Genomic DNA, 57,671 nt, shown 5'->3' with positions numbered 1-57,671 from the left:
TCGTTGTTGAAGTCACCAAGCAATTTAAGGAGCTCTGGCGTGCATGGGTTCAATTGGCCCCGATCCGCGCCGATGTTTATTTTGTGGAAACTAGGGGTGTGGCTTGCTATTTTATCAAACGAACAGGTTCAAGTGCATTAATTCAAGCATTTCTACTAGAAAAGAAGCAACAAAACATTGACAAGATTTATTAAACCATGGTATGATCTTATCGTTATGCAAGTTTAGTAGCACCCGTTGCTACAACCGCGCAGATCAGGTTCTTAAGTGTTGTACACACCTGTAATGGCGAGTCTGAGTTTATTAAGGAGGTGCAGTAGGATGTACGCAATTATTGAAACTGGTGGTAAGCAAATCAAGGTAGAAGAAGGCCAAACGATTTATGTTGAGAAATTAGCTGCTGAAGCAGGTGATTCTGTAACGTTTGACAAGGTTCTATTTGTTAGTGGTGACGATGTCAAAGTCGGTGCCCCATTTGTAGATGGTGCTTCTGTTTCGGCTAAAGTTGAAAAACAAGGCCGTCAAAAGAAAATTACTGTTTACAAATTTAAACCAAAGAAAAACTATCATCGTAAGCAAGGTCACCGTCAGCCATACACTAAAGTAACAATTGAAAAAATTAATGCTTAAGGTTGAGTTGGATGATCCAAGTAACGATTTATCGTGAACAAAGCAATAAAATTACAGCCTTTGAATTAAGTGGACATGCAGAAAGTGGTCCTCATGGTCATGATCTTGTTTGCGCTGCTGTTTCAGCAGTTGCCTTTGGCATGACAAATGCTGTAATTAAGCATACTGAGATTGAACCTATCATTGACCAGGGTGGTGCAGGTGGTTATTTGAAGGTCGAGATGCCAACAAATTTGACAGATGTTCAGATTGATCAATCGGCACTGTTACTTGAAGGTATGCTCACCTCATTAGAGACTATCGAGCGCGATTATGGACAATATATATCCATCTCTGAAAAATAAGGAGGTGCAAACCGATGTTACGTTTAGACTTACAATTTTTCGCATCTAAAAAAGGTGTAGGTAGTTCAAAGAACGGTCGTGATTCAGAATCGAAACGCCTTGGTGCCAAGCGTGCTGATGGGCAGGCGGTTACTGGAGGATCAATTCTTTATCGTCAACGTGGAACGAAAATCTATCCAGGTGTTAACGTAGGCCGTGGTGGAGACGATACATTGTATGCGAAAGTAGACGGTGTGGTACGTTTCGAGCGTGTTGGTCGTGACCGCAAGCGTGTAAGTGTGTACCCTGTTGCACAAGAAGCATAATTGAAAACAAAGGCGTGTCTTGAAAGAGTTTTCTTTTAAGACACGTTTTTTTGTTCATTTAAGAAAATTAGCCATTTCATTTGCTATTGCAAATAAAATGCAATGATGCGGTTAGTGTGTTTTTTAGAACTAAAAAAAATTTTTACCTCCGTTCAGGAATTTGCTATACTTTTCTTACAATAGTAAAGGGCGGTGTTTCAATGAATCACGAGGAAGTCGTTAAGTTAGTTCGTCATTATCGTCATGATTGGTCAAATCACTTACAGCTTATTATGGGCTATGCGCAAATGGGTAACTTAGCGCGCGTACAGGAAAATGTGGCTGAGTTTGCTGATTTGCTTGTTCAGGAACAAGCTTTACAAAGTATGCCCATTCCTCAAACCATTGTGACGTTAATGCAGTTACAGCATCAGCAAGATGCCATTCAATTAAGAACAGAGGTAGACTGCATTGGACACCCTAAAGTAACTGATGAGCGATTATCTGCTATGATTACAGCTATTTATACGGTGCTTTTACAGCAAGCTGTGACTTTAACCACTTATCATGTTACAATGAAATTTCATCAAGAGACTGATAAGTCCTTTCAACTACTTGTTGATGTAAATCCCCCTATTGAACAACTTGAAGAATCAGTGAAAAAAATAGATAGACAGATCAGCATAAAAAAGAGTGTAAACAAGCATTTAGAGCTATGTTGGACTGCAGAATAATGAGGTGACAGCATGTTTGTCGATCGAGTCAAAGTTTATATTAAAGCTGGAGATGGTGGTAATGGTTTAGCTTCATTCCGGCGAGAGAAATACGTTCCATTCGGTGGACCATCAGGTGGTGATGGTGGCGCTGGCGCCGATGTTGTCTTTGAAGTAGATGAAGGCTTAAACACATTAATGGATTTTCGCTATCAACGGCATTTTAAAGCAAAGCGTGGAGAAAACGGTATGAGTAAAGGACAGCATGGCAAAAACTCAGAGCCGATGATATTAGCAGTTCCACCAGGCACTACGGTAAAGGATGAGGACACCGGTGAGGCGTTAGCAGACTTAACTGAGCATGGTCAGCAGGCAGTTATTGCTAAAGGTGGCCGTGGTGGCCGTGGCAATATTCGTTTTGCTTCTGCTAGAAATCCAGCTCCAGAGATTGCTGAGAATGGTGAGCCTGGTGTTGATCGTAATATTATTATTGAACTCAAGCTCTTAGCCGATGTTGGCTTGGTAGGGTTTCCAAGCGTCGGGAAGTCTACGCTTTTGTCGGTAGTAAGTGCAGCTAGACCTAAGATCGCTGATTATCACTTTACGACGTTGGCGCCCAATTTAGGCGTTGTTGAAACTGAGGATAACCGTAGCTTTGTCATGGCAGATTTACCGGGTCTCATTGAAGGTGCCCATCAGGGGATCGGTCTTGGTCACCAGTTTCTACGTCATATTGAGCGTACGCGAGTTATTGTCCATATTATCGACATGGCAGCGACTGAAGGACGTGATCCTTACGAAGATTTTAACACCATTAATGAAGAGCTTGCAGCTTATGATCCATCATTGATGAAACGGCCACAAATTATTGTGGCAAATAAGATGGACATGCCAGAAGCTAACGATCAATTAGCTTTATTTAAAGAGCAACTTACAGATGCATATCCGATTTTTCCAATTTCAACGATTACAAGAACAGGCTTGCGTGATTTGCTCTTTGCAATAGCGGATCAATTGGCTGAAATACCAAAGCGTGATATACCGTTGGAAGAAGCGCCAAAGCGAATGGTTTATAAGCACCAAGCAGAAGAGGTGCCCTTCCAAATTACCCGTGACCCAGATGGTGCTTTTGTTTTATATGGTGAGCAAATTGAAAAGCTATTTAAAATGACTGATTTAACAAGAGAAGAATCTGTGCAACGGTTCTCGAGACAAATGCGAGGAATGGGCATTGATCAGGCATTACGTGACCGAGGTGCTCGAGATGGTGACACAGTGCGCTTGCTAAAATATGAATTTGAGTTTATTGAATAGTTATTTTTCTGAAAAGGAGGATGGTAAGCGTGGTAAAGGCTGAAGAAACCTTTTATTTAGTACGAGGAGATTTTTTGCCGGAAGCAATGCGAAAGACACTTGAGGTTAAAGCGCAATTGGAGCGCGGTAAAGCTAGCTCTGTTTTTGAAGCCGTTAAAGAGGTAGGTCTGTCAAGAAGTGCTTTTTATAAATATCGTGATGCTGTCTTTCCTTTTCAAGCTATTCAACAAACACGCATTATTACATTGTTCTTCCATCTTGAGGATCGTTCCGGAACGCTGTCAAAGCTTCTTGATACAGTCGCTCAAGCTGGTGGCAATATTCTAACGATCCATCAGACGATCCCAGTCAATGGCAAAGCTAATGTAACCTTGTCGCTAGATGTAGAGCGGCTAAACATTGAATTAGATGGACTAATAAATAAGTTGAAGAAGCAAGAATTTATTGAACGGGTTGATATTTTAAGCTCAGGTGCTTAGTTTAGAAATGAGGAGATAGAGATGTCATTTGCAGTTGGATACTTAGGACCTAAAGGCACATTTACCAAAAAGGCCGTAGATACGCTCTTTCCTAATAATCAGGCGATGAGCTATCAAACAATACCGGCCTGTATTGATGCCGTCAAATTCGGTCATGTGAAATATTCAGTTGTTCCATTAGAAAATACGTTAGAGGGTACAGTTAATTTAACGATTGATTATTTAATTAAAGAAAAGACACTTAAAATTGTTAGCGAAGTAGTTGTTCCTGTCCGCCAGCATTTTATGGTTCATCCAAAGTGGAAAGCTGATTGGCAATCGGTTCAAACGATTTATTCCCATCCGCACGCATTAGCACAGTGCCATCATTTTCTCAGTCAAACAATGCGTCAAGCTACGCTTGAGCCTTACGCGTCAACTGGGGCAGCAGCGCAATATGTACGTGACCATCCCGAGCTTTCGATAGGTGCAATTGCGAATGACCTTGCCGCTAAAGAATATCAATTAGACATCGTTAAGGCTGATATTCATGATCTTGATAATAATCAAACGCGTTTTGTTGTTTTACATAAAAATGATACTGCTTTAAGGGTGAATCAGTTGCCTCTAAAGGGCTTTAAGACGATGATCATGGTGGTCTTACCAACAGATCATGCAGGTGCGCTTCATCAAGTCTTATCTGCATTTGCTTGGCGCCGGATTAACTTAACGAAGATAGAATCACGACCAATGAAAATCGGTCTTGGCCATTATTACTTCTTAATTGACCTTGATCAAAAGATGGATGACATTCTTATTCCGAATACCATTGCCGAAATTGAGGCAATTGGCTGTAATGTTGAGGTTCTTGGGAGTTATCCGTATTATTTAAGTGCTGATAAAAGCTAATAGAACAGCGAGCTAAGTAGATACTACTTTCCTCGCTGGTTTTTTTTACTAGATCAAAAGCAAGCAAATAATTTGCTACCATCGCCCAGCGAAGTGCCATCTTCACGAAGCGCCCTACGATAAGTCATCATCGGCTCGTTCCTTACCGTGATTCCTTTATCTCAGTTGTTTCGTTCCAGTTGCTACGTTGCTACCGGGCGCTATCGCCTTTGTTTCGTCTGGCTCCATCGCCCAGCAACTAGGCATCTTCACGAAGCGCCCTACGATAAGTCATCATCGGCTCGTTCCTTACCGTGATTCCTTTATCTCAGTTGTTTCGTTCCAGTTGCTACGTTGCTATCGGGCGCTATCGCCTTTGTTTCTCACTCTACAATGTAGCCGTTTCTTTTTAGGGCTTCGAAAGCTGCGTCTAGCTTTGCGGTGCTCTCTGCTTCTAAGGTGTGTAAATGAACCCCGTCAGTTAGCTCGGATAAATATGGTGCGTGTGTGGTTTCAATCCTATTAACAAATTGTGCGACATCGTGGCGATCACTGACCATGATTAAAGCTTCTAAATCACCATAAACAGGGTGTTCGACAATAACGTTGTGGACCGTTACTCCTTGATCGACAATGCATTCAAGTTCATGTCGCGTTTGTTCTGGTGTGTGCTTACATGCAACGATACGCTGTCGCTTTTTTTCTTGAGGGGTATCTTTAATTAAAAGATACCCCTGACTTGTTGCCATAATCGGCTCATTCTTAGCCTTAAGGAGAGAAATATCTTGTACGATGACTTGACGACTAACACCAGCTCGGTCGGCTAACACACCACCTGTTAACGGGCTGCCGCTATTTGTTAACCACGACAGAATAGCAGCCCGACGCTCTTCCCCAATTAGTTTATTTTGTTCACTCATTAACTATTCACTCCAGTCATTCGTTACACCTACTAATGGTATTTTCGCATATAATTAACCATTAAACTAGTTGTTTACCGATAGTTTGTTACCTTGCACTTATAAAAATAACACTTGCAAAATTAATTTTTCTAAAAAAGAATCAACTTTTACGGGCGTTTGCATATGTTGATAGGGAATAAGCCTGTTACTTGCCTAGTAAAAAGTACGGAGAGAGGAGAACTGACGTGAAGATTCATATTGTTCAGCAAGGCGATACATTATGGAACATTGCCAAAAAATACAATGTTGATTTTCAAGCGCTAAAGGCAGCCAATACTCAATTAGCAAATCCTGATATGCTCATGCCAGGAATGAAAATAAAGGTGCCAACAGAGAGCAAACAAGTGAGTCAGCAAGGAAGTCAAGCGCCAACTGCACAAAAAGGTGCGGTCAAGGAGCCCTTCAAACACGTTCCACAAAAAGCTCATCCTGTCGTGAAGGAGGATGATCATAAGCCGAAGAAAGAGGTTGTTAAGAAAGCACCACAAAAACAAGTAACTTTACCTAAATTACCACCAGTTTCAATTCAAATGCCTAAACTGCCTAACATATATTCTAATCATTACAATATTGATGTTGATATTGAGGACAATGATACGATTATTAAGAATAAAACGTATCATCACCATCCTAAGCCCACTGAGAAGAAAGAAGAGGTTAAGGCAGAAGTAAAAAAACCTGTTCAAAAACCGGCACCAATGCCACAGCCCGTTGATATGATTCCGTGTCCATGCTATGTTTGGATGCCATGTGCACCACAACAATGGAATCCAATGCCATATGCTCAGCACGAGACATGTGAGGAGAATTATAACACTAACGAGTATGAACAATATCAGGACGCTAATCAATTTTATAATAGTTGGCCACAAGCGCATTATCAATATCCAACTCAAACCTTTGACGAACAACAGCAGTGGGGAGATGTTGACCTCGAAGATGAAGAGGTAAATGAGCAAGATTTACAAAATGGTTATCCTTACCCGGTTAATTATAATGGTTATCAACATTATCAGAATCAGCCTTATCTCCAACAAGATATGCAACAAGCACAAATGAATATGTACGGTCAACCGCTCTATCCAACAATGCAACGCTATTCAGGCTATGCTGATCCTTACTATCAATATCAATATCCAATGACCCCGTGGATGGCAGCAGACCCAAGCTATAACGACGAACAAGAATAATTAGTTAGTAGAGAATTGATCCGCTCGTTCATCGGATTGATTCTCTATTTTTGTTACGTCTAGCTCCTCTTACTAAGGAATTGCATAAACTTTTTTTTTGCGACATAATAAGAGGGGATGAAAAAGAAAAGATCATTTAATTTGGAAGGGGCTACAGAACATGCAAAATAAGGTAGATGATTTAGTGAAATGGTTAAAAGATCAAGTGAGCGAAGCGAATGTTAACGGACTTGTTGTTGGGATTAGTGGGGGAATAGATTCAGCGGTCGTTGCCAATTTGATCAAGCGCGCACTGCCGAATCATTCAATTGGTGTGATGATGCCATGTAAAAGTAACCCAGATGATTTGAAATATGCCAATCAGGTAGCAACAGCTGCTAACATTGACCATATTACCATTGACTTAACAGAGACACATGAGAAGCTATTTACGACAGTTACTAATGTACTTGATCAGCATGACGTTCATAACGTAGAAAAGGACAAGCTTGCTGACGCCAATTTACGTGCTAGGTTACGTATGAGCACGTTATACACAGTAGCAACTAACCACAATTATTTAGTTGTTGGTACGGATAATGCTGCTGAATGGTACACAGGTTATTTCACTAAATTTGGTGATGGTGGAATTGATCTCGCACCTATTATTAACCTGACAAAAGGTGAGGTTAGAGAGATGGCGAAATTTCTTAATGTACCGGATGCCGTCATTACCAAACAACCAAGTGCTGGTTTATGGGAAGGACAGACTGATGAAACTGAGATGGGAACAACCTATGCGATGATTGACAGTTTCTTGCGAGGCGAGACCATTCCTGAACAAGATCGCCAAATTATTGAAGCCATGCATCAGCGCTCAGCCCATAAGCGTGAAGGGATTAAAGTTCCTAATTAGGTCCTAACTTGCTAAAAAAGTTTAATTAAATAGAGCGTGTAAATTTCCTTGCCAAACACCTAGTCCACATCATTAGTTGCAGCTTGTAGAGTGATGGTCAAAATCACTAGAGGTTTATCATAATGCTAAAAATTACTGAATAAACTAATAGAAAAGCTTGTGGGGTAGGTGTTGGTGATGAGCGACGAGAATAAGGACGATCAATCAGGTCACGTTGTGGGCCAAGAACAGATTGCTCGCTATTTAGAATTATTTAATTACAATGATCACTATGAGTATTATGTAACATACCAAAAGAAATTACAGACAAGTTTAAAAGAATTTCAATTTAACAATGTAAAAAACATGCTTGATCACTGTTTTGTGTTAGCGATGCATGATGAGAATATCTATGATGCCATTTGTTATTATAATGGTGCCTCAATTGAGCTGAACTTAGTAGAAATCCGTTCGATCCGAGTGGTTAACCCTGATGAATATGCTTTTGTTGTTTATACAGATTGAATGACTAAGCTACCGATTATCTCATATAATTGAGTAATTTGTAGCTTTTTTGTTGAATTTTCAAATGAATATGAGTAAAAAAGCAAGAAACTGACCATGCTAATAGCTATAAAGGAGTTGACTAGATGAAAAACTTACGCTATTTTTATGCGATTAATTTATGCTTGCTGTTCTTTATACTAATCTATTCGTATGTTAATCAATCAGGTCGCAGTATCGAGGACGAGGACAGCTTAACCGTTGCTCAGCTAGAACAACAGGCTAAGTATCCAGAGGATCTAGCTAGAATTGAAGTTACAATTCAACAGGAATATTTAGATGGAAGAATAGAATCTGAAACCATAATTGATACCATTACCGCAATGGACGATTTTTGGGCAGATTATCAAGATTATCAGCTTATTGACCAAAAAGTTGGTCAAATGGTATTTCGCGAGCAGATCGAGGATATTTCTCCCTATATTAAAGAAGTAGGCTATTTTGGTTTAGTAGGCGATCACCTTGCTATATTTGAAGGTGAACCGGAAAACAACCAAGCAATAGAAATTCTTTATCCAATTAATAAAGGGTTAATTACAACAGATCAACTTGGTAGCTTAAAAGGTGGGATAAAAATTTCTAGTCAAGCAGTTTATCAAGAAACAATTGCTGTTTTTGGCAGTCGTGGTCAAAGTGAAAGTGTCCAAGCAGAGTCTGATCTAGAATAGACTCTGCTTTTTATTTGATTACTATAGGCGAACATACGATTGTATGGTAAAATAGCTTCTAAACAGGTATAGTGATATGTTAGGGAGCGAAGCAAAAATGATAAATTATTTAAATGGCAGACTCGTAGAACTTACAGAAATGTCTGCAATTATCGATATAGCAGGAGTTGGTTATGAGGTTATTTGTGCAAACCCATTCCATTTTCAAAATCAATTAGATGAAAAAGTAAAAATACATACCTTTCATTATGTACGCGAGGATGCACAAGTTTTGTATGGTTTTCGTAATCAAGATGAAAAACAACTGTTTGCACAAATATTAAATGTCTCAGGCATTGGGCCGAAAGGGGCGCTCTCAATTGTTGGTAATGCTTCTGTCGCGCAATTTAGCGTTGCAATTGAGGAAGAGGATGAGAGGTTCTTAACTCAGTTTCCTGGTGTTGGGAAAAAGACAGCACGGCAGATGATTCTCGATTTAAAAGGAAAGCTAGCAGTTGTGGTCACACAAACGGGGCATAGTGATCATGGTGGGGAAGCAGTTATCAAGCAGATAGATGACCAGTCATATACGGAAGCAATAGAAGCATTAAAGGCTTTAGGCTATAAAGAAAAAGAATTAACAGCAATAGGACCGATGTTAAGACAGGAGCAAGGCATGACGACGGATGGTCTGATCCGCAAAGGTTTAGCGCTACTGATGCAATAACAGGGAGAAGTGATAAACAATGGAAGACCGGATGATTTCGGGAGAACAATTTGAAGATGAGCATGTCATTGAATTAAGCTTAAGACCAACCTCATTAGCGCAATATATTGGTCAAACAACAGCAAAAGAGAACTTAGCAATCTTTATTCAAGCAGCAAAGCTAAGGAATGAGCCGCTTGATCATGTGCTATTGTACGGCCCACCGGGACTTGGAAAAACGACAATGGCTTCAATCATTGCCAATGAAATGGATGTACAGTTTCGAACAACGTCTGGTCCAGCGATAGAAAAGGCTGGCGATCTTGCCGCCATTCTATCATCACTTGAAGCAGGCGATGTTCTTTTTATTGATGAGATTCATCGGTTGCCCAGAGCAGTTGAAGAGATTCTCTACCCAGCAATGGAGGATTTTTGCTTAGATATTGTAATTGGTACGGGTTCAACAGCCCGGTCTGTCCGTTTAGATTTACCACCATTTACATTAGTAGGTGCCACAACTCGTGCTGGTTTGTTAACAGCACCACTGCGAGATCGCTTCGGAGTTTTAAGTCGGTTAGAGTACTATCAAGCAAATGATTTACAAGAAATTGTAGAAAGAACTGCTTCAATCTTTAATGTTAAGATAGATTCAGCAGCTGCAACTGAAATTGCGATGCGATCACGTGGTACCCCGAGAATTGCCAATCGTTTGTTAAAAAGAGTACGGGATATTTCACAGGTTAAGGGTGAAACAAAAATTAGTATTGAAACAACAGATCAGGCTTTACAAATGCTGCAAGTCGATAAAACGGGCTTGGATCATATTGATCATAAGCTACTTCTAAGTATTCTAGATGCTTTTCAGGGTGGGCCGGTCGGACTTGACACCTTGGCGGCAACAATTGGCGAGGAATCGCAAACAATTGAGGATGTTTATGAGCCTTTTCTGTTACAGCAAGGATTTATTCAGCGGACACCGCGTGGTAGAATAGCCACGCCTAAAACCTATCAGCATTTTAATCGACCATTAAAGCAATCCGACTAAATGCTAGACAAGCGCCACAAAGTAAAGTAAGCTAAGCAAGGTAATTTTTATAATAACGGATAATCATGTAACTCATATAAGTAAAATTAAGGATGACGGATTGGAGTACCGTATGCGAGTAGAGGATTTTGATTTTCATTTACCAGAACAATTAATTGCACAAACACCATTGAAAGATAGAACATCATCGAAGCTTTTAGTCATGAAGAAAGATAGTCAGCAAATTGAACATCAGCAGTTTGGCAATATTATTGACTATTTGCAACCTGGAGATTGTTTAGTGTTAAATAACACCAAAGTATTACCGGCACGATTGTATGGAAGCAAAAGCGATACTGGTGCTAAGATTGAATTACTATTGTTACATCAACGAGATACTGATCAATGGGAAGTATTGGTTAAACCTGCTAAGAAGATTAGTATTGGAACAGAAATAGTCTTTGGTAATGGTCAGCTTAGGGCGGTTTGTACCGAGCTGCAAGACCATGGTGGGCGAGTTGTTAAGTTTACATATCAAGGGATTTTTCTTGAGGTTTTAAATGAACTTGGTGAAATGCCGTTGCCACCCTATATTAAAGAGCAATTAGCTGATCGTGATCGTTACCAAACTGTTTATGCAAAGGAAGAGGGATCTGCGGCAGCACCAACTGCGGGTCTGCATTTTACTGAAGCATTATTAGCACAGATTGAAGCAAAGGGTGTTAAGATTGCTTATGTAACTCTTCATGTTGGATTGGGCACCTTTCGACCAGTTAGTGTAGAAGCGATTGAAGAGCATGCCATGCATGCTGAATTCTACCATTTAACAGAAGAAGAGGCTAAAAAAATTACGACAGCCAAACAAAGTGGTGGACGAATTATTGCGGTTGGGACAACTTCGACGAGAACGCTTGAGACAATTGCGACTGAGCATGATGGGGCGCTTGTTGCTGCCAGTGGTTGGACCAGTATTTTTATCTATCCACCCTATCACTATCAGGCAATTGACGGCTTAATAACAAACTTTCATTTGCCAAAGTCGACGTTAGTGATGCTGGTTAGTGCGCTAGCTGGACGTGACTTTATTATGAAGGGTTACCAAGAAGCCGTTACCAATCACTATCGTTTCTTTAGCTTTGGTGATGCAATGCTAATTATATAACGAATATTTTTTATTAAAAGGAAGGTTTGTATGAGTGCAGTAACCTATGAATTAATTAAAACATGTAAACAAACGGGCGCGCGACTTGGACGCGTTCATACCCCGCATGGCACGTTTGAAACACCAGTATTTATGCCAGTGGGGACGCTTGCTACTGTTAAGACAATGAGTCCTGAGGAGTTAAAAGAACTTGGGGCCGGTATTATCTTATCAAACACCTACCACCTTTGGCTAAGACCAGGCGAGGATATTGTTAGGGAAGCTGGTGGCTTACACAAGTTCATGAACTGGGATGGTTCAATTTTGACGGATTCCGGTGGCTTTCAAGTTTTTAGTTTAAGTGATTTAAGGGAAATTGAGGAGCAAGGTGTTCATTTTAGAAACCACATTAGTGGTGAGAAGCTGTTTCTTTCTCCTGAAAAAGCAATGCAGATTCAAAATGCATTAGGCTCAGATATTATGATGGCATTTGATGAATGTCCACCATACCCGGCTGAATATAAGTATATGAAGGATTCTGTTGAGCGGACAAGCCGCTGGGCTGAACGGTGCTTAACAGCGCATGAACGTCCAGATGATCAGGGGCTCTTTGGAATTGTTCAAGGTGGAGAGTACGAGGATTTACGTAAGCAGAGTGCTAGGGATTTAACCGCGCTTGATTTTCCGGGTTATGCGATAGGAGGATTGTCAGTTGGTGAGCCAAAGGATGTTATGAACCGTGTCCTTGAATTTACGACACCATATTTACCTACTGAAAAGCCACGTTATTTAATGGGGGTTGGGTCGCCAGATTCATTAATTGATGGAGCAATTCGAGGGATTGATATGTTTGATTGTGTCTTGCCAACAAGAATTGCCCGTAATGGGACATGTATGACTTCAAATGGACGATTAGTTGTGCGCAATGCTAAATTTGCTCGTGATTTCTCACCACTTGATCCGAATTGTGATTGTCACACGTGTAGAAACTATTCTCGCGCATATATTCGTCACTTAATTAAAGCAGATGAAACATTTGGGTTAAGACTTACCACTTACCATAACCTTTATTTTCTGGTAAAATTGATGGAGCAAGTACGAGAAGCGATTCGCGCAGATCGACTTGGTGACTTCAGAGATCAATTCTTTGAACAATATGGGTTTAATAAACCGAATGCAAAAAATTTCTAACAGAAAGGGGATTATGAAATGGAAGGTGCTTTAGGAGGATTATTAAGTTTTTCACCAATTCTTTTAATGGGTCTTGTGTTTTACTTGTTTCTTATTCGTCCACAGCAAAAAAGACAAAAAGAAGTTAGTCAAATGCAATCTGATCTAAAGAAAGGCGATCAAATTGTAACAATTGGTGGCCTATATGGTACGGTTGATGCTATTGATGAAGATAAGATTGTCATCACAGTGGACAAGGGTCATAAGCTAACATTTGACCGTAATGCTATTAAACGAGTTGTTGCCCAGTCGGATACTACACCAGCAGAACAAATATAATGAATGATGTTGAACCTCTAGGCTGTTATTTAGCTTAGAGGTTTTCTCTTAATATTTGGGCCTAGCGTTGCTTGGCCTTATTATGAACATATTGTGACAGTATTCAAGATAGCGTTTACTATGAAGTGAAAACAAAGTAATATGAATAAGTGTGCATAAATTCTTTTGAAAAGGAGCAAGTTAATGGAACAACTTATTCAACAAATTGATAGTTTGCAATTATTAAATCATTTTTTATTGTCGCTCTTCTTGCTTGTCCCAATGATTTTAATTGCCAGGACAGTCGTTGCTGGCACTCGATATTCCCCGATCTTAATCATTGTCATCTTCGGTTTAGCTATGGGCTTCGCATTAGTTTATAGTGGAATTGCTGAACCGGGTCTTCAACAATTCCCAGTAATTGAATTACTTTCAAAAACAACTAACATTGCCTTAATTGTTACCTTTTTTGTAGGAGGGCAAGAAATTCGTAAATTATTTGGTAATAAAGCAAATGATACCGAGGAGTGGCTTATTCATAATGAAGAAGAGGCTGTTCTTGGTACGACTAGAACACAGCTTGTTCTAATCGTCAGATCATTCTTTTTGTTTATTGGTATTGAAGCAACTGCGCGTTTACTACTAGGATTAAACACTGGTTCATTAGCAAACTACTATCCAATTATGGCATACCTAGGTTTAGTAGGATCAATTATTTTAATTGATAGTAAAGCAACGATTATTAACAAGCCATTATACATACGAAAAGGTGCGCTTGAAATTATTACAATTATTGGCGTTATCATAATTTCATTCTATTTATCTCAATTGATAAATAGTCTGCTGGCATTACCTGCTATTTTCTTCTCGATGGTTATTACAACTGCATTGGGAGCAATTTGTTACAAATATATACTAGGACCGACTATTAAGGCGCTCCTCTTTGCAGGTATTCCAGTGGTTTTAGCGGCGAATTTCATTGTAGGCGGATCTAGAATTATTGAGGTTTTTGAAATTGAAGGGACAGGTGCTGTGTTAGGCTATGGTTTTTTCGGCCAAATTTTTTGGATGTTCGGTGGAATGGCACTTTTAATTTATTTTGGCAAGACTGTGAGTGTCCGTAATCTTGCACCAGGCTTAGCAGGCGCTCTTTCTCACACGGGTCTTACAGGCGCTTGTACTGCCGGTGATCTCGGGGAGAAGGCTACTAATCGAGCTCCAATGCTTGTTAACATCCCGTTTGCTATGCACATTTTTGTATTTGCAATCTTAGCAATCAGTTCTAATCAGGGGGCTTTACTAATTATCCCCTCAATAATAATGCTTGTTATCGGGATTCTATTGACAATAATGGGCTTATTGCATATTAGAAAAGCTGATAATGATAAGGAAGAGCTAAAAGCATTACTTAAATTCGGGTTCGGGTGGCAAGTTATTGCAATATTTGGTGGGCTGTTACTGCTCAGCTTCGGTTCAATGTCAATGGATTTTAGTGCAATGGCTAAAGCTTCTTCAATCTCCCACTTTGGCTTATTTGCAGCTATTCAAGAGGGCATGTTTGGAGCAGAGACGGCGGGCTTAATCACGTTTACCTTCTCTATGACCTTCTTGGTTCATCCATTTGTCTTTTTTATGTTTGGCAAGGCAATGGATAATAATGAGCAAATGCCAAAGCTCCCTGTTTTAATTCTTGCACTTATTGGTTTAGTTGGAATTATTGGCTCCACATTTTTGCTATAACAGCTTGTGTAATATTTGAAAAAAATAATGGCAGTTGAAATATCCATACTTATTTAACCGTGCAGGCTATGGTAAATGCCAAAGCACAAAAGTTAATAAGTTTCGGATATTTCAACTGCTTTTTTAGATAGCGAAATGACACCTATACATACAAACAGTAAGTTTAGGCAGGCCGCTGCCGATTACCGGTTAAATTAACACCTAGAATTGCGCCAATAATACAGGCTGCTAAAAAGCCGGTATGAAAAATGATTTGCTTTACACTAAATAGTTCACCGTAGCCTAAATATTGAAACAAAAAGACGAATAAGCTAAAGCCAAGACTTAGTAGAATGCCGACTAACCAGCCCTTACTCTTTGCTTTTAAACCAGCTATAAAAGCTGCAATAAACAGGATGACAAAGGCTAGTACAGTAGCAAGTTGGTCTAATAACGGGTTTGTTATAGATGTAAACTGAAGTACAAGTGCCATGGTCAAGCTTGTTATGATTAATAAAAATATTAATGTGACCCAGCCATACAGCAGGGCAGAAGAATGTTGTTTCAAAGTGGAACCTCCCTTCTACTCGTCCATTTTTTATAAAGATATGAGCCTAGTTGATTAAATAGACATCTATTCTCATTCGAATAAAGTTATCATCATATAATGAATCAATCATATGATTTATGGACGGGCTCAAAAGGAGGATGACGGATGGCGGTTATGCTTGCAATTAGCATTTTTTTAGTTTGTTATTTTTTTATTATTATTGGAAAAGTGAATCAAGCCTTAGTCGCCATGACGGGAGCTATTCTGTTAATGATTACTCATGTTTATAGCTGGGAGGAAGCCTTCAGATGGGCAATAGATTGGGATACGATAGCTTTGCTGTTTGCCATGATGGTTATCGTAGCAATAACAGAGAAAACAGGGCTTTTTCAATATATTGCAATCTCGCTTGTTCAGCTTGTGAAAGGTCAGCCGATTCTATTGTTATTAGGGTCATCCCTGCTAATGGCAGTAGGTGCTGCTTTACTTGATAATGTCACAGCTGTCTTGTTATTCGTTCCAATTATTTTATCTATCACAAAGCGCCTAGAATTGCCAGCTTTTCCGTATTTATTAATTGTTATTTTCAGTGCTAATATTGGTGGGACAGCAACGATTATTGGTGATCCGCCCAATATTATGATTGGGCAAGCAGTCGAGCATTTTGATTTTTTAGATTTCATACTTCATTTGGGTCCAGTTGTATTAATTATGCTTGTCATTGCAAATATTTTTATGGTTCTTTTATTTCGAAAGCAGCTTACTGTTAAGCCCTATTTAGTTAATCAGTTGTTAAGCCAAAATGCAGCTGACTACATTGTTAATAAGTCGATGATGCATAAATGTACAATTATTCTATCCATTACAATGATTGGCTTTCTATCACACGCGTTTATTCAGCTTGATCTTACGACAGTTTCGGTTTCCGCAGCAGTGCTACTATTGTTATTAACAGAGAAGGACCTTGCTGTAACAAAAGTTTTTGCCGAGGTTGAATGGGATACGCTGTTTTTTTTCATTGCTTTATATACTTTAGTAGGTGCACTAAAAGAGGTTGGTGTGTTAGAATTCGTATCTCAATATTTAATTTCATTAACAAGAGGTGATTTAGTTCTGACGGCAATAAGTGTACTTTGGGTCTCTGGGTTGTTGTCGCAGTTCATTAATAATGCGCCATTTGTTGCTGCGATGGTACCAGTTATTCAAGAATTTCAAACATATGGAATGGACTATTTAGATCCGATCTGGTGGGCGCTTGCGTTAGGTGCTTGTCTTGGTGGTAATGGCTCGCTAATTGGGACAACAGCTAACGTTGTCGTAGCAGGGTTAGCCGAGGCTGATAATGAAAAAATATCATTTACTGGCTACATGAAATTTGGTGTGCCCCTAGTCTTGCTTTCCTTATTCGTCTCCACTGTTTATATACTGCTCAGGTATTTGCTTCCTATCCTCTAAGCTTACATAAACCATAAGTAATTGGGAATGGTATAGACATCGACTACTGGCTAAGGAGCAAATGCATGTGGTTAATTATTCTAAGAACGTTCATGACCTATGGCTTTATTGTTGTCTTTTTCCGCTTAATGGGAAAAAGAGAAATAGGCGAATTAAGCTTGCTCGATATTGTTATCTTCATGATGATGGCAGAAATTGCTGTCTTTGCCATTGAAGATCCTAAAGCCCCGCTTTGGGAAGGGGTTGTCCCAATGCTGTTACTGGTTTTAATTCAACGTGCTTCTGCGTTTTTCTCGCTTAAAAGTAAGCGATTTCGGGATTGGTTTGAGGGAAAACCCTCATTAATTATTGCCAATGGGCAGATTGACGAAAATGAAATGAAGAAACAGCGCTATAATTTTGACGATTTAACACAACAATTACATGAGAAGGGTGTAAAAGGTGTTCAGGATGTTGAATTTGCAATTCTTGAACCTTCTGGGAAGCTGTCAGTGTTTGAAAAAGAAAACCCGGTTTCTACTGGATTTGTCTACCTACTTATTACTGATGGAGAAGTTCAAAAGGATGCTTTAACATTACTTAATAAAAGTGAGCAGTGGTTAAAAGCCGAATTAGCTAAACGCGGTTTTTTTGAGCTATCACAGATCTCCTATTGTACCATTGACTCTGCTGAAAAATGGTTTATTGATATAAAAAATGAGCGCTGATTATGTTAATCAGCGCTTTCTTAATAATGGTCTGATTTCTTTAAAGGTAACTATTTTTAAGACAAAGACAAGAACCAGATAGATTATAACTAACAAAGTAAGTAGCAATATTAATTGGACAGGTTGCTGTGCATAGCTTGGGAACAAGGTAATAAGGCCTCTTCCAGCTACAAAGGTTAACCCTAGTAGACTCAGCATTTTAATAAAATCGATCAGCATAAGCCGATAGCCAATTAGGCGCCTCAAATTAACGTAGTGCAGAAGTGTGGTTAAAATTGCACCGATTGATAAGGCAATAATTGTTCCGAAAATACCGAATTGAGGTTGGATGGTTAAGGCGACTAGGGCAATGTATTTAACAATTGTTGCTATTAATGTGTCCCACATGGCTACTTTGGCATAATCGAGCGCTTGTAGCGTAGCGCTTAATGGGAATTGAACATAAACAAATAAGAAAAAAGGGGCCATAAATTTAATAAAGTAACTTGCCTGCGTATCCTGGTACATAAATTGGAGAATGGGTTCCGCGAATAGCATTAAAGCAACCGTTGCTATTGCGCCCGATGCAAATGAAATTCGAACTGCTTGATTAATGCGATAATGCACCAATCGATGCTGCTTTTTCGCTTCTGCTTCACTAACGTTAGGGATAAGGGCAATCGCTAATGCATGCGTAATAAAAGTCGGGAAAAATAGTAAAGGGATTGCATAGCCGGTTAAAACACCGTATTGTTTAGTAATCATGACGGTTGTAAAGCCAGCAAGTGAAAGACTCTGAGCGACAAGAATTGGCTCGAGAAAATTGGATAATGAGCTAATTAATCGACTCCCAGTACTCGGTAAGGCAATTGATAACAAGGAAGATAAGGTGTCTTTACTAGCCCTTAGGGTTGACAAGAATCGTCTTCTTACCTTAACCTTTTTGTTTGTTTTGAAATAGGTTAACATAAACAATAGTGAGACGAACTCCCCAATAATAACGGAAAACATTGCACCGGCAGCCGCATAGGCCAAGCCATAGGGCATTAATAAGTTTACCAAGTAGGTGATACATAAAATTCTAACAATTTGTTCAATAACCTGGGCATAGCTTTGTGGCTTCATGTTTTGTAACCCTTGAAAGTAGCCACGGAGCACGGCACTTATTGCACTAATTGGAATCATTGGTGTAATGGCTATTAATGGATATAAGGTTCGCTTATCTGTTAACAGGTAATTAGCTACAATAGGTGAAAGGAACAGCATAAATACCACAAAAACAATGCTAAGACTACCGGTAATCGTCAAGGAAACAACAAGAATCTGTTTTATTTTTTTGCGGTCTTGGAGTGCGTCAGCTTCCGCAACTCGCTTAGAAATAGCAATTGGTAAGCCAACCTGTGATAATGTATACATAAGAAATAATGTTGGCAATGCCATATTATATAAGCCAATGCCCTCATCCCCCATTAGTCTTGCCATCATGATCCTGTTAATAAAGCCGAGCATTCGGGTAATGAGTCCAGCAAGAACGAGTATTAAAGTACCCTTTAAAAAAGATTGCTTTGGCATAATAATGAAATCCTACCTTCTCAAAGTTTTAAAATTCATTTACAATAAACTATATGCATAATGGGCGTACAAGCATGCCTGTTGTCTTAATTTAACAAACAGTATCGGAGGAAAAATAATGGAAGCAAAGGTAATTGAGGAATGGCGCCCAATGATAACAAACGTGATTGCAAGTAAAGTGACCGAATTACAAATGTTAGGCTACAACGAGGCAACTGCAAACACGGTTTGGGCCTGTTTAAAGTCAAAAGTATGGCGCAAGGTGACTGAAAAGAAGCTTCATCAAATTGTTGAGGATGTGCTTCACTTAAATGCCCATGTCTTCATGAGCTATATCACAATGCAGTCCCACCAGTCGGATGATTTAATGTCTTCAATTGCCGCAATCATGGACAATAATTAACCGAGGTTTGCACTAGACAGCAGTATGTCAATTAAATAAAAAAGCGAATAAGCAGGGTTATAATTAGGAGGAAATGGGTTAATATGGTTAAAAAGAGCAGGTTAATTAGTTTTTTTATTATTTTACTAACTTTAGGGGTTGTTTTAGCAACGACCTCACTGGATGTCGCCCGAGATTTAAGGCTTGGCCTTGATCTGCAAGGTGGTGTTGAGATTTTATATGAAGTAGAGCCTTTAAACGAGGAGCAGGAGATAAATGCGACTGTTCTTGAGGCTACCGTACAATCCTTACGACAACGTGTCGATGTTCTCGGCGTAAGTGAACCAAACTTTTCGATTGAAGAGCCGAATCGAATTCGTGTTCAGCTTGCAGGTATTACTAACGAAGAAGAAGCGCGAGAGTTATTGTCAACCTCTGCTATCCTATCGTTTCGTGATGTCGAGGATCGCGAATATTTAAGTGGCTCTGATTTGGTGGAAGGGGGAGCAAGACAGGATTTTAACCCGACTACTAACCAACCAATTGTATCTGTGCAGTTACAAGACGGTACCAAAATGGGCGAAGCAACGCAGACCATTATGGCAAATCCTGATATTACTAACCAATTAGTCATTTGGCTCGATTATGAGGAAGGTGATGCTTATTATGATGAGATGATGGAGGCGGAACCAAAGTTTATTTCAGCACCAGTAATTGAGCAAGTACTTGATAGTTCTACTATTATGATTACTGGTAACTTTACGGTACAATCAGCACAGCAACTGGCAGATATTCTTAATGCAGGGTCGTTACCGGTTAGCTTAAATGAAGAATACTCCACCTCAGTAAGTGCCCAGTTCGGCATTGAAGCAATGAATGAGACGATTTTTGCCGGTGTACTTGGCATCTTATCAATCTTTTTATTTATGGTGGTTTATTATCGCTTTTTGGGTGTGATTTCGGTTATTACCCTTAGTCTGTACATTTATCTGGTTATGCTTGTGTTTGGCTGGATGAATGGTGTCCTCACTCTACCTGGTATTGCTGCTTTAATTTTAGGGGTAGGGATGGCTGTAGATGCCAATATTATTAGCTTCGAACGGATGACTGAAGAGTTGAAGCTAGGCAAGACTGTCAAGGCAGCCTTTGACGCTGCTAACAAAAATTCACTCTCAACTATTGTTGATGCCAATATTACGACCTTGATTGCTGCAGCAGTGTTGTTTATTTTGGGGACAAGCTCAGTAAGGGGCTTCGCTACCTTACTGATTGTCAGCATCGTGCTTAGCTTTTTTACTACAGTTTTTATGTCACGCCTTTTACTCGGTCTATGGGTGAGAAGTAATATTCTAACAAAGCGTTATCGGTGGTTTGGGATTAAAGAAGCTCAAGTTATGGATCTCGTGGAAGCTAGAGCTGTAAAGTTTGTTGAGCCGAAATGGAAGTTTGATTTTGTTAAATACCGCAAGCCATTCTTCATTATTTCTAGTCTTCTGACTATTATGGGTATACTATCAATTATCGTTCTAGGCTTAAATTTAAGTATTGATTTTACGAGTGGCTCACGAATAGAAGTGAATACAATTGAACAAACTTCAGAGGAAGATATTACTTCAATGTTTGCACAGCTCGGTGTGGAGCCACATACGCTCTCCTACTCGGGTGTCAATAATGAAGTAGCGGTTGTCCGCTTTAATGAACAACTGGATCAGGCTACCATTACCGAAGTCCGTGATTACTTTGAAGACCAATATGGTACGGAGGTTAGTGCCAGTACGGTATCACCGGTTGTTGGACAAGAATTGGCACGCAATGCTTTGCTAGCAGTCTTGTATGCATCGATTTTTATGATTATTTATATTACTATTCGCTTTGAATTCTATTTTGCTGTGACTGCAACCATTGCCATGCTGCATGATGCATTCTTTATCATCGTTCTATTTAGTATGACCCAAATGGAATTCGACACTACCATTATTGCGGCAGTTCTAACCATTGTCGGCTATTCGATGAACGACACGATTGTAACCTTCGATCGAATTAGGGAAAATCTTAAAATGGCAAAGCGTGTTCGCTCATTTTCTAAGCTTGCTAATATAGTTAATAATAGTCTAAGACAAACGTTTACGCGAAGCATAAACACGGGTATTACTATCGTGGTAGCCGCGATACTTTTGTACTTTTTTGGTGCAAGTGCGATTTCAAATTTTTCGTTCGCACTCGTTATCGGCTTAATTGCTGGAATGTATTCATCAATGTTTATAGCAGCTCAGCTTTGGTTAGTTTGGCGTGGTCGAACTATAAAAGAAAAGCCAATTGTTTATGTCGAACGCAAACGAAATGACAGCCCACAGGTTTAGGAAAGCACAGTGACGCTATTAAGTTAACCGATTTTTCATTCTTTTTTAAACGTATGTGTTATTAAATAGTTTGGCATAATGGATTTAGTGGTATATTTAGATATATTAATTTTGTGAGGTGTTCTGATATGAAAGGACAAGCTTATATTATTTCAGCTTTAGTCTTTGCCTTAATTGTCGCCGTCTTTGCCGTTATTAATGTTGATCCAGTTGAGGTGAATTATTTATTCACTACCGCTGAATCACCACTAATATTACTGATTTTAGTTTCAACGCTTTTCGGTGGCTTAATTACCGGTGGTTTTGGTATTTACCATTTAATTGGTGTGCGCAAAAAAGTAAAGTTATTAGAGCAGGAGAATGAACGGTTACGTTCAAGTGTTGCACCTACACTTGAAGATGATCAGCCAACGCCGGAAGCGGACTTAATTGATCACAATCACTCTATAGAACAATAACAATGATTGAACCCCCTGAGCTTGTCTTGTATAATAGATAGATCAGGGGTGAATTTATGTTAAAAAGTAAAATGAATTGGACATTTACATATAATCAAAATGAAGTTGCAAAAGAAACGAATATTGTTCAACAGCTCTTAGCTAAAAAGGGCTTGACTGAGCCAAATGAGATTAAAAGTTTCTTGAATCCAACAGAAGCACAGTTACAAGACCCTCAATTACTAGAGGGTCTTATTATCGCCAAAAAAAGAATCGATCAAGCGATCGCAAAAGGAGAGAGTATCCTCGTATTTGGTGATTATGATGCTGATGGGGTTACCTCGACAACACTTCTCGTTGAAACATTACACGAATTAGGAGCAATGTGTGATTATTATATTCCTAACCGTTTTACCGAGGGCTATGGCCCTAATCCAAATGCCTTTCGTGAAGCAAAGCGACAAGGCTTTGATTTGGTCATTACTGTAGATACTGGGATTGCTGCCTTTGAAGCTGCTGAAGTAGCAAAGGAGCTTGAACTTGATTTAATCATTACCGATCATCATGAGATCCAAGGTCAATTACCTGTTGCATTAGCGATTATTCATCCCCATTGTTCGGATGATTATCCATTTAAGTCACTTGCTGGTGTAGGTGTTGCTTTTAAGCTAGCGCAGTATCTACTAGGCTATTTCCCTAAGCAATTTCTAGATTTAGTCGTCATAGGTACCATTGCAGATCTTGTTCCGCTAGAAGGAGAGAATCGCGTTCTGGCAAAGCTCGGGTTAGATTATATTAATCAATCATCGCGTGCAGGCATCATTGCTTTAAAGGAGGTTGCCGGGATAAAAGGGAGAATTGATGAGCAGGATATTGGCTTTGGCATCAGTCCGCGCTTAAATGCAGTAGGGCGTTTGCAAACAGCGTATCCTGCTGTCGAACTATTGTTAACTGATGACAAAGCAGAAGCACAGCGTATTGCGACTGAAATTGATTTAATAAATCAAGAGCGACAGGAAATTGTCAAACAAATTGTTGAAGAGGCTACCGCTTTAGTCGAGCAGGATCCCGAGGCAAATAAACATGTTATTGTCCTAGCTAAAGAAGGATGGAATGAAGGGGTACTTGGTATTGTTGCCTCTAAGCTTGTTCGTACCTTTCAACGACCAGCTATCTGCCTTACGCTTAAAAGTGAACAGGGCAAGGCAAAGGGCTCTGGTCGTAGTATCACAGCATTCGACCTATTTGAAAATGGCATGAGTATTAGAGAAAAATTTCTGCAATTTGGTGGTCATGCCCAAGCAGCTGGGATGACTGTTGCCATAGACAAAATTGCTGAATTGCGGATTGCTTTTAATCAATTAGCTGGGAACCAACTTGCTCCAGAGGATTATCAGGAACAAGCGCAAATTGATGCGAGCATTGACTTGTCTCTATTAAGTATCGTCATGATTCAGGAAATTGAGCAGCTGGCTCCATTTGGGATGGCAAATCCACGACCTTTATTTCACATAAAGGCGGAGCCGACAGAGGCAAGACAAATTGGCGCTAATAAAAATCATTTAAAGCTTACCTTAACTCAGGAAAGCCATCAACTCGCAACTGTGGGGTTTGGATTGGGCTCCCTGCAACATAAGATGACAACAGGTACAACAATAGAAGCAATTGGTCACTTACAGGTTAATGAGTGGAATGGATCACGATCACCACAGCTACTCGTACAGGATTTAAGGGTTCAAGAGCGACAAGTGTTTGACTTCCGTGGTTCCAAGCTCTGGAAACAGGAGCTAACCTCTGTTGACAAAGCTACAGTATTTGTCTATTTTCATCAGGGATCATATAGTTTACACCCTAATGCCATCTATTTTGAGCAATTGTTGACGGCCAACAAGATAGAGGTAACGGAACTAGTTATTCTTGATTTACCTAATCAATTAGCGGATTTAAGTGAAGTGCTAAAGCTGACACAACCCGACAATATCTACACTTGCTTTCAAACTGATCATTCGCACTTTTTAACTGGATTACCTAATCGAGATGACTTCAAATGGTTTTATGGCCTCGTCCTACAGAGGGGGAAATACGATCATAATCAAGAGCAGCATCTAATTATAAAAAATAAACAATGGAAAAAAAATAAAATAGAATTTATAATTAAAGTGTTTTCTGAGCTGGAATTTGTTAAAATAGCGAATGGAGTAGTACGACCTAATCCAGATGTTGAGAAAAAACCATTGACGGATTCTCATTCATATCAGCTAGCAATAGCGAGAAGTGAGGCAGAAGAAGTGTTGTATTATTCTAATTATCAACAATTAAAACGATGGCTTAAGAGTCAAATAGAGTCGGAACACTCTATGAAGGAGGAAGTAATTAATGGATTATAAACAGTATATTACGGTTGTTCAAGATTGGCCAAAAGAGGGTATTCAATTTAAAGATATCACGACACTGATGGATAATGGGCCTGCATATAAATCTGCGGTAGATGAAATTGTCGCTTATGCAAAAGAAAAAAATGCCGAAATCGTGGTTGGACCGGAGGCACGAGGCTTTATTGTTGGTTGTCCTGTTTCCTATGCATTAGAGATTGGTTTTGCACCAGTTCGAAAAGAAGGTAAACTCCCTCGTGACGTGATTAAAGTTGAGTATGGTCTTGAGTACGGTAAAGATGTTTTAACCATCCATAAAGATGCAATTAAGCCAGGACAACGTGTCCTGATAACAGATGATCTGCTGGCAACTGGCGGTACCATTGAAGCAACTGTTAAGCTTGTTGAGCAATTAGGTGGTGTTGTCGTTGGCTGTGCATTCTTAATTGAGCTCAGCTATTTAAATGGTCGTGATAAACTAAATGGCCATGATGTGTTAACCTTAATGAAGTACTAATATCAAATTTAGAGCGCATCACTTAGGTGCGTTTTTCTTTTTTTGTCTAATATAACCTGATCTCGTGACAGGAAACAAATTAGCTAGAGCGTGAGTAGAGCTATGTCTTAAAACGGAAATCGTGCTAAATATGTTAAAGTTATGAAGCTCTCTGACTGATTTACATTAAATATAGCGAATTTTGTTGAAATTATTTTTAGTATTGTTATAAAATAGATGTTATGATAATTAACAAACGAGTACCATTCAATGAATTAGCTAGATTAAATGAGCTTTTTAATAAAGGATTAAGGTGATTATAAATGTCGAGAGAAAATATATTAACGGCTCAGGATGTCATTCGTCAGGCGTCAAGCTACTTAACCGAAGAGGATACTGCACGCATAAGTCGTGCTTATGAGTACGCCAAAGTTGCCCACGAAAATCAATTTAGAAGATCTGGGGAACCCTATATTATTCACCCTGTTCAGGTTGCTGGCATACTCGTTCATTTAGGCTTAGATGCTGAAACCATTGCAGGTGGTTTTTTACATGATGTTGTCGAAGATACATCCATTACCTTAGCTGATATTGAAGCGAACTTTAATGATGAAATTGCCATGCTAGTTGATGGTGTAACGAAGTTGGGGAAAATTAAGTTCAAATCAAAAGAAGCGCAGCAGGCTGAGAATCATCGCAAAATGTTTATTGCCATGTCAAAGGATATTCGCGTTATTTTAATAAAGCTAGCTGACCGAGTTCATAACATGAGAACGTTAAAGCATATGCCACCAGAACAACAAAGAAGTAAGGCAAATGAAACGTTAGAGATTTTTGCACCATTAGCACATCGACTAGGTATCTCTGCGATAAAATGGGAGTTAGAAGATTCAGCGCTACGCTATTTAAATCCGCAGCAATATTACCGCATTGTAAATTTAATGAAGCAAAAGCGGGAAGAACGTGAATATTATATCGAAGAAGTCATGAAAGAGGTTCAGATTCAGCTTGAAGAAGTTAATATTAGAGCTGATTTTTCTGGTCGACCAAAACATTTATATAGTATTTACCGAAAAATGGTGCTGCAAAATAAGCAATTTAATGAGATATACGATTTGTTGGCAGTTCGGATTATTGTTGATAGTATCAAAGATTGTTATGCAGTTCTTGGTATTATTCATACATGCTGGAAACCGATGCCGGGTCGCTTTAAAGATTATATTGCGATGCCAAAGCCAAATCTTTATCAATCGTTGCATACGACCGTTATCGGACCAAAGGGTGCACCGTTAGAAGTGCAAATTCGGACAAAGGATATGCATGAAATCGCAGAATATGGAATTGCTGCCCATTGGGCCTATAAAGAAGGGAAGTCTCTTCAGCCGGGTAAAGATAATTCAGAAGAGAAATTAGCCTGGTTTAGGGAGATTCTTGAATCACAGAGTGAAACGCACGATGCCGAAGAATTTATGGAGTCGCTAAAGGTTGAACTATTTGCAGATCTTGTCTATGTTTTTACACCTAAGGGTGATGTTATCGAGCTGCCTAAAGGTTCAGTTCCAATTGATTTTGCCTATAAAATCCACACGGAAATTGGCAATCATACCATTGGTGCTCGTGTGAACGGTAAAATGGAGCCATTAGACTATCTTTTGAAAAATGGGGATATTGTAGAGGTCATGACCTCAAAGCATTCCTATGGACCTTCACGGGACTGGATTAAGATGGCACAAACTTCGCAAGCGAAAAATAAAATTAAGCAGTTCTTTAAGAAACAGCAACGAGAAGAAAATGTCATTAAAGGTAAGGAACTAGTCGAGAAAGAAGTGCGTGCGTCAGAATTCGATCTTAAAGAGGTTTTAAACCAAGAGAATCTACAGCGTGTTGCTGATCGCTTTAACTTTATTAGTATTGAAGATATGTATGCTGCTGTTGGTTATCAAGGGATAACTGCTTCTCAAATTGCGACACGTTTAACCGATAAAATGCGGAGACAAGAACAGAAGCAGGACCTTGAAGAATCAATAGAAAGTGTTCACCAAAAAACAAGAGCTAAACCAACAAAACGTAAAGACTCGGGTGTAAAGGTTGAGGGTGTGGACAATCTTCTTGTTCGTCTAGCAAAATGTTGTAATCCAGTTCCAGGAGATGAGATTGTCGGATTTATTACCAAAGGTCGTGGTGTATCTGTCCATCGCAGGGACTGTCCGAACATGAAGGGTGAAGGCATTGAGGATCGTGCGTTAAAAGTTGAATGGGAATCGTCTACAACCAATGCCAAGCAGTATCATGTTGATTTAGAGATCTCTGGCTATGATCGTCGTGGATTATTAAATGATGTGCTGCAGTATGTAAATGAGATGGGAACCAATATTATTGCTGTAAGTGGGAAATCAGATCGTAATAAGATGGTCATCATTCATTTAACAATCTTGATTAATAATGTTAATCATCTACGTCGTATTGTCGAACGGCTAAAGCAAATTAAAGACATTTATACAGTCGAGCGTGTTGTGCAATAAAATTGATCGTGGGGGTATGTATGCGTGAGAGCGGTTATTCAAAGAGTCAGCCAAGCACAAGTAACTGTTGATCAACAGGTTATTGGTAAGATTAAACATGGGATCGTTATTCTATTAGGGATTACTCATGATGATGATCAAGGTGATGCTGACTACTTAATCCGGAAAATTACACATTTACGTATCTATGAAGATGATCAACATAAAATGAATCAATCTATAATAGATATTGCTGGAGAGGTTTTATCGATCTCCCAGTTTACGTTGTATGCGGATACCAAGAAAGGAAGGCGACCAAACTTTATGGGCGCAGCCAGGCCAGAGTTAGCAGAGCCTCTGTACAACTATTTTAATGCGCAATTGAGAGATAGTAATTTAAAGGTTGAAACAGGTGTATTTGGTGAAATGATGGAAGTGAGCCTAATTAATGATGGTCCAGTCACCATTATGATTGACAGTGCGGACCGCTAATGCATAACAGTTAAGAAGAAAAGTGGTTGTATAACAAATAACGTTGGTAAGATTATTTTCTAATATTAGGCATAAGAAAAAGAGTCGACTCCTGTGCTTAACCAACGCTGTTTGATGAAGAACCAGAAAAAGTCAGATACTGAAATAGTAGCTTAAAGCTCGTTTCACTATCGGGCTTTTTTTGTTGTTTAATAAAATATTACTTACAATTTGTAAGAATGTCTTTTCCTGTTCTAGTAAATAAATAAGGTAGCATAATAATTAAACAAGCAATGCTTTTTGTAAATGATGTACGTAAAGAAAGCTCTTTTACCAGAGCAGAAGCCTGTTCTTTTAAACATTCTTAATAATGAGTTGAGTAGCAATTAATAAAATTTACAAATTCTTAACGTTTAATTAACGATAAGTTCATATTAAGAAAGTAATATGTTGAGTATAAAGAAATACGATAGAAGCCTGATTTCTAGGGGGAGTTATAATGAGAAAAAAGTACTTAATTACGATAATAATGGTAGTAGCAGTATTACTAATTACTGCATGTGGGAATGCGGATTTAAACCTTGATGATGAAAGTTTATTAACAGGTCGAGTTGCAATTGATGGATCTGGAACAGTTTACCCATTAATGGCGCGGATTGCTGAGGAATATATGCTTAATGAACAACCCAAGGTTTCAGTAGAAGTTTCACGGGCCGGAACAAGTGCCGGCTTTCAGAAGTTTATTATGCGTGGTGGAACAGACTTGAATAATGCTTCCCGTCATATTAGAAATGAAGAGTTGCAGGGGGCCGAGGTAGCAGGTTTTGAACCTAAGGAATTAAAAATTGCTTTAGATGGTCTTGCCTTCGTCATTCATCCAGACAATGATTGGGCAACGGAGCTGACTCAGGAGCAAATTGTTAAAATTTTTCAAGCTGATGGCGGTATTAGCAATTGGTCTGACATTGATCCCTCATTTCCTAATGAAAAGATTAAAACCTATGGACCAAATGAAAACCATGGGACTTATGAATTTTTCTATGAAGAAATTTTAAATGAAACTGATCTAGTAACTGATATTGATTTACAGCAAGAGTATTCAACTTTGGTTACATTAGTTAGAGAAGATATTAATGCAATTGGTTTCTTTGGCTTTGGCTATTATGTTAATAATCAAGACCAGCTTGGTATTGTGCAAGTTGACTTTGGTAATGGTCCTGTTGAGCCGACCTATGACAATATTAAAGAAGATGGGGAATATGGTCCGTTTACCAGACCAATCTTTACCTACTTAAACCTGAATAACGCTAGAGAAAAGGAACAGGTATTGGACTTTTCGCTTTTCTTAATGGAGCATGTTAATGAATTTGCTGATATTGCTGGCTTTGCACCAGTTCCAGAGGATGAAATACAAATGGAATTGGCTTTTCTTAGCGGATTAAATTAAAGGTTTGATTGCATGGGGCATTGTGTCTCTTATTACGGTAAAAGGTAGGTTTTCTAATGAATAAACATTCAAATATTAATAAAACAGATACATTAGATATTAACGATTTAATAGAAGAAAACAAGCGTTCATCAAGTTTGGTTGCTTGGATTGAAAAAACGATACCCAAAGCACTTTTTTTTATTGCGTTCTTATCGATCTTAACTACGATTGGAATTGTATTAGTGCTTATCACCGAAACGTTTTCCTTTTTTCAACGTGTCTCTATTATTGAATTCTTTACTGGGACTGTTTTACGACCATTAAGTCAGAACCCGCAATTTGGTGTCCTTCCATTAATTACTGGAACCATCTTGTCATCAATCATTGCAATGCTAGTGGCTGGCCCTATTGGTATGATGACGGCAATTTTTTTAAGTGAATATGCTTCAGACCGGGTGCGTGGTCTGTTAAAACCAATTTTAGAGTTGTTAGCAGGTATTCCAACCATTGTTTATGGATTTTTTGCTTTTACGTTTGTTACGCCATTATTACGTCAATTCATTCCAGCATTAGGTGCAACTAATATTTTAAGTCCTGGTTTAGTGATGGGAATTATGATTATTCCAATGATTGCCTCGTTATCAGAAGATGCAATGGCTGCAGTTCCTAAATCAATGCGTGAAGGTGCTCTTGCACTTGGCGCAACTAAGCTTGAAATTACATTTAAAGTTGTGATTCCAGCCGCCTTTTCAGGTATCGTTGCTTCTTTTGTATTGGGCATATCTAGAGCTATTGGTGAGACAATGATTGTTACAATTGCAAGTGGTAGCTCAAAGAATTTTACCTTTGATGTCACACAGTCTATGCAAACAATGACGGCATATGTTGTGGAGGTCGCTGCTGGTGATGCACCTGCAGGATCAACTATTTATTACAGTTTATACGCGGTAGCGATGACCTTGTTCGTGTTTACCTTACTTATGAACATTTTGGCAAGATACATTTCTCGCCGCTTTCGGGAGGAATACTAATTATGAAGTATTTAAATCATAGTAAAGTCATTCAAAGAATGCAACGACGAATTTTGATTAATAATTTATTTAAAAGCTTGTTTTTTATGGCTACAACCTTTGGGATTATCGTGCTAGCTATTTTATTAGTACAAGTCTTTACTGAGGGCATCGACTACATCAACTTTGATTTCCTCTCTAATCGCTTATCAACCGTGCCAGAAAGAGCTGGAATTATGGGCGCAATTCTTGGGACGCTTTGGCTGATGGCAGTAGTCATACCTGTAACGATGATTCTTGGCGTAGGAACAGCTATCTATAATGAACTGTACGCTAAAAAAGGGAAGCTACAGTCCGTGATTCAAACCAACATAGCAAACTTAGCAGGTGTTCCTTCCATTGTTTATGGTATTTTAGGGATGACTATTTTTGTAAGATCACTGCAACTAGGAAGTGTAGTCCTTGCAGGCGGATTGACGATGTCACTGCTTGTCCTACCAATTGTTATCGTCTCAAGTCAAGAGGCAATTCGAGCAGTACCAGGATTTTTAAGTGAAGGGTCGTATGGTCTTGGTGCAACCAAATGGCAAACGATTAAAAATATTGTCCTGCCAGCCTCTTTACCAGGTATTCTAACGGGAACCATTTTAGCTTTATCACGAGCAATTGGTGAGACAGCGCCACTTGTTGTTTTAGGGATACCAGCATTATTGTTGCCTTTCCCAGGGGGGTTACTTGATCGTTTTACTGTTTTACCAATGCAAATATACTACTGGACATTAGATGCTTCACTAGTACGTGAATACGCTAATTTAGCATCAGCTACTATTATCGTGCTATTGCTAATGCTATTTCTGTTAAATTCAGTTGCCATTATTATTCGAAATAAATTTCAGCAAAGGTACTAGATCAGGGGGAAATCAAATGAAGATTGTAACGGGACTTACCAATACGGCTCAGCCAGAAAAAAACTTAAGAAAAGTATTTAATACGGAAGATTTAAATTTATGGTATGGAAGTAAGCATGCATTAAAGGGAATCAATCTGCCGATTTATGAGAAGGAAGTAACAGCAATGATTGGTCCATCAGGCTGTGGGAAGTCAACTTTTCTGAAGACATTAAATCGGATGGTCGAACTGGTACCAAATGTTGAGACAACTGGTATGATTCATTACCGAAATCAAAATATTTTAGATAAGAGCTTTAAGGTTGAAGAACTTCGGACTAAGGTAGGGATGGTTTTTCAAAAGCCAAACCCATTCCCAAAATCGATTTACGACAATGTAGCTTATGGACCAAGAATTCATGGTATTAAAAGCAAAAAAATCTTAGATGAGATTGTCGAGAAGAGTTTACGCGGTGGAGCAATTTGGGATGAAGTAAAGGATCGCTTAAAGGATAGTGCTTATGGCTTGTCTGGTGGTCAACAACAACGTCTTTGTATTGCACGTGCACTTGCCATTGAGCCAGATGTTATTTTAATGGATGAGCCAACTTCAGCACTTGATCCAAAATCTACTTTGAAGGTTGAGGAGCTTATTCAAGAGTTGAAGACAGATTATTCAATTGTCATTGTTACGCATAATATGCAGCAGGCTGCTCGAATTTCAGATCGAACTGCGTTCATGCTAAATGGGGAGCTTGTTGAATTTACAGATACAAATCGCTTATTCTCTAATCCTGAGGATAAACGAACTGAAGATTATATTACAGGAAGATTTGGTTAATAAAAGGAGGCATTTTAATGGTAGCACGTGAACAATTTGATTTAGAGTTAGAAGCAGTAAAGGACATGGTAATCAAGTTAGCGAAGGCAGCAAAGGTTCAATTGGAAGGGTCTATAGCTGCCCTTTATCAATCAGATGTTGATAAAGCTCAGCAAGTGATGGAAGCAGATAAAGAATTAGATCAACTCGATTTAGCAATTAATGAAGCATCTATTTTGCTTATTGCTCGTCAACAACCTGTGGCTAGCGATTTAAGAAAGTTAATTGTTGCCATTCGTACGGCAACTGATTTAGAAAGAATGGCTGATAACGCCAAAAATATTGCTCGTTCTGCTATTCATCTTGGTAACGATCATCAGCTTGAGATTCATCCCTCACTGGCAGATATGCGCGATGTCGCCTTTAAAATGATTGACCTTGCAATAGAAGCTTATAAAAAAGAGGACATTCAACTAGCAAAGAAATTGTCAGAGCTTGATGATCTCATTGATGGTATGTTCGGGCAAGTAATGGAAGAACTATTGCAAATGACAGCGACCAATCCGCAAAAAATTCAACTTGTTATGCAGATGGCCTTTAGTGCAAGGTATATTGAACGTTTCGGGGATCATCTCACTAATATCGCTGAAAGCATTATGTACCTAGTTAAAGGTGAGGTTTACGATTTAAACGAATAACAATGATTAAATAACGAAAAGAGACTGACTACTTAGTCAGTCTCTTTTCGTTATAAATGTTTATCGAAAAACCTCTCAATTCTCAAGCCTAGTCTGATTTGAGAAATATTGCTGTAAGCCAGAAATGATTCCTCTACTAATTTCATTCTGATAAGCGAAGCTTTGAATTTGTAGCTCTTCTTCAGCATTAGAAAGGAAGCCAAGTTCTAATAATAGACCAGGACGCCGAGCGTGCCTTAGCACAAGATAGTTACCAGAAGCTACACCGCGATCATTCGCCCCTGTTTCTTCTAGAATAGCGGCGTGGACAATGTCAGCCAAGGCTTGGTCACGGTCATCACGATAGAAGGTATTAATCCCATTTGCAGTCGGGTACTGAGGCTCACTATTATAATGAAGGCTTAAGAAAACATCTGCATCATAATAGTTAGCGAACACTGATCGAGGCGTAAGCGCGTAATAAAAGTCATCATCTCGGGTTAATTGGACACTTGCACCAAGTCGCTCTAATTGGTTGGCCAGAATCTGAGCTGTATAAAGGGTATATTCGCTCTCATAGTGCTCGCTTTGACTAATTGCCCCGACATCTACTCCGCCATGTCCGGGGTCAATGACAATCCGTTTGTTGCTTAATGATCGCATACTGGAGTTATTATCAACTGCATTTAACCCGACAATTGATGCTGGCATAAATCCCGTTAAATCGTCTGTTTCAATCTCAACCCAATTTTCATCGATTGAAGCAATAATAGACACAGTCTGCCTTTTTCTAAGCTCGCCAATAATCGCTGATTGCACAGTCGGTTCTTCTCGAATATTGACAACATCTACTTTGACTATTTGGTTAAAAGGATATGTATTTCCTGTGTTTGGTTGATCACCTTCGCCTTCACCTTCAGATTCATCTTCCAATTCACCTTGAGCATTTTCCGGATCAGTGCCTTCATGAGAATTAGATTCATTACCGATAATTGAAGTATACTGACTATGTACCCAGCCAGTTTCATTATTAAAGGCAATAGCAATCCAATCACCGTCTTCGTCTGCACGTTCATATTGCTCCCCTTGATCAACGTGACCAATCACCTCGTATTCAGTACCAGGTCCTGATCTTACTAAGAGCTGATCTGTTTCTATTTGAATAGAATCAGCACGGATGTGTTGTGCGAACAGTAAGAAGGTAAATATAATTAGATAGGGTATTTTCTTCTGCATTTTTTTCTCCTTTGATGTATGTCATCATAATTATACTTACATTTTTCGGAAACTAACACGTTCACGAAATTTAGTGTCGATATATTACTATCATATAAAAAAAACAGACCATACGTCAAAAGCTTTTTCTCGATTTGAAAATAAGCTTGACATTACAAGTCGCAAACAGTAATATTATAAACAATTAAATGGTGTTAAAACCAATGAGGGAAAGAGTAGTTAAAAAAAGTGGATATTTAAGAGAGGGGATCTAGTAGCTGAGAGGATCTCTATCCGGCTGTTTAATGAAAGACATTCCGTAGGTGCTATATTGAAAGTTAGAGTAAGTATAGCCGCGGGCCAGGCGTTAATGGCTTTGAGTGGAATTCATAGCATTATTAATGAATTCAACTAGGGTGGCAACACGGGTAATCGCTCGTCCCTTTTTTTGGGAGGCGTTTTTTTTGTGTTTAAAAAAGTTCTAAACACCTTAATAACTACTAACGTTTCATTTTATCTTACATATTTTAAGGGAATAATAGCCGAACAGGAGGGCATTATCATGATTAATTTACCAAGAGGTACACAAGATATTTTACCAGGTGAAAGTGAAAGATGGCAGTTTGTTGAGCAACAATTTGTTAATATTTGCAAACGTTATAATTATCAAGAAATTAGGACACCAATATTTGAGCATACTGAGCTATTTCAGCGTGGCGTTGGTGATACAACAGATATTGTCCAAAAAGAAATGTATACATTTGAGGATCGGGGTGGACGGAGCTTAACACTTCGTCCTGAAGGAACAGCATCTGTTGTGCGGGCATTTGTTCAAAATAAGCTATATGGAGCGGCGATTCAACCGCAGAAGCTGTTTTACAATGGACCGATGTTTCGTTATGAGCGCCCACAACAGGGGAGGATGCGCCAGTTTGTTCAGCTTGGAATAGAAGCGCTAGGAAGCGCAGATCCCGCTATTGATGCTGAAGTAATTGCATTAGCAATGAACTTTTACCGTGGGCTTGGCCTTAGTTCACTAAAGCTGGTCATTAATTCGTTAGGTGATCAAGAAAGCCGTTTGAGTCACAAACGTGCACTAATTGACCACTTTAATCCATATAAAGCAGAATTATGCTCAGACTGTCAGGTGCGACTAGAACAAAATCCGTTACGGGTGCTTGATTGTAAAAAGGATCATGATCATCCAGCCATGCAATCAGCACCAAAAATTTTAGACTTCTTAACAGTAGAAGCTGATCACTATTTTACAAAGGTCAGAGTTTATTTAGATGCAATGGACATCCCTTATCAAGTTGATCCTAATCTTGTCCGTGGACTAGACTACTATAACCACACGGCTTTTGAAATTATGAGTGAAGCGGAAGGCTTCGGGGCAATTACCACTTTATCTGGTGGTGGGCGCTATAATGGCTTAGTTGAGGACTTGGGTGGTCAGCCTACACCGGGAATTGGTTTTGCCTTAAGTGTGGAGCGTTTATTAATGGCACTTGAAGCTGAAAAGATTAAGCTACCAATTGATCAGCAACTTGACTGTTTCATCGTTGCGCTAGGCGCTGAAGCAGAGCTAAAAGCAGTTCAGATTCAGGATCAGCTACGCTTAGCAGATATTCAAGTTGATAAAGATTATTCAGGTAGAAAAATGAAGGCACAATTTAAAGCAGCTGATCGACTAAACGCTAAGCACGTTATTATTATTGCTGAACAGGAGCTAATTGATCAGCAGGCTCTAGTAAAAGACATGGTAACAGGTAATCAACAGTTGATTGGCTTTGAACAAATTGTGGATTATATGAAAGAAGTATTATAGGGGGATAATTTTATGACAAGAAAAAGACAGTTAGCCTCAGAATTAAGTGTTGAGCAAGTTGGTGAACAGATTTTATTAAAAGGTTGGGTGCAGAAAAGAAGAGATCTTGGTGGGTTAGTGTTTATTGATGTAAGGGATCGATCGGGTGTGGTTCAGGTTGTTTTTAACCCCGATGTATCGGAGTCAGCGCTAGCCGTCGCAGAATTAGTGAGAAGTGAGTATGTCATTGAAGTTAAAGGGGAAGTTGTTAAACGTAATCAAGCAACGGTTAACCCTAAGATGAAAACGGGAGCAATTGAGATTGCAGCTCAATCTATCTCAGTCATTAATGAAGCAAAAAACCCACCATTTACTGTTTTAGATGGAGCTGATGTTTCAGAGGATGTGAGACTCAAATATCGTTATATTGATTTAAGAAGAGAATCAATGCAACAAACATTTAAGCTTAGACATCAAGCTGCACAAGTTATTCGCCAGTTTCTCAATGATAACGACTTCTTAGAAATGGAGACGCCAATGCTGACGAAGAGTACGCCAGAAGGGGCGCGTGATTATCTCGTTCCAAGTCGTGTTCATCAAGGCCATTTCTATGCGTTACCGCAATCGCCACAGTTGTTTAAGCAATTAATTATGGTCGCAGGATTTGAACGCTATTTTCAGTTTGCCCGCTGTTTCCGTGATGAGGACCTAAGAGCAGATCGTCAGCCTGAATTTACACAAATAGATATTGAGACGTCATTTATGTCACAAGCTGATATTATCGCAATGACTGAGCAAATGATTAAAAAATTAATGACAAAGGTAAAGGGGATCGAAATTAGCTTACCGATTCAACAAATGACTTATGATGAAGCAATGTCTCGTTATGGTTCTGATAAACCAGATACGCGCTTTGACCTAGAGCTAGTCGATATTTCTGAGCTGGTAAGAAACTCAGATTTCAAGGTTTTTGCTAGCGCTGTTGCTTCAGGTGGAAAAGTTAGTGCAATTAATGTTACTGAACAAGCCCAAGCTTTTTCGAGAAAGGACATTGATAAACTGACGGACTTTGTTAAGATATATGGAGCGAAGGGGTTAGCGTGGCTTAAGGTTGAAGAAGGAGTCTTAAAAGGTCCGATTGCTAAGTTCTTTACTGAAGCAGATCAGGGAGATTTAATGAAAGCATTAACGGCAAATGACAATGACTTATTGTTGTTTGTTGCTGACAAAACAGATGTCGTATTTAACAGCTTAGGAGCCTTAAGACAAAAGTTAGCAAAGGATTTAAACCTTATTGATCATAATCAATTTAATTTCCTATGGGTAACTGATTGGCCGTTACTTGAGTATGATGAAGAAGCTGGACGATACTTTGCTGCACACCATCCGTTTACATCACCAATTGAAGCAGATATCGAGAAGCTTGGCCATGACCCGAGCCAGGTTAAAGCCGCAGCCTATGACCTTGTCTTAAATGGTTTTGAACTTGGTGGAGGTTCTATTCGTATCTATCAAAAGGAACTACAGGAAAAAATGTTTGAAGTACTTGGTTTCTCTAGAGAAGCAGCTGTTGATGAATTTGGGTTCTTATTGGATGCACTTGAATATGGTGCGCCCCCTCATGGTGGGATTGCACTCGGCTTTGATCGCATTGTAATGCTTTTGGCTGGAAAAACAAACTTACGGGACACCATTTTGTTCCCGAAAACGGCATCTGCTTCAGATCCATTAACAAATGCCCCAAGCCTGGTAAGTAATGAGCAAATTAATGATCTTCATATCCAGCTTAAAGATGATTAATGATTACTTCAGCAACTTTAGTAATGTAATGAACTCAACTTGCGCACCAACACAGTAAGGTTCAGCTAAGATGGTTGAAGCCAGCCCTTCGGAAAGCGAATCCATTGCTTTTCGGAACGACATAGCGCGCCAAACGGATATTAAAGTAAACATGGATAGGAATTGAGTACGGTTCTCCCAAAAACGTTCAAGTCTTCATGACTACTTACATTGTGCAAAAATTGAGTAATTAAATAAAAATGCGTGAAACCCTTTTCAAGAATTCTTGATTATTACAGTTAATTGTGCTAAGATAGTTGCATAAGTTAATCCTGATGTGTTCGTTGCGATTATTAATGTTTTGACCGAACATTATGAAGTCGGGAGCTTACGTTTTCTTGTTGCTTACATGCCTCGTATTGACCTGAGGACTTAAAAACCAAGAAACAAAGCACCCACCTGCCAAGAGCGGGTTCAAAACTTTTTATTTAGACGGCACGATCGGGATTTATATTATTTTCTTAAACAAATAACGAGCACGTGATTTACAGATGCTGGGTAGGTTACCTACTGTTCATCTTAATCATGTGCTCGTTTTTACTATGGCTACTAATTTTGTCAGAGCCGTTAATATGCTAGTAACATTATTATTTTGCGACTTGCTCTAGGTTACCGTTCTTGTCCATGACAAAGGATGGTAGCTTTTTATCATCCTCATCGCTAAAAACAACCATTTTTCTTGCCCGGTCCATAATTTTAAGGAACGTTTGATAGTCCTCTTGGACGTTCTCAAGTTGCGCTTCTAGTGATTTTGCTTGCTTTGCTAATTTCTCGTTTTCAAGAACAAGGTTATTATACTTGTTTTCAAGACTAGCATAAGCTGTTACATGCTTATAAGATTTCTCTGACTGTGCTTTAAGCTGCTTTAAATAACTAATAATTGAAGTTAAATCTAATTCTACCTGTGGGCGTGATTCTATCTGTTTAGTTAATTCTACTTGCTCATTTATTTCAACAGGAACTGTACGATAAAATGCTGCTTCTGTAGAAGCGTCTTTTTGTTGCTGCTGTAATTGGTGCCGTTTATTTTGCTTGCGTTGTCTTTTTGCAATTGCAACTGCCTGATCATAGTTTTGTCTTACTTCAGCATTCCATCTAAAGCCACACGCTGCTGAGGTACGATTTAATTTATCACCCACCTCTTCAAATGCGTTTAGTTGTGTGCTACCTTCACGGATATGTCTCAGGACTGTCTCTGCTAATAATAGATCATCTTCATGTGACCAGGCATCTTGTCTAACCTTTGCCATTGTTTTCACTCCTTGTTAAATTGATTAATCGCTATAGACTAACTCAATTAATTATCGTTATGAAAAGTATGGACAAAATCTAGCTAAGTTATTCATCATTATTTATAGAATCATACATTTGCTTTAAAGCGCGTTCGAATTTACCAGTTTGTAAAGGTTGATAGTATTGTTTATCTTTTAAGTTATCTGGCAAGTATTGTTGTTTAACCCACCCACCTGAAAAATTATGAGGGTATTGATAGCCAACACCTCTTCCAAGTTTGCTCGCCCCCGGATAGTGACTATCCTTTAAATGTGCTGGGATATCACCAATATTTCCATGGCGTACATCATGAAGCGCTTGGTCAAGCGCTTTGTATGCTGAATTCGATTTAGGTGATAAACAGAGCTCTACAATAGCAACAGCAAGTGGTATGCGTGCTTCAGGAAAGCCAACTCGTTCTGCCGCCTCAATTGCTGCTAAGGTGCGAGGACCTGCCTGAGGGTTAGCAAGACCAATGTCCTCATAGGCGATAACCGTCATTCTTCGCGCAATACTATCTAAATCTCCTGCTTCAATTAACCTGGCTAAGTAATGTAGGGCAGCATTCACATCACTTCCCCGTATTGACTTTTGAAAGGCAGATAGGACATCATAATGCGCATCGCCATTTTTATCATGAGAGAAGCTCTTCTTCTGCATACAAGCCTCAGCTACAGGAAGATCAATTATAACAACATGATCAGCTGTTTTCTTAGTTGAAAAGGCGGCAAGCTCAAGTCCATTTAAAGCAGATCGTAAATCGCCATTAGATGCATGGGCAAAATGTTGTAATGCTTCTTCAGTAATCTCTATTGCAATATTTCCTAATCCATCTTCCTGATTGGCTAATGCATGCTGTAATGCACTGACTACCTCATCAATCGTAAGCTTGTTAAGTTCAAATAAATGCACCCGACTTCGAATGGCTGGATTAATGGCATGATATGGGTTACTAGTGGTACAGCCAATTAATGTAATCAAATTGCTTTCTAAATGAGGTAGTAAGAAATCCTGCTTTGCTTTATCAAGTCTATGAACCTCATCTAGTATAATGATCAGGGTTCCAGACATCTTTGCTTCTGCAACAGCAATTTCAAGATCTTTTTTCTTATCAATAACCGCATTTAGTAATTTATAACGCAAGTTTAATGATGTTGCCAATGCAATGGCAAGTGATGTTTTTCCAGTTCCGGGAGGTCCGAAGAGGATCATTGAGGTCAATCTTTCCGCTTCTACCATGCGTTTAAGCGTATGACCTTCTCCGACAAGATGCTTTTGACCAATAATTTCATTAATGTGTTTTGGTCGTAGGCGGAAGGCTAAAGGGCGTTGTACCATATGAAAACTCCTTAATGTTTTAATTTAGTAACAAGCGATAAACTTGACTTTCTTTTATGCTATCATTTAAAATGGAATACATTTGTACGGTCGTGATATTCAGATACATTCGCTTTAATCGTACTGATTTCAATATAGAAATGCAAGTTATAAATATTTCATGATATAATAATTGATGGACTAAACCGTGTATTTTTTTTTACAGAGTGACTATTATTAGGGGTGTTATAATGAAAATATCGACAAAAGGAAGATATGGCTTAACCATTATGATTGCATTAGCAAAACGAATTGGTGATGGCCCAATATCGCTTAAAACGATTGCGCAGAACCATGATTTATCAGAACATTACTTAGAACAACTGGTCCCACCATTACGAAATGCAGGACTAGTGAAAAGTATTCGGGGTGCATATGGTGGTTATATTCTAGCGAAGCCAGCAACTGAGATTACTGCAGGGGATATTATTCGTATTTTAGAAGGGCCAATTACGCCAGTAGAAGGTATTGAGGATGAGGAGCCAGCTAAGCAGGCATTATGGATAAGAATTCGTGATGCAGTAAAAAACGTTTTAGATACCACAACTCTAGATGATTTATCCACTTATAAAGAAACAGATAAAAACGATCCTTATATGTTCTATATCTAAAGGCTTTTTGATAAAAAGGAAGGGTGAAGAAAATGGATGCGATTTACCTAGACCATGCTGCCACAACGCCCGTGCATCCAGCGGTTATTGAAGCGATGACGAATGCCTTACAAACTAGTTTTGGCAATCCATCAAGTATTCATAGCTTTGGCAGAGAATCACGCGCAATACTTGATCGCTGCAGACGTTATGTGGCTGACAAAATTGGTGCAAGTGAAAAAGAGATTTATTTTACCAGTGGTGGTACAGAAGCAGATAATTTAGCCATAATTGGGGTTGCACTTGCCAATAAAGCAAAGGGAAAGCATATTATTACGACACAAATTGAGCATCATGCTGTCTTACATGCTGCTGAACATTTAGAAACATTAGGCTTTGAGGTGACCTATTTACCTGTAAATCAATATGGTCAAGTTGAGATGAGGACACTTCAAGAGAGCTTACGTGATGATACAATATTGGTTTCTATTATGATGGTAAATAATGAGGTGGGTACCCTTCAAGCTATTGCTGAACTGGCTGCCATTATCAAGGATCACCAAGCCTATTTTCACACTGATGCTGTTCAGGCATTTGGTTTGGAGCAAATTAATGTAGCTAAATTGGGGCTAGATTTATTATCGGTTTCAGGACATAAAATTAATGGTCCAAAAGGAACTGGTTTTCTTTATGCGGGCAAAGGTGTGAAATTCCATGCCCTTCAGCATGGGGGAGCGCAGGAGCGTTTAAAACGACCTGGAACAGAGAGCTTACCGGCTATAGTTGGCTTAACGAAAGCCATTGAGCTGATCGTTGAAGACAATTACCCTCATAAGGCAAGTTATGAAAACTATCGGACTGTTTTTTTACAAGTTTTAGCGCAAGAAGGAATTACCTTCCAAGTCAACGGGGCCCCAAATGCATATGCACCATCTATTTTAAATATAAGCTTTCCAGGCACTAGCGTGGAGTCTTTATTAATGAATCTCGATCTAGATGGCATTGCGGCCTCTAGTGGAAGTGCTTGTACAGCAGGTTCCTTAGAGCTATCACACGTTCTAATTGCGATGTATGGTGAACAAGACCCTAGAACCGAAAATGCGATCAGATTTAGCTTCGGTTTAGCTAATGATGCTGCCCAAATTAAGAAAGCAGCTACAAAAGTTAGTCAAATTATTAAACGTTTAACAAAGCAAAGTACGATTATTGAGGAGGTGAAATAAGTGGAGACTAATAAAAACACACGAGTGGTAGTAGGGATGAGCGGGGGAGTAGATTCCTCGGTGACGGCGTTACTGCTAAAGCAGCAAGGTTATGAAGTAATTGGGATTTTCATGAAGAATTGGGATGATACCGATGACGAGGGCTTTTGTACAGCTACAGAGGATTATGATGATGTCGTACGTGTTTGTAACCAATTAGATATCCCTTATTTTGCTGTCAATTTTGAGAAGCAATATTGGGATAAGGTCTTCACCTATTTTCTTGACGAATATAAGGCAGGTCGCACGCCAAATCCAGACGTGATGTGTAACAAAGAAATAAAATTTAAGGCTTTTCTTGATCATGCCCTTTCTCTTGGCGCAGATTTCGTAGCTACAGGCCATTATGCGCAGACACATACAGTTGGTAATCAGGTAGAGCTTCTAAGAGGCGTTGATAATAATAAAGACCAAACTTATTTCTTAAATCAATTATCAAGTGAAGTGTTGGAAAAAGTGATGTTTCCACTGGGAAAGCTCCCGAAAAAGGAAGTACGTCGTATTGCAATGGAAGCCGGTCTAGTTACCGCTACTAAAAAGGATAGCACGGGTATTTGCTTTATTGGGGAACGTGATTTTAAAACCTTTTTAAGTGAATATTTACCAGCTCAACCGGGCCGAATTCAGACGATGTCTGGTGAAGATAAAGGACAGCATGATGGGCTAATGTATTACACAATTGGACAAAGGCAAGGATTAGGTATTGGCGGGCCAGGCGGACCATGGTTTGTTGTTGGTAAGAATTTAGTTGACAACATTCTATATGTTGATGCGGGAGAGGATAATCCTCACATGGTATCTGACCAATTGGTGGCAACAAATGTGAATTGGATCAATGGTCAACCAGAAAGTCCGCTAGCGTGCACTGCGAAATTCCGTTATCGTCAACAGGATAGTGACGTTTCTGTGACGATTCAGTCAAATGGTGATGTTTTGGTCGATTATCCACAGGGAGAACGTGCAATCACACCTGGACAAGCTGTTGTCTTTTACCAAGGAGAGGTTTGTCTTGGCGGAGCAACGATAGACAAAATCTTTAAACATGGCGAACAATTAAAATATGTAGGATAAGCGAGAAGAACAGGCGTTGACTGCATGATTAAGTCAGCGTCTGCTCGCTTTTGTTAACTAGAATAGGAGGCTACCAGTTTATGGACTATTTACAACAAGGTATCAAGCAGGTTGAACAAGAGGATTATGAGGCAGCTGCTCAAAGCTTTCAGCAAGCCATTGAGGAGCAACCTGATGATCCAGTTGGCTATATTAACTTTGGCAATCTATTACTTCATTTTGGTGATGCTCAGCGTGCAGAGCGTTTTTTTAAGCGGGCACTTGAACTAGATAGTCGTTCTGCAACGGCGTGCTATAGTCTGGGTAACTTGTATTTTGAACTAGAGAAATTTCACCAAGCAATCCCTTATTTCGCTAATGCAATAGAATTCCAATTGGATGAAGCGGATGTTTATTTTATGTTAGGTTTATCATGGAGAAATAGTGGTGAAGCAGTTAAAGCTCTTCCTTATTTGTTGCGAGCCACCGAGCTTAATGCGGTAGATCAGGAGTCCCATCTTCAATATGGCTTGGCATTAGCAGAAGCTGATCAACTTGAGCAAGCCGCCAATGCTTTTCAAACGGTGATTAAGCTTAATGCTGAGCATAGTGATGCTTATTACAATTTAGCAATTGCACGTCTTTTTCAAGAACAGACGGAAGTGGCGATTGAACACTTACAAACGGCAGTTAAGATTAACCCTGATCATGATTTAGCTAAACAAACCTTAGAGCAAGTAACAGCTTTACTAGAGCAAATAGAAGATTAACAAAAGGAGTTAACGCCTATGGGAGAGATGCTTCAGAATGTCGAGGAGCCCTATGTAAAAGGTGAGCTAATCTATACAATCTATACAAATGAGCAGGAGCACTTTTCAATTGCTAAGGTTAAGGTGCTTGAAACGAATGAACCATATCAAGAGCCAGATCTTGTTGTAAAGGGCTACTTCAGTGAGTTGATTGCAGGTGAAACTTATGTCTTTCAAGGGGAATTTGTTAATCATAAGCGCTTTGGTCTGCAATATGAAGTGCATAGCTATCGGCGCTATGTACCTGATACAATGGAAGGGCTTATTGCGTATTTATCAAGTAATTTGTTTCAGGGGATTGGTAAAAAGACAGCTGATCGTATCGTTACTAAACTGGGGGAAACTGCAATTTCAAAAATTTTGAAAGATCCAGGGGTACTTGACTCGATTCAAGGTCTAACCAAGGAAAGAAAGGAAGCGCTTATAGCAAGTTTGAGAGAGCATCAAGGTTTTGATCACGTTGTTGTTCAGCTTTCTAAGTATGGTATTGGCTTAAGAATGGCACAAAAAATTTATCAATTCTATCAAGAGCAAGCAATTGAGGTCTTGAATGATAACCCCTATCAGTATGTTTTTGATATTGAGGGCTTTGGCTTTCAACGTGCTGATTCAATTGCTTTGCAAAATAAGTTAGCGTTGGATCACCCAGCTCGAATCCGAGCGGGCTGTATCTATTGCTTGCACGAGGCCATGAGTGAGGGTCATGTCTATTTACCTAAGCAAGTGCTAGTTAATGATGTTGCGCTATTACTTGATGCGAAAAAGCATAATATAGATAAAGGGTTAATCGACAGACAGCAAGTGGAGATGGCTGAAGAAAGCATGCTTGTTATCAAAGATGATCGTGTTTTTCTACCCGTACTTTATTTTGCAGAGTCCGGTTTTACAACACAATTAAAGCGTATTAAATCAGCTGAGCATGATTTTGAACTAGTTGAAGCGGAATTGTTAAAGGCAGTTGGCCAGACGGAAGAAGAGGAAGTGATCAGCTACGGGAAGGATCAATATCAGGCCATTAAACTGGCACTTTCTGAAAAAATTATGATTTTAACAGGGGGTCCTGGAACAGGTAAAACCACAGTCATTAAAGGTATTTTAAAGGCATTTAGTACATTAAACGATTTATCATTAGATTTGGCTGATTACGATAGTAAGGCAAAGTTTCCATATATTTTAACCGCCCCAACTGGCAGAGCTGCTAAACGGATAACAGAATCTACTGGTCTTCCGGCCTCGACCATTCATCGTCTGTTAGGTTGGGATGGTCATGAGGGATTTGAAAAAAATAAAGAAAACCAATTAAGTGGTCGCTTAATTGTCATTGATGAATTTTCAATGGTTGATATTTTTTTAGCGAATCAGTTATTTAAGGCAATTCCTGATGAGATGCAAGTTTTACTAGTTGGAGATGAGGATCAGCTTCCTTCTGTTGGCCCAGGTCAAGTCCTTGGTGATTTACTGGCAAGTGAAAAAATAAGTGCCATAATGCTAGATGAGGTTTATCGACAAAAAGAGGGGTCCAAGATTATTCAATTAGCGCATCAAATTAAGCATGATCGCGTCGATGAAACGGTCTTAACAAAAGCGACAGATTTTAATTTCATTAAATGTCAAAAGCCTGTTATTCTTGATGCCTTAAAGCAAATTGTTGAAAAGGCCATAAATAAAGGTTTTGATATTATGGATATGCAGGTATTAGCTCCGATGTATCGAACTGATATTGGTATCCATCGCATTAATGAAGAAATTCAACGAATTGTAAACCCCAAGCGTAGAGACGTTCGTGAAATGCGTACAAAGGATGTTATTTTTCGCACGGGGGATAAGGTCATTCAGTTGGTTAATCAGCCAGAGGATGGTGTTTTTAATGGCGATATTGGTCAGATTACAGCTATTTTCAAAGAAACTGAAAATGTAGAACAAGAGGAGCAGCTTGTTGTTACTTACGATGAGACTGATGTTGTTTATAATCGTAAAGACTTACTAAACATTATGCATGCTTATTGTATTTCAATTCATAAGTCACAAGGAAGTGAATTTCCAATTATCATTATGCCTGTAGATATGAGCTTTAGAAGGATGCTAAAGAAAAAACTACTCTATACAGCGATTACCCGAGCGAAAAAATCACTAATTATTTGTGGCAATCAGTCTGCTTTCGTAGAGGGAGTTAAGCAAAGAGATACACATGTGCGCTATACGACTCTAGCTGAGCGGCTGGTAAAGGTTTTTGAGGATGATACATATGCAAATCAGCTTGAAGCAGAAATAGAAGACGAAGAAAACTTATCACCATTTGATTTTATGTAAGTTACTTTAATGAATATAACAGGCAGATTGCCAAGATTATCATCGTAAAAAAACATTTTTATGTTTAAAAAACACCTTCTTATTCCATAATAGTTAACATCAATGGAATAAGAAGGTGTTTTTAGATGGAATGTATTAATTGTAAGTCCAAGAATATTGGGCAAATCTCGCAGAATCATTATTATTGCTGGAACTGCTTCGTTGAAATGCACCGTGAGCAAGATGTCTTTCATATTCACGAGGTTGATCTCGATGGTAGCTTATTGCCATTAAATGATTTATTTAGCGAAGATGAGCGACGTGTCCAATAATCATCAACCCGATAACAACCAACAATTGCGCTATCAAAAATGGTATCGAATTGGTTTTTTAACGATTATTGTTCTTGTTGTAATTTATTTAATCATGCTCATCTTTCCCAATTATCGTGAGGTGCTAAGCAGTTTAGGCAGGATTATCTTACCTTTTTTGTTAGCAGGGTTATGTGCATATTTATTAATGCCTGTTGTTAACTTGCTAATAAGTTGGTCGATTCCTAAATGGCTCGCCATTCTCGTCATTTTCTTGCTCATCGCACTGCTTATTAGTGGGCTCGCTTATTACTCATATCCAAAGTTTATTGAGCAAGCTGAGCGTTTAACTGAACAGTTTCCTGAGCTATTAAGCGGATATCGAAATTGGTTAAGTCAAATTGAACACATGGTTGGCACATTTCCCGAGCCGATTCATAGTGAGATCGATAAGTTGTTTAACCGAATTGATCAATACAGCGCCAACTGGCTTGAAGCAAGAATAACTGGTATGACAAAATTGACTGAGTACCTAATTAGCCTAGCAGTTGTCCCTGTCCTACTCTATTATTTGCTATTAGACTTTAATAAGTTAAAGCAACGCACGATGCAAGCTGTTCCACGTTCACAGCAAAAGAAAGTAAAGCAAATGATCAGATCCATTGATCATGATCTTGGTCATTATATTAGAGGTCAATTACTTATTTGTCTTTTTGTTGGTTTAACGACTTATATTGTCTACTTAATTATTCGTTTAGATTATTCAATATTACTTGCCTTGTTTATGGGCGTCATGAACATTATTCCGTACTTCGGTCCATTAATTGGTGCTTTTCCTGCGTTATTAATTGCGTTAACAATTTCTACAGAGACAGTTGTTTTTTTAATTATCGGAATGGTGGCTGTTCAATTTCTTGAAGGCAATATTCTAGCCCCCCTAATTTTGGGTCACAGTGTTCATGTTCATCCGATCCTCGTTATTCTTGTCTTATTAATCGGTGGTGAACTTGCAGGTATTTTGGGGATGGTTTTGGCTGTTCCAATTGTTGTTGTCTTAAGAAGTGTTTTACTGTACAACCCATTTAAGAAGTGATTGACAGATCAGTGAAATTTCACTATAATAACCAAAGTAGTTAGTTAAAATACGATGAGAAGCACTAGTATGTAGTAGTCCATTTTAGAGAGAGGTATACCCAAGGCTGGAAGGTATACTAAATGAAGGGTTACAGAAGCTCGCTTTGAGTGCAAGGTCATGCTTGCCGGTCACACGCCGTTATCATGTGTCTAAGGTGATAGTTTTTTAGTGAACTATAATCAGGGTGGTACCGCGATACAAGCTTTCGTCCCTGCATGTCAATGCAGCGATGTGAGCTTTTTTTATTTGATAAAACAAATGATAAAGTTAAACAAGTGATAAAAGGGAGGATTTTAGCATGAAAAAATTAACATCAGCTGAGGTTAGACAATTATTTTTAGCTTTTTTTGCTGAGAAAGGGCATCGAATTGAATCAAGTGTTTCTCTCGTACCAAAGGATGATCCGACATTATTATGGATCAATAGTGGTGTAGCAACGCTAAAGCCATATTTCGATGGTCGGGTAATTCCAGATAATCCACGGATTGTAAATGCGCAAAAATCAATACGTACCAATGATATTGAGAACGTTGGTTTCACTGCCCGTCATCACACCTTTTTTGAAATGTTGGGTAATTTCTCAATTGGAGATTACTTTAAAAAAGAAGCAATTGAATGGGCTTGGGAATTCTTGACCGATTCAAAATGGATTGGCTTTGAACCAGACAGGTTATCGGTAACTGTGCACCCAGAGGATGAGGAAGCCTTTAATTACTGGAAGGACACAATTAAGCTTCCTGAGGAAAGAATTATTCGGTTGGAAGAAAATTTTTGGGATATTGGCGAGGGACCAAGCGGACCGAACACGGAGATCTTTTATGATCGTGGTGAAGCTTATGGGAATGACCCGACAGATCCTGAACTTTATCCTGGTGGTGAAAATGATCGTTACCTAGAAATTTGGAATTTAGTCTTTTCTCAATTTAATCATAATCCTGATGATAGCTATACGCCGCTTCCGAAACAGAATATTGATACTGGTATGGGGTTAGAACGAATGGTTTCCGTTATTCAAGATACACCCACTAACTTTGAGACTGATTTATTCTTACCAATTATAAAAGAAGTGGAGAAACTCACCAAAGAGAACTATGGACAAACTAAAGATATAGACACAGCCTTTAAAGTAATTGCTGATCATATTCGAACAGTAGCATTTGCTGTGGGGGATGGCGCATTACCTTCTAATGAAGGAAGAGGCTATGTTCTGAGACGTTTGTTAAGAAGAGCCGTTCGTTTTGCTAAGCAATTAAGCATTCACGAGCCATTTATGTTTAAACTTGTCCCTGTTGTAGCTGAAATTATGGAAGCCTATTACCCTGAGGTAAAGGAAAAACAAGCCTTTATTAGTAATGTCATTCAAACAGAAGAAGATCGTTTCCATGAAACCTTAACGGATGGTCTAGCTATCTTGTCCACCATCATTAATCGGGAACAGGCTAAAGGTTCAAATATCTTTCCAGGTACTGATGTGTTCCGTCTTTATGATACTTATGGCTTCCCTAAGGAGCTAACGGAAGAATATGTGGCTGAAGCAGGTTTTACTATTGATGAAGCGGGCTTCAAAAAGGAAATGACTGCGCAACGAGATCGCGCTAGACAGGCAAGACAGAAGGTTGATTCCATGCAAGTGCAAGATGGTGTCTATAATGATCTAACAGTTGAAAGTCAATTTGTTGGTTATGATCAAGCCGCTGTTGAAACAACTATTGCCGCAATAATCGAACAAGATACGCTTGTTAAGCAGTCAACCAGTAATGAGGTTCTTATTGTGCTAGCAGAAACACCTTTTTATGCTGAAAGCGGTGGACAGATTGCTGATAATGGGGTAATACTGTCAGAAAAAGCTAAAGCAGAGGTGCTTGATGTTCGTAAGGCACCTAAAGGTCAGCATCTACACAGAGTAAATATTACTGATGGACACTTGGCTGTAGGTGATCAGGTTACGGTGCAGTTAGATAAGCAGAAACGTCACGCAATCGAAAAAAACCACACAGCAACTCACTTACTGCATCAGGCTTTAAAGGATGTCTTAGGTACGCATGTTAATCAAGCTGGATCATTAGTAGAGGCGAATCGATTACGCTTTGATTTTTCCCATTTCAATGCAGTAACGGTTGAAGAGTTAGCAAAAATTGAAGCAATTGTTAATGAGCAAATTTGGGCTTCATTAGCAGTGAGTACTAATTTTTATGACATAGTGGAGGCTAAGGAAATGGGAGCAATGGCCTTATTTGGTGAGAAATACGGCGATATTGTCCGTGTCGTAAAGATTGCCGAATACAGTCTTGAGCTATGTGGTGGTTGTCATGTTAACAACACAGCGGAAATTGGTTTGTTTAAGCTTATTGCCGAATCTGGCATTGGAGCTGGAACAAGAAGAATCGAGGCAACGACAGCAAAAGGCGCCTACCTCCATACCAAACAACAGCAAGATACTTTAATGCATGCTTCTGAGTTACTAAAAGCTAATTCAGATCAAGTACCTGAAAAGGTAGCAAGCTTATTTCAAGATATTAAACATTTACAGAAAGTTAACGAAAGTTTAAACAAAAAATTATCAAATCTTGAAGCAACATCCGTCCTAGATCGTGTCGAACAATTAAATGGTGTTCAGGTTTTGATTGAACAGGTTGAGGCAACTGATATGAATCAGCTACGCTCGATGGTTGATGAGCTTAAGCAAAAACTGGGTTCAGCAGTCGTTCTTCTTGCAGCAGTTAACGATGGGAAAGTCCAGCTTGCTTCTGGTATTTCAAAAGATTTACTTGACCAAGGCTATCATGCCGGAAAATTAATTAAGGAAGTTGCTACAAAATGTGGTGGTGGCGGCGGTGGCCGACCTGATATGGCGCAAGCAGGTGGAAAGAATCCTGAGCAGGTAGCAGATGCTCTTGCACATGCTAAACTTTACCTTAGCCAAATTGGTTAACTTGTTATTTAAAAACAAAAAAAGGTATAATAGTTACGAGTGTCGAATAAATCTATTGTATTTACTTTTAAAAGGCGGGGTGTTAGACATGGATTCAATGGATAAAACCATGAAATTTAACTTTTCAGAAGAACCCTTTGAAGAGAATGTCAATGACGTATTGTTAACGGTCTATCAAGCATTACAGGAGAAAGGTTATCATCCTATTAATCAAATTGTTGGATATTTATTATCAGGTGACCCAGCCTATATTCCAAGATACAAGGACGCAAGAAATATGATTAGACGACTTGATCGTGATGAACTAATTGAAGAATTAGTGAAGTACTATATTGATCAACATAAAGAGGTATAAAATGAAAAAGATGGGGCTAGATGTGGGTTCGAAGACGATTGGTGTCGCAATAAGTGATGCCTTTGGTTGGACAGCTCAAGGTTTGAAAACAATAAAATGGGATGAACAGCTGGTCGCCTCCGCTGATGATGAGCTAGCGGTAATTATTAAAGAACATGATATTTCTGAAATTGTGGTTGGCTTACCTAAGCATATGAACGGCGATATTGGTGAACGTGGTGAGGCATCAAAAGCATATGCTGCTTACTTAGCCAAGCGCTTTACTATTAAAACGGCGCTTTGGGATGAGCGCTTATCGACAATGGCTGCAGAGCGTGTGCTGTTAGAAGCAGATGTTAGTCGCAGCAAACGCAAGAAAGTTATTGATAAAATGGCGGCAGTGATGATTCTACAAGGATATTTAGACGCGCAGCAATAATAAAAATGGAGGTCGGATAGAAATGGCATTAGCAGAAAATGAACGTATTATTATTCCAGATGAAAATGGTGAAGAGCATTTATTTGAAGTACTCTTTACCTTTGATGTTGATCAAAATCAACAATCTTACATTGCAGTTGTGCCCGTTGAACAATCTGCTGATGAAGAGCAAGAAGTCTTTGCTTTTCGCTATGAAGAAAAAGGAAATGAAGATGATTTAGCTTTATTTGCAATTGAAACGGATGAGGAATGGGAAATTGTTGAAGAAATGTTGAATACCCTAATGGAAGAGGAGTTATAAAAAAGGCTGCTGTTATGATTCTTATATAAATAAGCGGGGAGCATAATTTATGTGCGCTCCGCTTTTTCTTGGATGAATGAAATACATAATTAATTAACTTGTAAATACATAATCATATTCACAGGAAAATAAGCAATGAAATTGTTAAAATAATAGATATATTAGCATGATTTGTAGTATAATGTAGCGGATGAAGGGAGGATTTTTTTATGTCCAATTCTGAACATGATTCAAAACCAGAGGTTAAAGAGACTAATGAAAAAGAAACCGATTTAAAAAATGAAGCCGTAGAAACTGACAGTACGAGGTCTGATTTCAAAAAGGCCTATAATAAAAGCTTTATTCAGCGATGCAGAGAGGCGAGTGTAGTAAGGAAAGTTGTTTTTATACTTATTACGATCTTCATAGCCGTATTGTTCTTTGGCGGTAGAAGTGCCTATCGCTATGTCATGGATGGTTTGGCTCCAGCTGATCCGAATAATACAGAAATGGTAAATATAGAGATTCCGCTAGGTTCTTCTTCCTCTACAATAACAAGTATGCTTGAAGATGAAGGTATTATAAGTAATGGACGCTTATACCGTCTTTATATGCGTGTGAATAATGTCTCTGGCTTTCAGGCGGGTGAGTATCAATTATCGCCATCAATGACGTTAGATGAAATATCAGAAATTCTACAATCTGGATCAATTATGCAAGATGCTTTATTTACCGTGACGATCCCAGAAGGCAGAAATATTGAAGAAATAGCAGGACTGTATGAAACCCATGCAAACATTGATGCAGAAGAATTTATTGAAGCAATGCTTGATGAAACGTACATCCAAGAATTAATTGATTTATATCCTAATCTGTTGGGTGACGAGATTTTGCAGGATGATGTCAGATATCCGTTGGAAGGCTATTTATTTGCAGCTACATACCCATTCTATGAGCAAAATCCTTCTATTGATACGGTGGTAAGATCTATGCTTGATAAAACCGAGGATGTCTTGCTTGATTATTATAGCGTCATAAATGAGCGCAAGGATTTCTCTGTTCATGAGGTTTTAACATTTGCCTCATTAGTGGAACGAGAAGCAAGAAATGAAGATGAGCGTAAGTTAATTGCTGGTGTCTTTTACAATCGACTTGAAGAAGGTATGCGATTAGAAACAGACCCTACCGTGCTTTATGCACTTGGTGAGCATCGTGGTCGGGTGTTGTTTGCTGATTTGGAAATAGAGTCACCTTATAATACGTACCATGTTTTTGGATTACCAATTGGTCCGATATCTAACTTTGGGGAAAGCTCATTAAATGCTGTTCTAGAGCCAACTGAGACTAACTACTTATTCTTTGTCGCTGCTCCTGATGGAGAAATTTATTTTTCCGAAAACTTTGATGAGCATCGTCGTTTAGCCAACGAACACTTGGATCGTGATCTCTAAAAAATGAGCAGAACAGCTATATGATCATTTCGAGGTAGAGTGTTCACCAAACATAATTAGGCGTCAGTTAGTGAAGCAAACTTACTGACGTCTTGCTTTTTAAGTACTGATCTAATAACAGAAATGGGGAAGCGTATGTTACAAGAGCACATACTGAATTATTTAACAGAATTGCAACATTCTTCCTCAGCATTGATGACTGAGATGGAGCAAGAAGCAATAAAGGATCATGTACCAATAATGGAGCGTGATGGTATTGATTTTTTAAAACAGCTTGTTCGAATAAAGCAACCACAGAAAATCCTAGAGATTGGTACGGCGATTGGCTATTCTGCTTTACAAATGCAGGAAGCTTTTAACCAAGCTGAAATTGTTACAGTTGAAAGAGACGAGAAGCGCGCTCAACGTGCCCAACATTATATTGCTAAGGCCGAATGTCAAGAGAAAATTGACTTAATACAAGGTGATGCGTTAGAATGTGTGAATGAAATAAAACAAAAAGGACCATTTGATCTGTTATTTATTGATGCTGCTAAAGGTCAATATCAACGATTCTTCAACATCTATACACCAATGCTCCAAGATAATGGGATAATCATTACCGATAATGTTTTGTTCAAAGGGTATGTCGCTCATCCATGTGAAGCAACTAAGCGAATTAAGCAGATAGCTGAAAAAATTGCTAGCTATAACGAGTGGTTAATCAATCAGTCGAATTATAACACAACAATTGTACCGGTTGGAGATGGGATTGCGATCACAACGAAAAGGACGTAAAGGGGAAAACATTATGATAAATGATACAAAGAAGCCAATCGTAATTGGAGTGGCAGGGGGATCGGGTTCTGGAAAGACATCGGTGACAAGAGCAATTTGTGAACGCTTTGTCGATAAATCAATACTTGTTATGGAGCAAGACTTCTATTATAAGGACCAAGCATCCTTACCATTCGAGGAGCGTTTAAAAACAAATTATGATCACCCATTTGCTTTTGATAATGATTTACTTATTGAACATCTAAATAAGCTGCTTGAACAAAAACCAATTGATAAGCCTATTTATGACTTTAAGAGACATACGCGTTCTGAGCAGTCAGTTAGGGTTGAACCTAAAGAAGTTATTATTGTTGAAGGAATATTAATTCTTGAGGACCAGCGTTTAATGGATTTAATGGATATAAAGGTTTTCGTTGATACCGATTCTGATCTTAGAATTATTAGACGACTACTTCGTGATATTAATGAGCGGGGCCGGACAATTGATTCAGTAATTGATCAGTATTTAAGTGTAGTAAGGCCAATGCACCTTCAATTTATTGAACCAACGAAGCGCTATGCGGATATTATCATTCCTGAGGGTGGCGAGAACCATGTTGCGATTGATCTAATGGCAACTAAAGTGGAAACCATTCTTACTAAGAACACATTAAATATCTAGGTGATCCACTTAAATAGCTATAAATTTAATTTTCTGAAAAAAACTATTGAAATTATATCAAAAATCTGCCATAGTATGGATTAATAATAAATGCAGCAGTTTATCCGTAAGTCTGCATAATTCAAGTTTTCTAAGAATAACAATTTAGAACTAATCTATTATGTTTTGTGGTTAAAGGAGTGTATTGAGGATGGCTATTGAAAAAAGCTATTATATGACTGAAGAAGGTAAAGAAAAGTTAGTTAAAGAATTGGAACATTTGAAGACGGTAAGACGTCCTGAAGTTGTCGAACGAATTAAGGTTGCCCGTGACTTTGGTGACCTTTCTGAGAACTCTGAATACGATTCTGCCAAAGATGAACAGGCTTTTGTTGAGTCTAGAATTGCACAAGTCGAAATGATGATTCGTAATGCCGTCATTATTGAAAATGATCAAGCTGACTCTAATATTGTGGCTTTAGGTAAAACGGTAACATTTAAAGAGCTTCCTGATGGAGAAGAGGAAGAATATATTATTGTTGGAAGTGCAGAAGCTGACCCGTTCGAAGGTAAAATATCAAATGATTCACCTATTGCAAAGAGTTTAATGGGCTGTGAAGTTGGCCAACAAGTTAATGTCCCTACACCAGGTGGGGAAATGTCAGTTAAGATTTTAAATGTAAAATAATCCTTAAAAGTGGCGATTCCGCCACTTTTTGCGTGTTATCCATTTATCGTAAATGTTATCGGAAGCTAGGTGAAGAAGCGAGCTTTGCTTGAGGCTTTAACGAAGGTTATTCGTTTTTTATCGTATCTTTAGGTAACTAAAGGAAGGAGAATGAACTTATGACTAATGATGAATCTTCCTACAGTAGACTTAACCGCTTCGAAAAAAGAAGAAAGAATTCGAAATGGTTGACAATTATGATTAGTGTTGGGTCAGTGCTCATTATTATTTTTATTGTTATTCTAGTATTAACTGGTAATGGAGATGAACAAGCTGTTGTTCAAGATCCTAATCAAGAAATAGCTGATGATTTAGATGAGGACCCTGATGATTTGCCAATAGATGAGCCTGATAATGAAAATGATACTGGAAACGATGAGCCATCTGCTGATGATCCTAATAATGATCCTTCTACTCCTAATCTTAATCCTGATGATTATGAACTTGAATTTATTGATCCTGATGAAACTGATAGCAACATTGAATTTGCCTACACATCTGAATGGTCACCAATTCCAACTGAACAATCAGAGCCTTATGAATTTTCTTGGGATCAATCAGCTCAAGATTGGCAAGAGATGATGCAGGCTGCAGAGCTTGCTTCGGGTGTCTCAACGGATGAGATGTATTACTTATGGGTATCTGGAAACGGTACGCAATCTGTTATTGCTACCTTCTCAAATAATACCATGGATGAGCACTTTCGCGTTTATCTTACCTGGATAGAGAACCAAGGCTGGCAGCCAGAGCATGTTGACATGTTGTATCGACACGACCAGATGCATCGTTTCCAAACAGAAGATGATGAGTAACAAAGAGGAGAAGATGTAAAGTGATAATTGGACTTATTGGTGCAATGGATGAAGAAATTGCGTATTTAAAAAATAACATGGATGTTGATTATGAAGAAACGATAGCAAACTGTCTATTTATTAAAGGACAGCTTCAGGGCAAAGTAATTGTTTTATTGAAATCAGGTATTGGAAAAGTGAATGCGGCATTAGCCACTTCAATTCTAATGGAGCGATTTAACCCTGATTTAGTTATTAATACAGGGTCTGCTGGTGGATTGGATACTGAACTGGAAATCGGTGATGTTGTTATTGCTAATGAAGTTGTGCATCATGATGTGGATGTGACTGCGTTTAACTATCAATATGGACAAGTCCCTGGAATGCCAGCAAGTTATACTGCTGCTTCGACTTTAATGGCTGTTATTGAACGCATGATAAAAGAACATAAACAAGTAAATTGTAAGCAAGGTATTATTGCGACAGGCGATAGCTTTATGACTAACCCTGAGCGTGTGGCTCTGGTAAAAGAGCGAATTCCAAATGTTATGGCAGTTGAGATGGAAGCAGCTGCTATCGCACAGGTATGTTATCAATACGATAAGCCCTTTGCCATTATTCGCTCATTATCTGATATTGCAGGTAAACAATCATCAATATCGTTTGACGCTTATCTTAAGCAAGCTGCTCGTCATGCAGCAGAGCTTATTATTGCTGTTGTAAATGAGCTTTAAGTTTCAAATCACTACTTTACTTATTAATTAAAATTTAGCAATAACATAAATTTACCACAAAACGCCATCAGCTCTTACAGACGCTGGTGGCGTTTTAACTATCTTATTTTTCTTGTCGGTAATATTCGTGAAAAATCTTCATTAGGGCCCGCTTTTCGATCCGAGAGACATAGCTTCTGGAAATATTTAGATCCCGTGCAATTTCTTTCTGTGTTCTTTCTTTAGCCATTCCTAACCCATATCGGCTCATTAACACAAGCTTTTCGCGATTATCAAGAATGGACAGGTATTTGCTAATCTTAGCAACCTCCAAGTTTAACTGAATAAAGTCGACAATATCATCATTTTCAGCTTGCAAAATATCAATTAGACTAATTTCATTTCCTTCCTTATCTTGCCCGATTGGATCTTGAAGAGAGACATCTTTTTTCGTTTTTTTAATGGATCTTAAATGCATTAAGATTTCGTTCTTAAAGTCAAGACTGTAGCGGGAATTTTTTACATATATAATCAAGCAACTTTAAGCAATGCGTTTATGATTCAATACGCTAATTTTACA

At 38.8% G+C, this 57,671-nt stretch carries 57 protein-coding genes, 1 other RNA gene, 1 pseudogene and 3 other annotated features (1 of these 62 running past the window's edge); of the genes and pseudogenes, 52 read left to right on the top strand and 7 right to left on the bottom strand.

Going from position 1 to position 57,671, the window contains the following annotated elements; all coding sequences use genetic code 11:
- From BM000_RS10065 to pheA, 8 genes are all read left to right on the top strand, one after another.
- On the top strand, positions 1 to 194 hold the final stretch of the coding sequence (locus BM000_RS10065) for a ribonuclease E/G (RefSeq protein WP_091497639.1). The gene continues 1,246 nt to the left of window position 1, outside the view; 194 of the gene's 1,440 nt are visible here — the last part of the coding sequence; its start codon lies off the left edge, out of view; its stop codon occupies positions 192 to 194.
- Positions 195 to 234: 40 nt separating this feature from the next.
- Positions 235 to 306: a sequence feature (ribosomal protein L21 leader region), on the top strand.
- 15 nt (positions 307 to 321) lie between these two features.
- Entirely contained in the window at positions 322 to 630 is a 309-nt protein-coding gene (gene rplU, locus BM000_RS10060; RefSeq protein ID WP_091497636.1) for a 50S ribosomal protein L21, read from the top strand.
- Positions 631 to 641: 11 nt separating this feature from the next.
- Positions 642 to 974, top strand: coding sequence for a ribosomal-processing cysteine protease Prp (locus BM000_RS10055; protein WP_091497633.1), 333 nt, complete (start codon positions 642 to 644; stop codon positions 972 to 974).
- A gap of 14 nt (positions 975 to 988) precedes the next feature.
- Positions 989 to 1,279, top strand: coding sequence for a 50S ribosomal protein L27 (gene rpmA / locus BM000_RS10050; protein ID WP_091497631.1), 291 nt, complete (start codon positions 989 to 991; stop codon positions 1,277 to 1,279).
- A gap of 200 nt (positions 1,280 to 1,479) precedes the next feature.
- Positions 1,480 to 1,992: a Spo0B domain-containing protein gene (locus BM000_RS10045; protein ID WP_091497629.1), complete on the top strand. Its 513-nt coding sequence runs from the start codon at positions 1,480 to 1,482 to the stop codon at positions 1,990 to 1,992.
- Positions 1,993 to 2,004: 12 nt separating this feature from the next.
- Positions 2,005 to 3,285: a GTPase ObgE gene (gene obgE, locus BM000_RS10040; RefSeq protein ID WP_091497626.1), complete on the top strand. Its 1,281-nt coding sequence runs from the start codon at positions 2,005 to 2,007 to the stop codon at positions 3,283 to 3,285.
- 29 nt (positions 3,286 to 3,314) lie between these two features.
- Positions 3,315 to 3,764 carry an ACT domain-containing protein gene (locus BM000_RS10035; RefSeq protein WP_425425175.1) on the top strand — a complete coding sequence of 150 codons (450 nt, stop codon included), beginning with the start codon at positions 3,315 to 3,317 and terminating at the stop codon, positions 3,762 to 3,764.
- A gap of 21 nt (positions 3,765 to 3,785) precedes the next feature.
- Positions 3,786 to 4,652 (top strand): prephenate dehydratase, encoded by an 867-nt coding sequence (gene pheA / locus BM000_RS10030; RefSeq protein ID WP_091497620.1) that lies wholly within the window; start codon positions 3,786 to 3,788, stop codon positions 4,650 to 4,652.
- Between the two features lie 362 nt (positions 4,653 to 5,014).
- Here pheA and BM000_RS10025 read toward each other — a convergent pair whose 3' ends face one another.
- The gene (locus tag BM000_RS10025; protein WP_091497618.1) at positions 5,015 to 5,551 is read right to left on the bottom strand and encodes a transcription repressor NadR; all 537 of its coding nucleotides are present in this window, start codon (positions 5,549 to 5,551) and stop codon (positions 5,015 to 5,017) included.
- 227 nt (positions 5,552 to 5,778) lie between these two features.
- On the opposite strand from BM000_RS10025, the gene safA reads away from it, so the two are divergent.
- The 10 genes from safA (at position 5,779) to BM000_RS09975 (ending at position 14,967) form a co-directional block, all read left to right on the top strand.
- On the top strand, positions 5,779 to 6,783 hold the full coding sequence (gene safA / locus BM000_RS10020) for a SafA/ExsA family spore coat assembly protein (protein WP_091497616.1): 1,005 nt from the start codon (positions 5,779 to 5,781) through the stop codon (positions 6,781 to 6,783).
- Positions 6,784 to 6,943: 160 nt separating this feature from the next.
- On the top strand, positions 6,944 to 7,678 hold the full coding sequence (gene nadE / locus BM000_RS10015; protein ID WP_091497613.1) for an NAD(+) synthase: 735 nt from the start codon (positions 6,944 to 6,946) through the stop codon (positions 7,676 to 7,678).
- Between the two features lie 177 nt (positions 7,679 to 7,855).
- Positions 7,856 to 8,182 (top strand): hypothetical protein, encoded by a 327-nt coding sequence (locus BM000_RS10010; RefSeq protein ID WP_091497610.1) that lies wholly within the window; start codon positions 7,856 to 7,858, stop codon positions 8,180 to 8,182.
- 125 nt (positions 8,183 to 8,307) lie between these two features.
- Entirely contained in the window at positions 8,308 to 8,889 is a 582-nt protein-coding gene (locus BM000_RS10005) for a BofC C-terminal domain-containing protein (RefSeq protein ID WP_091497608.1), read from the top strand.
- Between the two features lie 97 nt (positions 8,890 to 8,986).
- Positions 8,987 to 9,595, top strand: a complete 609-nt coding sequence (ruvA, locus tag BM000_RS10000) for a Holliday junction branch migration protein RuvA (RefSeq protein ID WP_091497605.1) — start codon at positions 8,987 to 8,989, stop codon at positions 9,593 to 9,595.
- Positions 9,596 to 9,614: 19 nt separating this feature from the next.
- A complete protein-coding gene (gene ruvB, locus BM000_RS09995; RefSeq protein WP_091497602.1) occupies positions 9,615 to 10,619 on the top strand; it encodes a Holliday junction branch migration DNA helicase RuvB in 1,005 nt (334 codons plus the stop codon).
- A gap of 112 nt (positions 10,620 to 10,731) precedes the next feature.
- On the top strand, positions 10,732 to 11,760 hold the full coding sequence (gene queA, locus BM000_RS09990) for a tRNA preQ1(34) S-adenosylmethionine ribosyltransferase-isomerase QueA (protein WP_091497599.1): 1,029 nt from the start codon (positions 10,732 to 10,734) through the stop codon (positions 11,758 to 11,760).
- Between the two features lie 30 nt (positions 11,761 to 11,790).
- Positions 11,791 to 12,930 carry a tRNA guanosine(34) transglycosylase Tgt gene (tgt, locus tag BM000_RS09985; protein ID WP_091497596.1) on the top strand — a complete coding sequence of 380 codons (1,140 nt, stop codon included), beginning with the start codon at positions 11,791 to 11,793 and terminating at the stop codon, positions 12,928 to 12,930.
- A gap of 18 nt (positions 12,931 to 12,948) precedes the next feature.
- Positions 12,949 to 13,248 (top strand): preprotein translocase subunit YajC, encoded by a 300-nt coding sequence (yajC, locus tag BM000_RS09980; RefSeq protein WP_091497594.1) that lies wholly within the window; start codon positions 12,949 to 12,951, stop codon positions 13,246 to 13,248.
- A 183-nt stretch (positions 13,249 to 13,431) separates the two neighbouring features.
- Positions 13,432 to 14,967 (top strand): hypothetical protein, encoded by a 1,536-nt coding sequence (locus BM000_RS09975; protein ID WP_091497591.1) that lies wholly within the window; start codon positions 13,432 to 13,434, stop codon positions 14,965 to 14,967.
- A gap of 163 nt (positions 14,968 to 15,130) precedes the next feature.
- Here BM000_RS09975 and BM000_RS09970 read toward each other — a convergent pair whose 3' ends face one another.
- Positions 15,131 to 15,514 (bottom strand): TIGR04086 family membrane protein, encoded by a 384-nt coding sequence (locus tag BM000_RS09970; protein ID WP_091497588.1) that lies wholly within the window; start codon positions 15,512 to 15,514, stop codon positions 15,131 to 15,133.
- A 147-nt stretch (positions 15,515 to 15,661) separates the two neighbouring features.
- Between BM000_RS09970 and BM000_RS09965 the strand changes: the two genes are divergently transcribed.
- Both BM000_RS09965 and BM000_RS09960 read left to right on the top strand, forming a co-directional pair.
- Positions 15,662 to 16,951: an ArsB/NhaD family transporter gene (locus BM000_RS09965; protein WP_091497585.1), complete on the top strand. Its 1,290-nt coding sequence runs from the start codon at positions 15,662 to 15,664 to the stop codon at positions 16,949 to 16,951.
- 65 nt (positions 16,952 to 17,016) lie between these two features.
- Positions 17,017 to 17,658 carry a DUF421 domain-containing protein gene (locus BM000_RS09960; protein ID WP_091497583.1) on the top strand — a complete coding sequence of 214 codons (642 nt, stop codon included), beginning with the start codon at positions 17,017 to 17,019 and terminating at the stop codon, positions 17,656 to 17,658.
- Positions 17,659 to 17,667: 9 nt separating this feature from the next.
- Here BM000_RS09960 and spoVB read toward each other — a convergent pair whose 3' ends face one another.
- Entirely contained in the window at positions 17,668 to 19,209 is a 1,542-nt protein-coding gene (gene spoVB, locus BM000_RS09955; protein WP_091497580.1) for a stage V sporulation protein B, read from the bottom strand.
- A gap of 118 nt (positions 19,210 to 19,327) precedes the next feature.
- Here spoVB and BM000_RS09950 point away from each other — a divergent pair, with 118 nt between their 5' ends.
- The 12 genes from BM000_RS09950 (at position 19,328) to phoU (ending at position 33,072) form a co-directional block, all read left to right on the top strand.
- Positions 19,328 to 19,612, top strand: coding sequence for a post-transcriptional regulator (locus BM000_RS09950; protein WP_091497577.1), 285 nt, complete (start codon positions 19,328 to 19,330; stop codon positions 19,610 to 19,612).
- Positions 19,613 to 19,695: 83 nt separating this feature from the next.
- Positions 19,696 to 21,951 (top strand): protein translocase subunit SecD, encoded by a 2,256-nt coding sequence (secD, locus tag BM000_RS09945; protein WP_091497574.1) that lies wholly within the window; start codon positions 19,696 to 19,698, stop codon positions 21,949 to 21,951.
- A gap of 128 nt (positions 21,952 to 22,079) precedes the next feature.
- Positions 22,080 to 22,409, top strand: coding sequence for a LapA family protein (locus tag BM000_RS09940; RefSeq protein ID WP_091497572.1), 330 nt, complete (start codon positions 22,080 to 22,082; stop codon positions 22,407 to 22,409).
- A gap of 56 nt (positions 22,410 to 22,465) precedes the next feature.
- Positions 22,466 to 24,775, top strand: a complete 2,310-nt coding sequence (gene recJ / locus BM000_RS09935; RefSeq protein WP_091497569.1) for a single-stranded-DNA-specific exonuclease RecJ — start codon at positions 22,466 to 22,468, stop codon at positions 24,773 to 24,775.
- Positions 24,765 to 25,277 carry an adenine phosphoribosyltransferase gene (locus tag BM000_RS09930; RefSeq protein WP_091497566.1) on the top strand — a complete coding sequence of 171 codons (513 nt, stop codon included), beginning with the start codon at positions 24,765 to 24,767 and terminating at the stop codon, positions 25,275 to 25,277. Before recJ ends, BM000_RS09930 begins: the two co-directional genes overlap by 11 nt.
- Before the next feature lie 302 nt (positions 25,278 to 25,579).
- Positions 25,580 to 27,778 (top strand): RelA/SpoT family protein, encoded by a 2,199-nt coding sequence (locus BM000_RS09925; protein ID WP_091497562.1) that lies wholly within the window; start codon positions 25,580 to 25,582, stop codon positions 27,776 to 27,778.
- Positions 27,779 to 27,802: 24 nt separating this feature from the next.
- Positions 27,803 to 28,249 (top strand): D-aminoacyl-tRNA deacylase, encoded by a 447-nt coding sequence (gene dtd, locus BM000_RS09920; protein WP_091497559.1) that lies wholly within the window; start codon positions 27,803 to 27,805, stop codon positions 28,247 to 28,249.
- 478 nt (positions 28,250 to 28,727) lie between these two features.
- Complete coding sequence (locus BM000_RS09915; RefSeq protein ID WP_091497557.1) at positions 28,728 to 29,675, top strand: PstS family phosphate ABC transporter substrate-binding protein; 948 nt, start codon at positions 28,728 to 28,730, stop codon at positions 29,673 to 29,675.
- A 56-nt stretch (positions 29,676 to 29,731) separates the two neighbouring features.
- Entirely contained in the window at positions 29,732 to 30,688 is a 957-nt protein-coding gene (gene pstC / locus BM000_RS09910; RefSeq protein ID WP_091497555.1) for a phosphate ABC transporter permease subunit PstC, read from the top strand.
- 2 nt (positions 30,689 to 30,690) lie between these two features.
- Entirely contained in the window at positions 30,691 to 31,575 is an 885-nt protein-coding gene (pstA, locus tag BM000_RS09905) for a phosphate ABC transporter permease PstA (protein WP_091497552.1), read from the top strand.
- Positions 31,576 to 31,591: 16 nt separating this feature from the next.
- Positions 31,592 to 32,395 carry a phosphate ABC transporter ATP-binding protein PstB gene (pstB, locus tag BM000_RS09900; RefSeq protein WP_091497550.1) on the top strand — a complete coding sequence of 268 codons (804 nt, stop codon included), beginning with the start codon at positions 31,592 to 31,594 and terminating at the stop codon, positions 32,393 to 32,395.
- 17 nt (positions 32,396 to 32,412) lie between these two features.
- Positions 32,413 to 33,072, top strand: coding sequence for a phosphate signaling complex protein PhoU (gene phoU / locus BM000_RS09895; protein ID WP_091497547.1), 660 nt, complete (start codon positions 32,413 to 32,415; stop codon positions 33,070 to 33,072).
- A gap of 75 nt (positions 33,073 to 33,147) precedes the next feature.
- Here phoU and BM000_RS09890 read toward each other — a convergent pair whose 3' ends face one another.
- Complete coding sequence (locus tag BM000_RS09890; RefSeq protein WP_091497545.1) at positions 33,148 to 34,287, bottom strand: N-acetylmuramoyl-L-alanine amidase family protein; 1,140 nt, start codon at positions 34,285 to 34,287, stop codon at positions 33,148 to 33,150.
- Between the two features lie 194 nt (positions 34,288 to 34,481).
- Positions 34,482 to 34,713, top strand: a binding site (T-box leader).
- 115 nt (positions 34,714 to 34,828) lie between these two features.
- On the opposite strand from BM000_RS09890, the gene hisS reads away from it, so the two are divergent.
- The 3 genes from hisS to ssrS all read left to right on the top strand — a co-directional run bounded on the left by hisS (position 34,829) and on the right by ssrS (position 38,364).
- Positions 34,829 to 36,094 (top strand): histidine--tRNA ligase, encoded by a 1,266-nt coding sequence (gene hisS, locus BM000_RS09885; protein ID WP_091497542.1) that lies wholly within the window; start codon positions 34,829 to 34,831, stop codon positions 36,092 to 36,094.
- Positions 36,095 to 36,106: 12 nt separating this feature from the next.
- Positions 36,107 to 37,873 carry an aspartate--tRNA ligase gene (gene aspS / locus BM000_RS09880; RefSeq protein WP_091497540.1) on the top strand — a complete coding sequence of 589 codons (1,767 nt, stop codon included), beginning with the start codon at positions 36,107 to 36,109 and terminating at the stop codon, positions 37,871 to 37,873.
- Positions 37,874 to 38,178: 305 nt separating this feature from the next.
- A non-coding RNA gene (gene ssrS, locus BM000_RS09875) (6S RNA) lies at positions 38,179 to 38,364 on the top strand.
- 135 nt (positions 38,365 to 38,499) lie between these two features.
- Here ssrS and BM000_RS09870 read toward each other — a convergent pair.
- Together BM000_RS09870 and BM000_RS09865 are read right to left on the bottom strand one after the other, a co-directional pair.
- On the bottom strand, positions 38,500 to 39,162 hold the full coding sequence (locus BM000_RS09870; RefSeq protein ID WP_091497537.1) for an RsfA family transcriptional regulator: 663 nt from the start codon (positions 39,160 to 39,162) through the stop codon (positions 38,500 to 38,502).
- A gap of 88 nt (positions 39,163 to 39,250) precedes the next feature.
- Complete coding sequence (locus BM000_RS09865; protein ID WP_091497534.1) at positions 39,251 to 40,522, bottom strand: replication-associated recombination protein A; 1,272 nt, start codon at positions 40,520 to 40,522, stop codon at positions 39,251 to 39,253.
- A gap of 230 nt (positions 40,523 to 40,752) precedes the next feature.
- Between BM000_RS09865 and cymR the strand changes: the two genes are divergently transcribed.
- From cymR to mtnN, 17 genes are all read left to right on the top strand, one after another.
- The gene (cymR, locus tag BM000_RS09860) at positions 40,753 to 41,172 is read left to right on the top strand and encodes a cysteine metabolism transcriptional regulator CymR (RefSeq protein ID WP_091497531.1); all 420 of its coding nucleotides are present in this window, start codon (positions 40,753 to 40,755) and stop codon (positions 41,170 to 41,172) included.
- Between the two features lie 32 nt (positions 41,173 to 41,204).
- Positions 41,205 to 42,374, top strand: coding sequence for a cysteine desulfurase family protein (locus BM000_RS09855; RefSeq protein WP_091497529.1), 1,170 nt, complete (start codon positions 41,205 to 41,207; stop codon positions 42,372 to 42,374).
- Positions 42,375 to 43,484 carry a tRNA 2-thiouridine(34) synthase MnmA gene (gene mnmA, locus BM000_RS09850; RefSeq protein WP_091497526.1) on the top strand — a complete coding sequence of 370 codons (1,110 nt, stop codon included), beginning with the start codon at positions 42,375 to 42,377 and terminating at the stop codon, positions 43,482 to 43,484.
- 80 nt (positions 43,485 to 43,564) lie between these two features.
- Complete coding sequence (locus BM000_RS09845; protein WP_091497524.1) at positions 43,565 to 44,233, top strand: tetratricopeptide repeat protein; 669 nt, start codon at positions 43,565 to 43,567, stop codon at positions 44,231 to 44,233.
- Between the two features lie 18 nt (positions 44,234 to 44,251).
- Complete coding sequence (recD2, locus tag BM000_RS09840; RefSeq protein ID WP_091497521.1) at positions 44,252 to 46,582, top strand: SF1B family DNA helicase RecD2; 2,331 nt, start codon at positions 44,252 to 44,254, stop codon at positions 46,580 to 46,582.
- 125 nt (positions 46,583 to 46,707) lie between these two features.
- Positions 46,708 to 46,893 carry a hypothetical protein gene (locus BM000_RS09835; protein ID WP_091497518.1) on the top strand — a complete coding sequence of 62 codons (186 nt, stop codon included), beginning with the start codon at positions 46,708 to 46,710 and terminating at the stop codon, positions 46,891 to 46,893.
- Positions 46,874 to 47,965 carry an AI-2E family transporter gene (locus BM000_RS09830; protein ID WP_091497515.1) on the top strand — a complete coding sequence of 364 codons (1,092 nt, stop codon included), beginning with the start codon at positions 46,874 to 46,876 and terminating at the stop codon, positions 47,963 to 47,965. Before BM000_RS09835 ends, BM000_RS09830 begins: the two co-directional genes overlap by 20 nt.
- Positions 47,966 to 48,010: 45 nt before the next feature.
- Positions 48,011 to 48,223, top strand: a binding site (T-box leader).
- An 82-nt stretch (positions 48,224 to 48,305) separates the two neighbouring features.
- Positions 48,306 to 50,939, top strand: coding sequence for an alanine--tRNA ligase (gene alaS, locus BM000_RS09825; protein WP_091497512.1), 2,634 nt, complete (start codon positions 48,306 to 48,308; stop codon positions 50,937 to 50,939).
- An 88-nt stretch (positions 50,940 to 51,027) separates the two neighbouring features.
- Positions 51,028 to 51,294, top strand: coding sequence for an IreB family regulatory phosphoprotein (locus tag BM000_RS09820; protein WP_091497509.1), 267 nt, complete (start codon positions 51,028 to 51,030; stop codon positions 51,292 to 51,294).
- Position 51,295: 1 nt separating this feature from the next.
- Positions 51,296 to 51,712, top strand: a complete 417-nt coding sequence (ruvX, locus tag BM000_RS09815; protein WP_091497506.1) for a Holliday junction resolvase RuvX — start codon at positions 51,296 to 51,298, stop codon at positions 51,710 to 51,712.
- A gap of 22 nt (positions 51,713 to 51,734) precedes the next feature.
- Complete coding sequence (locus tag BM000_RS09810) at positions 51,735 to 52,013, top strand: DUF1292 domain-containing protein (RefSeq protein ID WP_091497503.1); 279 nt, start codon at positions 51,735 to 51,737, stop codon at positions 52,011 to 52,013.
- 209 nt (positions 52,014 to 52,222) lie between these two features.
- Positions 52,223 to 53,443, top strand: coding sequence for an endolytic transglycosylase MltG (gene mltG, locus BM000_RS09805; RefSeq protein ID WP_091497501.1), 1,221 nt, complete (start codon positions 52,223 to 52,225; stop codon positions 53,441 to 53,443).
- A 135-nt stretch (positions 53,444 to 53,578) separates the two neighbouring features.
- A complete protein-coding gene (locus BM000_RS09800; protein ID WP_091497498.1) occupies positions 53,579 to 54,220 on the top strand; it encodes an O-methyltransferase in 642 nt (213 codons plus the stop codon).
- A 13-nt stretch (positions 54,221 to 54,233) separates the two neighbouring features.
- The gene (udk, locus tag BM000_RS09795) at positions 54,234 to 54,881 is read left to right on the top strand and encodes a uridine kinase (protein WP_091497496.1); all 648 of its coding nucleotides are present in this window, start codon (positions 54,234 to 54,236) and stop codon (positions 54,879 to 54,881) included.
- A 190-nt stretch (positions 54,882 to 55,071) separates the two neighbouring features.
- Positions 55,072 to 55,548 (top strand): transcription elongation factor GreA, encoded by a 477-nt coding sequence (gene greA / locus BM000_RS09790; protein ID WP_091497493.1) that lies wholly within the window; start codon positions 55,072 to 55,074, stop codon positions 55,546 to 55,548.
- Between the two features lie 158 nt (positions 55,549 to 55,706).
- Entirely contained in the window at positions 55,707 to 56,399 is a 693-nt protein-coding gene (locus BM000_RS09785; protein ID WP_091497490.1) for a YrrS family protein, read from the top strand.
- 20 nt (positions 56,400 to 56,419) lie between these two features.
- A complete protein-coding gene (mtnN, locus tag BM000_RS09780) occupies positions 56,420 to 57,112 on the top strand; it encodes a 5'-methylthioadenosine/S-adenosylhomocysteine nucleosidase (protein WP_091497488.1) in 693 nt (230 codons plus the stop codon).
- Positions 57,113 to 57,215: 103 nt separating this feature from the next.
- Here mtnN and BM000_RS09775 read toward each other — a convergent pair.
- Positions 57,216 to 57,584, bottom strand: a pseudogene (locus tag BM000_RS09775) (sigma-70 family RNA polymerase sigma factor); the annotation flags it as partial.
- Between the last annotated feature and the right edge of the window lie 87 nt (positions 57,585 to 57,671).

It is taken from the genome of Amphibacillus marinus (assembly GCF_900110345.1).
Taxonomy (GTDB): domain Bacteria; phylum Bacillota; class Bacilli; order Bacillales; family Amphibacillaceae; genus Amphibacillus_D; species Amphibacillus_D marinus.
Note: the sequence above shows the minus strand (reverse complement) of the source record. Positions and strands in the feature narration are given on the sequence as shown.

Coding starts and splice junctions, on each gene's coding strand:
- pstB (WP_091497550.1), top strand. CDS start 31,592: ATGAAGATTGTAACGGGACTTACCAATACGGCTCAGCCAGAAAAAAAC.
- BM000_RS10045 (WP_091497629.1), top strand. CDS start 1,480: ATGAATCACGAGGAAGTCGTTAAGTTAGTTCGTCATTATCGTCATGAT.
- yajC (WP_091497594.1), top strand. CDS start 12,949: ATGGAAGGTGCTTTAGGAGGATTATTAAGTTTTTCACCAATTCTTTTA.
- obgE (WP_091497626.1), top strand. CDS start 2,005: ATGTTTGTCGATCGAGTCAAAGTTTATATTAAAGCTGGAGATGGTGGT.
- BM000_RS10005 (WP_091497608.1), top strand. CDS start 8,308: ATGAAAAACTTACGCTATTTTTATGCGATTAATTTATGCTTGCTGTTC.
- BM000_RS09810 (WP_091497503.1), top strand. CDS start 51,735: ATGGCATTAGCAGAAAATGAACGTATTATTATTCCAGATGAAAATGGT.
- cymR (WP_091497531.1), top strand. CDS start 40,753: ATGAAAATATCGACAAAAGGAAGATATGGCTTAACCATTATGATTGCA.
- alaS (WP_091497512.1), top strand. CDS start 48,306: ATGAAAAAATTAACATCAGCTGAGGTTAGACAATTATTTTTAGCTTTT.
- aspS (WP_091497540.1), top strand. CDS start 36,107: ATGACAAGAAAAAGACAGTTAGCCTCAGAATTAAGTGTTGAGCAAGTT.
- BM000_RS09915 (WP_091497557.1), top strand. CDS start 28,728: ATGAGAAAAAAGTACTTAATTACGATAATAATGGTAGTAGCAGTATTA.
- BM000_RS09950 (WP_091497577.1), top strand. CDS start 19,328: ATGGAAGCAAAGGTAATTGAGGAATGGCGCCCAATGATAACAAACGTG.
- nadE (WP_091497613.1), top strand. CDS start 6,944: ATGCAAAATAAGGTAGATGATTTAGTGAAATGGTTAAAAGATCAAGTG.
- BM000_RS09855 (WP_091497529.1), top strand. CDS start 41,205: ATGGATGCGATTTACCTAGACCATGCTGCCACAACGCCCGTGCATCCA.
- BM000_RS10025 (WP_091497618.1), bottom strand. CDS start 5,551: ATGAGTGAACAAAATAAACTAATTGGGGAAGAGCGTCGGGCTGCTATT.
- ruvX (WP_091497506.1), top strand. CDS start 51,296: ATGAAAAAGATGGGGCTAGATGTGGGTTCGAAGACGATTGGTGTCGCA.
- BM000_RS09965 (WP_091497585.1), top strand. CDS start 15,662: ATGGCGGTTATGCTTGCAATTAGCATTTTTTTAGTTTGTTATTTTTTT.
- secD (WP_091497574.1), top strand. CDS start 19,696: ATGGTTAAAAAGAGCAGGTTAATTAGTTTTTTTATTATTTTACTAACT.
- recD2 (WP_091497521.1), top strand. CDS start 44,252: ATGGGAGAGATGCTTCAGAATGTCGAGGAGCCCTATGTAAAAGGTGAG.
- BM000_RS09785 (WP_091497490.1), top strand. CDS start 55,707: ATGACTAATGATGAATCTTCCTACAGTAGACTTAACCGCTTCGAAAAA.
- BM000_RS09890 (WP_091497545.1), bottom strand. CDS start 34,287: ATGCAGAAGAAAATACCCTATCTAATTATATTTACCTTCTTACTGTTC.
- hisS (WP_091497542.1), top strand. CDS start 34,829: ATGATTAATTTACCAAGAGGTACACAAGATATTTTACCAGGTGAAAGT.
- tgt (WP_091497596.1), top strand. CDS start 11,791: ATGAGTGCAGTAACCTATGAATTAATTAAAACATGTAAACAAACGGGC.
- greA (WP_091497493.1), top strand. CDS start 55,072: ATGGCTATTGAAAAAAGCTATTATATGACTGAAGAAGGTAAAGAAAAG.
- BM000_RS09930 (WP_091497566.1), top strand. CDS start 24,765: ATGGATTATAAACAGTATATTACGGTTGTTCAAGATTGGCCAAAAGAG.
- BM000_RS09865 (WP_091497534.1), bottom strand. CDS start 40,522: ATGGTACAACGCCCTTTAGCCTTCCGCCTACGACCAAAACACATTAAT.
- BM000_RS09925 (WP_091497562.1), top strand. CDS start 25,580: ATGTCGAGAGAAAATATATTAACGGCTCAGGATGTCATTCGTCAGGCG.
- BM000_RS09870 (WP_091497537.1), bottom strand. CDS start 39,162: ATGGCAAAGGTTAGACAAGATGCCTGGTCACATGAAGATGATCTATTA.
- BM000_RS09940 (WP_091497572.1), top strand. CDS start 22,080: ATGAAAGGACAAGCTTATATTATTTCAGCTTTAGTCTTTGCCTTAATT.
- BM000_RS09820 (WP_091497509.1), top strand. CDS start 51,028: ATGGATTCAATGGATAAAACCATGAAATTTAACTTTTCAGAAGAACCC.
- ruvB (WP_091497602.1), top strand. CDS start 9,615: ATGGAAGACCGGATGATTTCGGGAGAACAATTTGAAGATGAGCATGTC.
- BM000_RS09845 (WP_091497524.1), top strand. CDS start 43,565: ATGGACTATTTACAACAAGGTATCAAGCAGGTTGAACAAGAGGATTAT.
- pstA (WP_091497552.1), top strand. CDS start 30,691: ATGAAGTATTTAAATCATAGTAAAGTCATTCAAAGAATGCAACGACGA.
- pheA (WP_091497620.1), top strand. CDS start 3,786: ATGTCATTTGCAGTTGGATACTTAGGACCTAAAGGCACATTTACCAAA.
- pstC (WP_091497555.1), top strand. CDS start 29,732: ATGAATAAACATTCAAATATTAATAAAACAGATACATTAGATATTAAC.
- BM000_RS10055 (WP_091497633.1), top strand. CDS start 642: ATGATCCAAGTAACGATTTATCGTGAACAAAGCAATAAAATTACAGCC.
- queA (WP_091497599.1), top strand. CDS start 10,732: ATGCGAGTAGAGGATTTTGATTTTCATTTACCAGAACAATTAATTGCA.
- BM000_RS10010 (WP_091497610.1), top strand. CDS start 7,856: ATGAGCGACGAGAATAAGGACGATCAATCAGGTCACGTTGTGGGCCAA.
- ruvA (WP_091497605.1), top strand. CDS start 8,987: ATGATAAATTATTTAAATGGCAGACTCGTAGAACTTACAGAAATGTCT.
- spoVB (WP_091497580.1), bottom strand. CDS start 19,209: ATGCCAAAGCAATCTTTTTTAAAGGGTACTTTAATACTCGTTCTTGCT.
- rpmA (WP_091497631.1), top strand. CDS start 989: ATGTTACGTTTAGACTTACAATTTTTCGCATCTAAAAAAGGTGTAGGT.
- BM000_RS09800 (WP_091497498.1), top strand. CDS start 53,579: ATGTTACAAGAGCACATACTGAATTATTTAACAGAATTGCAACATTCT.
- BM000_RS09975 (WP_091497591.1), top strand. CDS start 13,432: ATGGAACAACTTATTCAACAAATTGATAGTTTGCAATTATTAAATCAT.
- BM000_RS09830 (WP_091497515.1), top strand. CDS start 46,874: ATGAGCGACGTGTCCAATAATCATCAACCCGATAACAACCAACAATTG.
- phoU (WP_091497547.1), top strand. CDS start 32,413: ATGGTAGCACGTGAACAATTTGATTTAGAGTTAGAAGCAGTAAAGGAC.
- BM000_RS09960 (WP_091497583.1), top strand. CDS start 17,017: ATGTGGTTAATTATTCTAAGAACGTTCATGACCTATGGCTTTATTGTT.
- mltG (WP_091497501.1), top strand. CDS start 52,223: ATGTCCAATTCTGAACATGATTCAAAACCAGAGGTTAAAGAGACTAAT.
- BM000_RS09835 (WP_091497518.1), top strand. CDS start 46,708: ATGGAATGTATTAATTGTAAGTCCAAGAATATTGGGCAAATCTCGCAG.
- recJ (WP_091497569.1), top strand. CDS start 22,466: ATGTTAAAAAGTAAAATGAATTGGACATTTACATATAATCAAAATGAA.
- udk (WP_091497496.1), top strand. CDS start 54,234: ATGATAAATGATACAAAGAAGCCAATCGTAATTGGAGTGGCAGGGGGA.
- rplU (WP_091497636.1), top strand. CDS start 322: ATGTACGCAATTATTGAAACTGGTGGTAAGCAAATCAAGGTAGAAGAA.